The sequence below is a fragment of the Plantactinospora alkalitolerans genome (assembly GCF_015690345.1).
Taxonomy (GTDB): Bacteria; Actinomycetota; Actinomycetes; order Mycobacteriales; family Micromonosporaceae; genus Plantactinospora; species Plantactinospora alkalitolerans.
In genome coordinates, this window is the sequence record NZ_JADPUN010000036.1 from 1 (window position 1) to 40,624 (window position 40,624).

29 protein-coding genes and 1 pseudogene are annotated in these 40,624 nt (G+C 69.0%); 13 read left to right on the forward strand and 17 right to left on the reverse strand.

Features of this window, described 5'->3' with window-relative positions; genetic code table 11:
• Positions 1-510 precede the first annotated feature (510 nt).
• Positions 511-1,287: a hypothetical protein gene (locus I0C86_RS01510; RefSeq protein ID WP_196199357.1), complete on the forward strand. Its 777-nt coding sequence runs from the start codon at positions 511-513 to the stop codon at positions 1,285-1,287.
• 170 nt (positions 1,288-1,457) lie between these two features.
• On the opposite strand, the gene I0C86_RS44815 is transcribed toward I0C86_RS01510, so the two are convergent.
• Positions 1,458-2,063, reverse strand: a complete 606-nt coding sequence (locus I0C86_RS44815; protein ID WP_323373410.1) for a GNAT family N-acetyltransferase — start codon at positions 2,061-2,063, stop codon at positions 1,458-1,460.
• Positions 2,064-2,359: 296 nt separating this feature from the next.
• On the opposite strand from I0C86_RS44815, the gene I0C86_RS01520 reads away from it, so the two are divergent.
• On the forward strand, positions 2,360-2,473 hold the full coding sequence (locus I0C86_RS01520; protein ID WP_196199358.1) for a DUF397 domain-containing protein: 114 nt from the start codon (positions 2,360-2,362) through the stop codon (positions 2,471-2,473).
• Positions 2,474-2,546: 73 nt separating this feature from the next.
• Positions 2,547-4,760 carry an NACHT domain-containing protein gene (locus tag I0C86_RS01525; RefSeq protein ID WP_196199359.1) on the forward strand — a complete coding sequence of 738 codons (2,214 nt, stop codon included), beginning with the start codon at positions 2,547-2,549 and terminating at the stop codon, positions 4,758-4,760.
• Positions 4,761-5,040: 280 nt separating this feature from the next.
• Here I0C86_RS01525 and I0C86_RS01530 read toward each other — a convergent pair whose 3' ends face one another.
• From I0C86_RS01530 to I0C86_RS01550, 5 genes are all read right to left on the reverse strand, one after another.
• Entirely contained in the window at positions 5,041-7,164 is a 2,124-nt protein-coding gene (locus I0C86_RS01530; protein ID WP_323373411.1) for a DEAD/DEAH box helicase, read from the reverse strand.
• Positions 7,161-8,462, reverse strand: a complete 1,302-nt coding sequence (gene brxD, locus I0C86_RS01535) for a BREX system ATP-binding protein BrxD (RefSeq protein WP_196199360.1) — start codon at positions 8,460-8,462, stop codon at positions 7,161-7,163. Before brxD ends, I0C86_RS01530 begins: the two co-directional genes overlap by 4 nt.
• A complete protein-coding gene (pglZ, locus tag I0C86_RS01540; protein WP_196199361.1) occupies positions 8,459-11,242 on the reverse strand; it encodes a BREX-2 system phosphatase PglZ in 2,784 nt (927 codons plus the stop codon). The genes brxD and pglZ overlap by 4 nt, the downstream gene beginning before the upstream one ends.
• 3 nt (positions 11,243-11,245) lie before the next feature.
• The gene (locus I0C86_RS01545) at positions 11,246-15,001 is read right to left on the reverse strand and encodes a phage resistance protein (RefSeq protein WP_196199362.1); all 3,756 of its coding nucleotides are present in this window, start codon (positions 14,999-15,001) and stop codon (positions 11,246-11,248) included.
• Positions 15,002-15,075: 74 nt separating this feature from the next.
• Positions 15,076-17,163 (reverse strand): hypothetical protein, encoded by a 2,088-nt coding sequence (locus tag I0C86_RS01550; RefSeq protein WP_196199363.1) that lies wholly within the window; start codon positions 17,161-17,163, stop codon positions 15,076-15,078.
• Positions 17,164-17,472: 309 nt separating this feature from the next.
• Here I0C86_RS01550 and I0C86_RS01555 point away from each other — a divergent pair, with 309 nt between their 5' ends.
• The 5 genes from I0C86_RS01555 to I0C86_RS01575 all read left to right on the forward strand — a co-directional run bounded on the left by I0C86_RS01555 (position 17,473) and on the right by I0C86_RS01575 (position 20,239).
• On the forward strand, positions 17,473-18,357 hold the full coding sequence (locus tag I0C86_RS01555; RefSeq protein WP_196199364.1) for a helix-turn-helix domain-containing protein: 885 nt from the start codon (positions 17,473-17,475) through the stop codon (positions 18,355-18,357).
• Positions 18,350-18,553 carry a DUF397 domain-containing protein gene (locus tag I0C86_RS01560; protein WP_196199365.1) on the forward strand — a complete coding sequence of 68 codons (204 nt, stop codon included), beginning with the start codon at positions 18,350-18,352 and terminating at the stop codon, positions 18,551-18,553. Before I0C86_RS01555 ends, I0C86_RS01560 begins: the two co-directional genes overlap by 8 nt.
• 342 nt (positions 18,554-18,895) lie before the next feature.
• Positions 18,896-19,156 carry a hypothetical protein gene (locus I0C86_RS01565; RefSeq protein ID WP_196199366.1) on the forward strand — a complete coding sequence of 87 codons (261 nt, stop codon included), beginning with the start codon at positions 18,896-18,898 and terminating at the stop codon, positions 19,154-19,156.
• Positions 19,153-19,860, forward strand: a complete 708-nt coding sequence (locus I0C86_RS01570) for a hypothetical protein (RefSeq protein WP_196199367.1) — start codon at positions 19,153-19,155, stop codon at positions 19,858-19,860. Before I0C86_RS01565 ends, I0C86_RS01570 begins: the two co-directional genes overlap by 4 nt.
• Complete coding sequence (locus tag I0C86_RS01575) at positions 19,808-20,239, forward strand: Holliday junction ATP-dependent DNA helicase RuvA (RefSeq protein ID WP_323373412.1); 432 nt, start codon at positions 19,808-19,810, stop codon at positions 20,237-20,239. The genes I0C86_RS01570 and I0C86_RS01575 overlap by 53 nt, the downstream gene beginning before the upstream one ends.
• Positions 20,240-20,318: 79 nt before the next feature.
• Here I0C86_RS01575 and I0C86_RS01580 read toward each other — a convergent pair whose 3' ends face one another.
• The 3 genes from I0C86_RS01580 to pglW are packed head-to-tail and all read right to left on the reverse strand — an operon-like array spanning position 20,319 to position 28,725.
• On the reverse strand, positions 20,319-21,059 hold the full coding sequence (locus I0C86_RS01580) for a hypothetical protein (protein ID WP_196199368.1): 741 nt from the start codon (positions 21,057-21,059) through the stop codon (positions 20,319-20,321).
• Positions 21,056-24,583, reverse strand: a complete 3,528-nt coding sequence (gene pglX / locus I0C86_RS01585; RefSeq protein ID WP_196199369.1) for a BREX-2 system adenine-specific DNA-methyltransferase PglX — start codon at positions 24,581-24,583, stop codon at positions 21,056-21,058. The genes I0C86_RS01580 and pglX overlap by 4 nt, the downstream gene beginning before the upstream one ends.
• Complete coding sequence (gene pglW, locus I0C86_RS01590; RefSeq protein ID WP_196199370.1) at positions 24,580-28,725, reverse strand: BREX system serine/threonine kinase PglW; 4,146 nt, start codon at positions 28,723-28,725, stop codon at positions 24,580-24,582. Before pglW ends, pglX begins: the two co-directional genes overlap by 4 nt.
• Positions 28,726-29,289: 564 nt before the next feature.
• Here pglW and I0C86_RS01595 point away from each other — a divergent pair.
• Both I0C86_RS01595 and I0C86_RS01600 read left to right on the forward strand, forming a co-directional pair.
• On the forward strand, positions 29,290-29,649 hold the full coding sequence (locus I0C86_RS01595; RefSeq protein ID WP_196199371.1) for a hypothetical protein: 360 nt from the start codon (positions 29,290-29,292) through the stop codon (positions 29,647-29,649).
• 24 nt (positions 29,650-29,673) lie between these two features.
• The gene (locus I0C86_RS01600) at positions 29,674-30,252 is read left to right on the forward strand and encodes an SMI1/KNR4 family protein (RefSeq protein ID WP_196199372.1); all 579 of its coding nucleotides are present in this window, start codon (positions 29,674-29,676) and stop codon (positions 30,250-30,252) included.
• Positions 30,253-30,374: 122 nt separating this feature from the next.
• Here the strand turns inward: I0C86_RS01600 and I0C86_RS01605 are convergent, their stop codons facing one another.
• Positions 30,375-30,956, reverse strand: coding sequence for a dihydrofolate reductase family protein (locus I0C86_RS01605; protein WP_196199373.1), 582 nt, complete (start codon positions 30,954-30,956; stop codon positions 30,375-30,377).
• An 86-nt stretch (positions 30,957-31,042) separates the two neighbouring features.
• The gene (locus tag I0C86_RS01610) at positions 31,043-31,882 is read right to left on the reverse strand and encodes a helix-turn-helix domain-containing protein (RefSeq protein WP_323373413.1); all 840 of its coding nucleotides are present in this window, start codon (positions 31,880-31,882) and stop codon (positions 31,043-31,045) included.
• A 136-nt stretch (positions 31,883-32,018) separates the two neighbouring features.
• On the opposite strand from I0C86_RS01610, the gene I0C86_RS01615 reads away from it, so the two are divergent.
• Positions 32,019-32,639 (forward strand): hypothetical protein, encoded by a 621-nt coding sequence (locus tag I0C86_RS01615; protein ID WP_196199375.1) that lies wholly within the window; start codon positions 32,019-32,021, stop codon positions 32,637-32,639.
• A 27-nt stretch (positions 32,640-32,666) separates the two neighbouring features.
• Here I0C86_RS01615 and I0C86_RS01620 read toward each other — a convergent pair whose 3' ends face one another.
• The 3 genes from I0C86_RS01620 to I0C86_RS01630 all read right to left on the reverse strand — a co-directional run bounded on the left by I0C86_RS01620 (position 32,667) and on the right by I0C86_RS01630 (position 35,302).
• Positions 32,667-33,362, reverse strand: a complete 696-nt coding sequence (locus I0C86_RS01620; RefSeq protein ID WP_323373414.1) for a response regulator transcription factor — start codon at positions 33,360-33,362, stop codon at positions 32,667-32,669.
• Positions 33,359-34,201 (reverse strand): sensor histidine kinase, encoded by an 843-nt coding sequence (locus I0C86_RS01625; RefSeq protein ID WP_196199376.1) that lies wholly within the window; start codon positions 34,199-34,201, stop codon positions 33,359-33,361. Before I0C86_RS01625 ends, I0C86_RS01620 begins: the two co-directional genes overlap by 4 nt.
• 600 nt (positions 34,202-34,801) lie before the next feature.
• Positions 34,802-35,302, reverse strand: a complete 501-nt coding sequence (locus tag I0C86_RS01630; RefSeq protein ID WP_196199377.1) for a hypothetical protein — start codon at positions 35,300-35,302, stop codon at positions 34,802-34,804.
• Positions 35,303-35,615: 313 nt separating this feature from the next.
• On the opposite strand from I0C86_RS01630, the gene I0C86_RS01635 reads away from it, so the two are divergent.
• A complete protein-coding gene (locus tag I0C86_RS01635; protein WP_196199378.1) occupies positions 35,616-36,893 on the forward strand; it encodes a hypothetical protein in 1,278 nt (425 codons plus the stop codon).
• Positions 36,894-37,061: 168 nt separating this feature from the next.
• Here the strand turns inward: I0C86_RS01635 and I0C86_RS01640 are convergent, their stop codons facing one another.
• Positions 37,062-37,892 carry an alpha/beta fold hydrolase gene (locus I0C86_RS01640; RefSeq protein ID WP_196199379.1) on the reverse strand — a complete coding sequence of 277 codons (831 nt, stop codon included), beginning with the start codon at positions 37,890-37,892 and terminating at the stop codon, positions 37,062-37,064.
• A 155-nt stretch (positions 37,893-38,047) separates the two neighbouring features.
• Between I0C86_RS01640 and I0C86_RS01645 the strand changes: the two genes are divergently transcribed.
• On the forward strand, positions 38,048-39,025 hold the full coding sequence (locus tag I0C86_RS01645) for a sigma-70 family RNA polymerase sigma factor (RefSeq protein ID WP_196199380.1): 978 nt from the start codon (positions 38,048-38,050) through the stop codon (positions 39,023-39,025).
• Here the strand turns inward: I0C86_RS01645 and I0C86_RS01650 are convergent.
• Both I0C86_RS01650 and I0C86_RS01655 read right to left on the reverse strand, forming a co-directional pair.
• The gene (locus I0C86_RS01650; protein WP_196199381.1) at positions 38,939-39,331 is read right to left on the reverse strand and encodes an STAS domain-containing protein; all 393 of its coding nucleotides are present in this window, start codon (positions 39,329-39,331) and stop codon (positions 38,939-38,941) included. The two genes, I0C86_RS01645 and I0C86_RS01650, sit on opposite strands and share 87 nt — an antisense overlap.
• Positions 39,332-39,579: 248 nt before the next feature.
• A pseudogene (locus I0C86_RS01655) lies at positions 39,580-40,624 on the reverse strand (hypothetical protein); the annotation flags it as partial.

Below are 40,624 nucleotides of genomic sequence, written 5' to 3' on the forward strand. Positions count from 1 at the left end.
ATCATGTCGTCGATCTTCACGTACAGTGCGGTCAAGAGGGTGTCCAGGTCTTGCGTCACAACATGATCTTGGATGCCCTCTCCTCATGCCCGGACATCGACCCCAGACTTCGGAACTACTCGTCTAGACATCAGGCAGGGGATCCACCGATCACCGAGGGCACCCCCGCAGGACTAGCACCAAGACGCTGACCAGGATCGTCGCCAGGACGCCGAGATCGAAACCGAGGATGCTGCGGTCACGGCACTCCGGCCCGCCGGCCCGCGCTGCCGGCCATGACCACGGTCCCGACGCAACCAGTACAGCAGCCGGAGACCGTACGCGCGGTGCAGACTCGCTACAACCAGGACCGCCGTGCCCCACCATCGGTGCCGGCCCCGGGACGACCACATCCGCGAAGACGGCAAGAAGGACATGTCCCAACCCGGCGACGACGAGCCCCAAAGGACAGATTAGGATCCGGCGGCCTGGTCCCGGCGCCGAGGGCGCGGTAGCGGAAGGAGTACCTCGATGGGAACTCGCTGGCATGCCTCAAGGGCGCTGACGGCGGTCGTCGTCTCACTTGCCCTAGCCCTCAACGGCTGCGGGCTCTCGGGCAGGGCCGACGGGCGACCCATGCCCGTCGAGACCACCTCGAGGCAGCTCACCCCACTGGAGAAGCTGGCGGAGTCGGCGGCGCGGATGAACTTTACGACCATCGGGGTCTCGATGCGTGCGCCGGGAATGACTTCGGAGGCCAGGCTGGATCCGGTCGGACGGAAGGGCACCATGCGGATGGAACTGGACCAGAGCGACGGCGAGACCCTGGTGGTCGAGCTGATCCGGACGGAACAGGACCACTACATAAGGTTGTCTGGCCTGCCGGGACTGCCACGGAAGTGGATGCGGACGCCGGCTGAGGGCGTCACGAAGGATGGTGCGCTGGATTTCATGCCGGAGGACGACCCAAGCGGTGCCGTCACCCTGGTGAGGAGCATCGTTGACGCGAAACGGGACGGCGGGCACACCTTTCTCGGCACCATCGACCTGACCAGGTCGAGGCGTGTCGGCGGGCGGGCGCCTAACGAGTTCACCGAGCGGATGACCGCGGTTCCGTTCGAGGTCTTCACCGAACCTCAGGGCCGATGGAGCTGGATCGAGATCGACGTGCCGAGCGTCGTGCCGGAGCTGGCCATGGTCAGGTTCAGTTACCACAGTTGGGGAGAGCCGGTGACCGTCCAAGCGCCACAGCCCGGGGAGATCGACGACGCCCCACGGGCGCTTCTCGAGGACTTTGTCGAGGCATGACCTGGCCCGCTGCTGCCGGTCCTCGCCTTCCCCGTACGCCTGTCCGCCTTCGTCGCCGGAGTCAAGGCCGCCACCGTCGTCCGCTGACCGACCCGTTCTAACCGGCGCCGTCGGCCTCCGGCCAGGGGGCATCCGCCCTCGCCTTCGACCTCACCTGGACCGGTCGTGAATCAGGAGCGTGTCGCGCGGCTGTCGGCGGTCATGAGGCGGATGCTGAGTTGTGAGCCCAGTTCGCTGAAGCCGAGGGCTGGGGCCACTCGTCGTGACGCTTCGGGACGAGCCCGCCACTGGGGTAGCAGGTCGGCCTCCAGCGCGGCGACGGCTGCGGCGGCGACGACGCGTGCGAGCCCTCGTCCGCGTTCGGCTGGGGCTGTCAGCACGCTGAGGTGAGCCGTGTTGCCGGGCCAGGCGCGGTAGCCGGCTGCCGCGAGGATGTGCGATCCGCTACGCACCACGAACGCGGGTGATGTGATCTCCGCCAGGCCGGACTCGTCGGCGTCTTCGGTCGAAACCCGTGCGAGCAGCGTTCTCATGTCGGTGTGGTCGGCGGGGCTCGCCTGGACGGCACCGGGCTCGCCTGGACGAAAGCTGGCCGTGTCGCAGTAGGCCAGGGTCGCCGGGCCCAGAGTTTCGATTACCGGCAACCTGGCACATACGGCGCCGATGTCGGTCATGGCGGGGGCGGGGAGTCCGTTGAGAGCGTGCTGCACGATCTCGGCGACGCTGCGCTCAGGGGTGGTGGCGATAGCGGCGTTTCCCATGACGACGATGCTCACCCAGCCTGGCGGACACAGCAGCGACTGCGGGGAGACCGCCGCCTCGACGGCTGAGGCCGTGAAGGTGACCGGCGCCCCGGCCAGGGTGGCTTAGAGCCGCTGGACGCGTGCGAGGAGGGCATCGTCGGACACGGCTCACATGGTCGCAAGCAGGTGGCCGTGCACCACCGAGGATCCATCACGGATCTGGTCGTGGCCGCCGGTCACCCGGCAGTTCTGGAACACCCTGGGTGCCATCACGCCCGATGGTGGACAATCGACGCGCCCAACCACCAATGTCATTGGGGAGGTCCATCATGGTTGACCCGGCCGGCGCTCAGTGGCGTAAGAGCACTCGCAGCGGGAGCAACGGCGGCGACCGCGTCGAGGTCGCCACCACCCTGACCGGCGTCGTCACCGTCGTCCGCTGACCGAACCGCGCCAACCAATGTCATCGCGGCGGATCATCTGGACCACCGATAGACGACCGAGCGGGGAGTATGCGTGCCGTCACTTCGGATAGCTCGCTACGTGATCTGGCTGAGCATGTTGGCGGCGATCGCGACCAACGTTGTCTCCGGTGGCATCCCGCCCGGATACGAGTACGCCGCGCTTGCGATCCTGATCGTGACCGGCTTTGCCATGACGCGGCTGGAATCACGCAAGGCCGCAGCCGAGCAGACGCTCGACGACTGGGCGGACAGACTGGCGACGGCGGTAAAGAAGCAGTGGGCCAGGGAAGCCGAGCTTCGCCGGTTGGCAGCGCCTCCACTGCTGCCGGTGCGTTGGCAGTTGAGTACGCGTCGAGTGGCCAAGCGTTTGAAGTCGGTCGTCGGGACGCAGGGCTGGGAACGCTTCGCCCCGCTGCCCGGCCTTCCGCCGGCCACCCAGGAGACCCTGACGACGGGCGGCGGTTTGACCGAGTTGCACGCGGTCTACGGCGGGCTCGCCTCCGGGCGGCTCATCCTGACCGGAAACGCCGCGGCCGGAAAGACCTCGACGGCCGTCCTGCTCCTCCGCGAAGCGTTGAGGTATCGGGAGAGCGTCGGTGTCGGGCCCGAGCAGCGCCGGAGGATCCCTGTACCCGTCATGCTCGACCTGTCCGACTGGAATCCCAACGACGAAGACCCGACGCAGTGGATCGCGGGAAGACTGGCCCGTCAGTACACGATATTCCGTGGCCGGTCCGGCCGTACGCGAGCCGAAGATCTGCTGAGGGACGGGCGCCTCGCCGTCCTCCTCGACGGCCTGGATGAGGTCAAGAAGTCCCTGCGGCCGGTCATCCTATCGGCGCTGAGATCCGCGAACTTCCGGATCGTTCTCATCTCGCGTTCATACGAGACGTCCACGACGTTACAGAAGGCGCCCCAGGGCTCCACAGCGGTCATCGAGATCAAGGACGTCGACCCGTCGGACGCGGTGACCTACCTCCTGCACGACCGGCCGGAACCGGTCCCTGCGGCCTGGGCTGCCGTGGTGGCGAATCTCGACGGGGAACCAGCCGGGACGTTGGCGACCGCGCTGTCCAATCCGCTGTTCGTCAGCCTCGTCAACGAGGTTTACGACGACCCGGACGACGGCCGACGCGTCGACGAGCTACTCGACAGGGACCGCTTTCCCACCCCGCTGGCGATCCAGCGCCACCTCCTCGACCAGGTCACGCACTCGGCGTACGGGCATCGTCCGCGCCAGCCGCCGCCGCGATACTCGGTCCAGACGGCCGAACGGACGCTGCGGCTCCTTGCCGAACGGCTCGACCGGCAGGAGGACAAGTCGCTGGAGTGGTGGACGCTCCCATCATGGGTCGCGTTCCGCCGAACGGCCCTAGTGGCCGGGATCGCGGCCGGAGTGCTCCAGGCCAGCGCGGCCTTCTTCCTCCTGAAGTATGCGATGGAACCGGGCTGGGTCGTCTTCAACGCGATCGCGTCGGGTCTCGCCGCCTGCCTGTACCTGTCCTCGATGATCACGAAGTCCGGCGAGCACGGCGCCGTCGCCAGCGCTGGCTGGCGGGACATCTTCCCGCTGCGGGCGATACCCGTGGGACTCGCGGTGTGGTCCGCGTCCGGTCCACTGGCCGTGGCGGTCACGCGAGCGGGCGTACTGGGAGTTGATCCGCCGCCACCCTGGGTCCTGTACTCGGGAGCGTTGGCGCTGACCTTCGGCGCGATTCTCATTACCGGTCGTGGCTACGAGATGGTGTCGGGGACGATCATCGGCTTGGGTTCGGGGTCCTCGTTCGCACCACTGCGGGAAGGAAATGGCCCGGCGGAGATCGAGTCCCGGTCGCTCGGTCCGCGAGACGTGTGGCGGCACCACATCGGCCTACGACTTGTCCTCGGAATCATGGTGGGCCTCGCGGTGGGCCTCATAACGGGGGCGTCGGCCGGGTGGGTCGGCGGCGTTCGAGCTGGCCTGGGTACGGGCGCCTGCTTCGCCCTCCTAACCGCTCTCATGGCCGCACTGGCGAGGAACGTCGGAGTGGTCACCGCGTACGCCATGGTGGAACTCGCCCTCACCAGGGGAACGCCGCTGCGTCTGATGGCCTTCCTCGAAGACGCGCGGAGGAGGAACATCCTCCGGGCGGTCGGCCCCGTGTACCAGTTCCGCCACCATCTCCTCCTGGAGCACTTCGCCAGAGCTGGCAGAGGAACCTCGAAGTCGGGCAGGTTTGAGGTGTCGGCCGTACCGCCTTCCTCTGCCGGGCGCGGATCTGTCTGATCGAGACTTGTCGAACCCAAGGATCTAGGGCCACAGCACCCACCCGGACGAGATCAACGGTATCCAGCGAATCCATCCACGCTCACATTACGAAGAAGCCTGGAGCTGATCGGTACTACGATCACGCTGGACCGCTCCCCCGACATCATGATGGACGCGTCGAACCGCATTGGGTTCGGCGGGCCGCATCGATCCGTGTCCCGCGACCCACCGCGTCGGTCGCCGACCTTACGGGTTCCCGGTACACGACCGCAGTCTCAGCCGAGCGTGGCGACACTCGTCAGCCCCGCAGGTTGACGAACCTCGTCGGCTCGGTCAGGACCGTGCCGGCGCCCTTTATGTCGGCGGAACGGGCAGCGAGGGTGGCTACGGCGAGCCGCTTCGGCAGCGCCGCGCTGAATTTCAACCCGCTCACGGCTTTGTCGCTGACCTCGGGTAGGCAGAGTCGCTGCCCCGCGTCCGTGGTCAGCTCCCGCCACTGGCTCGGCATCAGGTCTTCTCGCAGCCGGATGCTGAAATCGTCGAATCGTGATGCGGGATCGACCACGTCGCTCAAGGTGGCGGTCAGGGTGGCGTTGGTCCGGAAGCCGGCCCAGGTCCACCAGTGCAGATCGCCATCCTTGTCACGCAGAATCACATTTCCGCCGGGGTGGACGAGTTCGCTCAGCTCCTCGCGTCGTGCGACAAGCCGGTCAACGGCGCGCCTCGTCAGCTTGACCGGTGGGTCCGCCCCGAGCAGTACCTCGCGGATGGCTCGGGTCAGTTCGAGTCCCAGGCCCGCCCAGCCCCGGTTGGGCCACCGGGCCCGCCCACCGCCGTCGGCCGGCTCGACGAAGCATCGGCGGCGGCGCCAGTCGATGTACGTCACCCGCCAGCTCCGGCCCGACAGCAGCAGCCGCCGGTCGCCGTGGACCTGTTCGGTCAGCAGACTCGGGTCGACCCGGCCCAGTTCAGCTCGTCCGTGTAGCACGGTGAACTCGGGCGACCCGGTGAAGACGGCGGTGAGTTCCATGAAGTGCCGGCGGCCGAACCGCTGCTCGGCCGCCGGCCCGATGAAGAGCATCCCGCCGTCACGGTCGAGATAGCCATGCTCGATCAGATGGCGGGCGATCGGCTCGGCTGCCGGTCCGAAGGGCTCCAGGCCGTTCCAGCACCGTGGCCACAGACGATCACCGACCCGGTGCTCCTGAAGGCAGACCGCGAGCAGTTGCTGCGCGACGATGTGCCGTGGCTCCGGCGGTGCGAGAACGGGCTCGACCCAGCTCCGGCTCCAGAGCAGCAGCAGTCCGGCGGCCGCCGCCAACGTGTCTGCGCTGCGGCAGAGGAAAAGAGTGTTTCGGGCGGCACCGGGTCGACGGCCGGTACGACCAAGCCGCTGCATGAACGACGAGACTGTGGCGGGTGTGTCGATCTGGATGACCCGATCGAGGTCGCCCACGTCAATCCCGAGTTCGAGAGTGCTGGTGGAGACGATGACGCAGTTGCGTGCCTCGGCGAACGCCTGCTCGGCACGGCGACGTTCGTCTACGGAGAGCGATGCGTGGGAGAGGAAGACCGTGACATCACGCTGGCGAAGCAGCAGCCCGAGTTCCTCGACCGTCTGACGGGATTCACAGAACACCAGGCGCTTCTCGCCCTGATGCAGGGTGGCGATCACGGTTGCCGCGTTGCTGAGCGACCCGACATAGTCGAGTTCGATCTCCGCGGACTGTGCAGCGGGCGCGCTCGCAGCGGGCGCCGACATCTCGGGCGCGACGACCTGCGCCGGGCGCACCCCAGCACCGGAGCCCTGCAGCCAGGTGAGGAGCTGCGCGGGATTACCGACGGTAGCGGACAGCCCGATCCGCTGCACCGGGCGCCCCACGACGTGGGTCAGCCGTTCCAGCACCGCCAGCAGATGCCACCCGCGATCGTCACCGGCGAACGCGTGCACCTCGTCGACCACCACCGTACGCAGCCCGGCGAAGAAGAGCCGGTGATCGACGTTGACGCTGACCAGCATCGACTCCAGGGACTCGGGGGTGGTGAGCAGTATGTCCGGCCGTTGCCACAGGACGCTCCGCCGGGCAGAGGTACTGACGTCGCCGTGCCAGAGCGCGACTCCGCGACCCACCCAGCCGGTGTATCGCCGAAGCCGGGGCTCGAGGTTGTTGAGGAGCGCCTTCAACGGACACACGTACAGCACGCTGGTGCCCGACCACCGTTCACTGGACATTCGGGATAGCAGTGGGAACGCTGCGGCCTCGGTCTTCCCGCCGGCGGTCGGCGCGAGTAGCAGCACGTCCTCGCCAGCCACGATCGGCCCGATGGCGTCCCGCTGTAACGGGCGCAGGTCCCGCCAACCCAGGTCGTTGACGATGTGGTGCAGTACGACCGGGTCGAGTGCGGAGGGTGGAACGCTCACATCGGCAGCTCGATGTCGTCGGCCGAGGCCGCGTTCCGCTCGACCTCGCTCAGCTCGTCGGTGCGCAGGGTCAACTCGTACTGCCGCCGTGGGTCCCAGTCGTCGAACTGGTCCACTCGGTCGAGCACGTCGGCGACGAGCTTCTTGAGGTAGATCCGGGGTGCGACGCCAACCTGGCCACCGAGCCGGCCGGTGACGGCGCGGGCGAGTTCGGCGAGGTACCCGTCGTCGATCTTCGCGTCCACCCGTGGACTGTGATAGATCTCCCGGACGCGTACGCCCAACTCGACCAGGGCCTCCTGACCGAAGCCGGGCAGCCGGAGCTGGATCGCCCGTGGGTTGTCCCATCGGGGATCGGCGTCGAAACCGGTGGCCAGCCGTTGGGCCAACGGGGCGAGCCGCTGTACGCCCTGGGGCCCGTCGAAGAAGGCGGGAGTGCCGGTGATCAGCAGGAACAGTCCGGGGAACCGGCCGGCGTAGATTTCGTCGACGAGTTGGCGCAGTGCGTTCAGCGCCTTGTCCCGGGCGTCCGAGCGGACCCGTTGCAGCGTCTCGACCTCGTCGAGGACCAGCAGCAGGCCGGGGTGGCCGCTGTCGCGCAGCACTGTCAGCAGTCCCTGGAGGAAGCTGAGCGCACCGAAGTGGTCGAGGTCCCCCTTCACCCCGGCGGCACGTCGGGCCTGTGCCGCGACATGCGGCTGACCGGCCAGCCAGGCGGCGAGACCATCGGCGGTGGCATGGTCACCCAGCGCGGTGGCGGTGCGATAGCCGCGCAGGGCGGCGGCGAACCCCGGCGTACTCCGGGAGATTTCGGCGAGCCGCCGCTCCAGCAGCTCCCCCACCGCCCGGTCCAGCCCGTCGGCGTCCTCCTCGGTCACCGTGCCCGCGCCGAGTACGTCCTCCTCCAGCGCGAAGATCCAGCCGTCCAGCACCGGCCGCAGTGCGCTGGGGGTGAACTGTTCGGTACTGAGCTGTTCGACGAGCCGGCGGTAGACCGTCTCCATCCGGTGCAGTGGAGTCTCCAGCTCGGAGATCTGCACCTCGGCGACGGCGAAGCCACGTCGCTTGGCCCGTTCGGCCAGCCAACGGGTGAAGAAGGTCTTGCCGGCGCCGTACTCACCCCGGATCGCCTTGAAGACACTGCCGTTGCCGGCCACCCGGTCGAGGTCGTCGTCGAGCGCGGTGGTGAACCGGTCGAGTCCCACGGCGAGGGCGTCGAGCCCGTTGACCGGTACCACGCCCCGGCGCAGGGCGTCGATGATGTCCCGACGGCGCCGACTGGACACCTCCGGGGTCACGACGACTCCAGCTGGAACTGCTCGGCGAGCAGCTTGACGTCGAGTTTCGCCGTGGTGCCGTCGGCGTCGAGGGTGAGTACCGGGTAGCCCTCCACCTGGAGCAGCCGACGCAGCGCGGTGAACGCGCCGGAGATCCGGTGGGCCGGGATGCCGGCGCGCACGGCGAGGGTGTCGAGGGTGACCCGACCACCTCCGATGATCAGCGCGGTGAGCAGGGCCGCCACCCGCTCGTCTGGCAGGGGCGCCCGGGTGCCTCGACGGGCGGCGTAGATCTCGCTGGCGAGCAGGGCCTCGACCAGTGCGGTGGTCCGGTCCCCCGGGCCGCTGTCCGGCGGAGCGGCAGTGGCGACGGTCTCGGTAGCAGCATCGACCTGCGCCGGTGCCGCTGTCGGAAGCAGTTCGAACAGACCCTCGTCCTGGGCCGCTTTGCGGGGTTTGCCGGCACCACGGCGCTTACCGGCGTTGGCTGGACCGGCCGCCGTTCCACCGTCCGCAGCGGCGGCGACGCCCGGCAACGGCTCGCGCCACCACTCCGGGCTCGGCACCGGCGCGGCGGCCCAGCCGGGCACGGCGTTGTCGTCCACCGCGCTGAACAGCAGCAGCGGGATGACCGCCTCGGCGGTGGAGGCGCCACCGTGGTAGCCGGCCTTGCGCGGCCCGTACCGCAGCTCCTCCCGCCAGGGCAGCACGACCTGGCCGTCGCCGAGCGCGACCCGGCTGCCGCTGAAGAGCAGCTCTCCGTCGCCCGGCGCCCCGACCGCCGGTCGCCAGCGGTTTTCGCTGGTCTCGGCGGAGACGAACACCGCGTCGGGGCCCCGGTCGACCACATGTCCGTGGTCGGAGACCAGGATCAGGATGCGGTCCTGGGCCAGGGCCAACAGGTTGCGCAGCGCGATGATGGTGTCGGTGCCCCACTCGATCGTGCCCGGGTCGCTGCGGTCGAGCGCGTCGTCGATGGTGTTGATGACCGCGGCGACCAGCGGTACGCCGGGATCGGCCAGCGCGTCGGCGACTTCCGGGTCGACGGCGGAACCGGCCGCGGCCCGCAGCGCGGCCTTGTGTAGCAGCCTGCCGGTCGGGTAGCGCGCATCGAAGGCTCGCCGCTCGGCCGTCTGGTCACCGACGGCGATCCGACCAGCCAGCAGGCTGCACCGGCTGACCTCGGTTACCGTCGGCAGCGCCGCGAGCACCCCGGTACGTTCTCCCCCGCCGGGGGTGAGTTCCAGCCAGTTGCCGAGCCGGGTGATCGAGTCGGCCAGCTCGGTCGCCGCCGCCGTACTCATCCCGTCCATGACGAGCAGCAGCACCCGCTTGCCGTGTTCGAGGATCGGCTGGACCACCCGGTCGAGGACATCCTCGACCCGCAGCAGCCGGCCCGGTTCGGCCTCCGCGCCCGTCACGGCCTGCAACGCGGTGGCGAACTGCTGGTCGTGTCGGGCCCGGCGGGCGTCGACCGCACGGTGCACCAACCGGTACGCCTGCGCCACCTGCTGGTCGGCGTCCCCGGCGAAGATGTCGAGCCGGGCCCGGTCCACCCAGGCGTCCTCGCGGACCTGCCGATGCAGCGCGTCGTACAGGGTCGCCGGGGCCGGACCGTCGACGGCGGTGAGCCAGCGCAGCAGGCGTACGGCCATCCGGGCGGTTTCGACGCGAGGGCTGTCTGCCGCCCGGTGCGACTCCACCTCGGCGAGTGCCTGCTGGACCCGCCCCACCTCGGCGGACGAGACGGTGCCGGTGGTCAGCGCGGTCCCCGGGGGCAGGGCGAGCCGGACGGCGGCGGCGAATGCCCGCATCCGCTGGGTGAAGCCGGTGGGCAGCAGGGCGGAGGCGGCCAGCCGGTCGGTGACGTCGATCTCGGCCGCGATCGCCTCGGCGCGGTGCAGCATGCGGCGCGCTTCGAGTTGGGTTTCCTGGTCGGAGTCGAGGGCCCGATAGGTCCAGGCTTCGGCCGCGTCGAGGAATGCCGACGCCTGGGTCGCGGTGAGCCTGATGCCGCCGAAGCGGGGTTCAAGCCGGGTACGGGCGACCGCCACCTCCACGTCCGGCGCGGTTTCCGCCCGGCGGGGCCAGAGCACCCCGGCCAGCAGTCCGAGCGGGATCGCGTCGACCCCCTGCCCCGCCCGGACGGCGGCCATCACCGGCACGGTGGCCGGCCCGGCAACCTCGGTGAGAAAGTCGGTGATCCCGTCGGCCCAGCCGGACTGCATCTCCAGGAATCGGAGCTGGGCGGGCGCGTTGGTGCTCCACTGCAACAGGCCGGCGCTGTCCAGCTCGTCCGGTGCCAGCCCGAGCAGTTCGGCGGCGAGGCAGCGCAGCGCGTACGCCCGGGTGAGGATGGTGCCGGGCGGGGGCGGCCAGCCGTCCGCCGGGGCGAGGTCGCTGAGTGCGTCGGCGACCCACCGGCCGGTCCGGATCAGCGTCGTGTCGAGGTGCACCCGACCGCCGAAGGTCTGCTTGACCAGATCCCACGCGTCGACGCTGCGGGTCTTGTGTGCGCTCAGGTGGGCGAGCAGGCCGTCGCCGAGTTCGGCGTCGGTCAGCTCGGTGAGCAGGACCAACCGTTCGGTCTCGGCCCGGTCCCGAAGCGCGGCCCGGGCGGCGATCGGAGTGGGGCAGGGCACCACCCGCACGGTCGTGCCGGCAACGATGAGCAGCGACTTTTCGGACCATTCGGGACGGGCCTGCAACGCGATGGCGACGGCGTCGTCCTGCTCGTCGAGCCAGGCTTCGACCTTGCGGCGTACGGCCGCCGGCCGGACCGCCGGACGGGGGGTGGTCATCGGTCAGCTCACCTCGGGATCCTGCTGCGCGGGCTGAACCTGCCAGGTGACGACGACCTGCCGGCCGGCCTTCACCTCGGCCTCGATCTGCCCGGCCACCGTCCGCCACTGCTCCTCGCTGGCCACCAGCTCCCGATGCGGGTCCGGGTCGGTGGGATCGACCGGCGGCAGTTTCGGCGTGGTTCCGCCCGGTGCTACCGGCGGAACGATGGGTGGCTCGACCGGCGGATGCACCGGCGGAAGTGGATCGACGATCGGGGGTTTCGGTGTCTGTTCGGCCAACAGGGCGGCGGCGTCGGCGACCGCCCGGCGGAGGGCGTCGGCCAGATCCATGGCGTGCTGCTCGTGGTTGGCCGCGATGCGCAGTTGCTCGATGATGACCCGGGCCCGATCGTCGTCGACGGCCCGCCGTACGATCGCGGCCAGCATCGGCCACTGGGTGCCGGCGAGTGCCCGGATCAACGAGTCGGCCTTCTTGAACACCTCGCTCGCGCCGAGCGGCTCGACCTCGCCGAGATCGGCGCGGGCGACCAGTCCGACCAGCACCACGTCGTCGGTCTCGGCGGCCACGTTCTCCAGCAACCTCGCCACCCGGCGGGCGGTCGACAGCCGACCGGTCGCCGCGCCGGGATCGAGCCCGAGCAGGTCGGCGTGACCGGTCAGTTCGTTGACGAGTTGGGTGGCCGATCCGACGTACTGCTTGGCCACCTGGCGCAGGTCGGCGGCGAGTGGGCCGAGGTTGGTCGGGCTGCGCCAGATCGGTAGCACTGTGCCGAAGAAAGGCTGGCCGAACTGCACCGCCTTGCGCCAGTCATCCTCCGACGGCATCGGCGGCTCGCGGAGGGTGAAGCGGTCCTCGACACCGCCGATCCCGGCGACGCTGACCTTGTCATCGTCGTGGTACCAGCCGAGCTGCTGTTGCAACGCGAACACCGCGATGATCAGATTTTGCAGGTCGCGGTCGAAGCCACGCTTCTTCGGCTGGTCCAGCAGCTCCCGGAGCAGGCTCACCGGGAAGTGCTTCCGATAGTCGTGCTTCGCCGCCTCCTGGAGCAGGTGGCGGCTCCAGAAACAGGTGCCGATCTCCAGCACGTACCGGTGGTCGATCATCTCGCCGAGTTGCAGGTTGTTGCAGATCCGGCGCAGGATCCGCTGGTCGGCGGGGGTGCTCACCGCGACGCCGTTGGTCGGGTCGGCGGCGGCCAGCCGGGCATAGTCGAGGACCTTGGTCAGTTCGGCCCGGGTGAGCGGCTTCTCGTCCACCGGCAGCGTCGGGGTGCCGGGGTAGCTCCACTCCAGCAGCTCCCCGGTGAGGTTATGGAAGGCGTCGGCCAGGGTGCCACCACGGGGATCGCCGATTCGCAGCCCGTCGGCCAGGGTGTGCAGCACTCCGACCGAATCCTCCTGGACGTCCGACGCCTGGGGATTCGCGGCCCCGTACGCCTGCTTCAGCGCGGTGAGGATGCCATCGCGGAGTTGGCTCTGCCGCTGCTGGAGGTAGACCTTGCCCTGCTGCCGATCGCTCTGCGGCCAGTCTGCGGCCAGGGTGTTGAGCCGGTCGCCGTTGCCGCCGGTACCGAGCAAATAGTTGATCTTCGCGAGTTGGGCGACCCGGGCCATCATGTCGTCGGTGAAATACAACGGCAGCCAGAAGACCGTGTTGGAACCCCGGGGCAGGGTGTCGATCCGGGCCCGGTCGTCGCTGCGTGGGTAGTCGCGGGGGTCGAACGGGTAGTCGATGACGATCCGCCAACCCTCGCCTGCGGAGACCAGCGCGGCGATCGGCATGCTGTCGGGGTCGCGTACGTTGCCGAACTTAACCTGCACGTAGTGCCGCCGGCCGCGCCACTCCCGGGGTTGCAGCAGTTCCCCGTGCGCGCCCTCAGCCCCGGCGAGCCCCAGCTCGGCACTGATCAGCTCCCGCAGCAACTGCTGGCGTACGCCGGCCGAGGTCTCCCCGTTGGGCACCAGGTCGAGCAGCTTGTCGAAGTCGACGGTGTGCAGTTTGAGCGTGACCACCGGATCGCGGTCGTCGGTGAGGTGCAGCTCCCCCGCGTCCTGCTCGATCTTCTTCAGCCGGTTGAGTACGACGGTGTTCTCGTAGCCGGGGATCGGCGCGGTGATCGAGCCGAAGTTGAGCGCGTGCAGCTTTGCCGCGGTGAGGTTGTGCAGGGCCGGCACCTCGGGCACCAGCGCGCCGAGCAGCAACGTCTTGATCAGCTTGTCGTCGAGCTGGAACTGGCTGGAGGTGGCGGCCCGCTCCTCGGTGATGCCGTTCAGGGTGAGCAGGATCGGCCGCAGCTTGGTCTGGTAGAGCGTCCGGGCGGCGGTGAACATCTGCTTCAGCTTGGGCCGGTCGGGCAGTTCGCCGCGCAGCACCAGCGGGTCGAACAGGGCAGCGACCCCGATCAGGTCGTTGACCCGCAGGATGTCCCGCCGGTCGACCAGCAACTCGGTCATCACCTTGAGCGCGGTACGTTCCCGCTGCAACGCCTGGGAGAGCGCGACCAGGGTCGCCACCAGGGCCGGTGAGAACGGGTAGAGCTGGCGGAACGCGGTGGCGTCCGAGCCGATGCCGGCGTCGCCGTACTGGGCGCCGAGCAGCAGGGTGTCCCACACCTCGCGGTTGTGCCGGACCGCGCCGAAAGCGTTGTCGAGCACCGCTCGGGCGGCGTCGTCGTTCGGCTTGAGCAGCCGCTTCTCGGTGATCTCCGGCAGGTTGGTGTCGGCGAGCACGATCTCGCCGAGCCGGCCCTGGACGCTGCGCATGACGTGCGCGAGGGCCTCACGCTCGGTGCCGCCGACCTGGGGTCCGAGGAACTCCTCCAGGTTGCGCTGCCGGGCGATGAACGAGATCAGCGGCAGTGGGCGGGCGGCGTCGGCCGACTCGACCAGCTTGTTGAGCTTGGCACCCTCGGTGTTGACGAAGGTGTGGTCACTGATCTTGGTGGAGAGCCAGAGGATCAGTTCGTCGAGGAAGAACACCAGCGCGTCGTACCCGAGGGCCTTGGCGTGCCGGGTGATCACGGCGAGGCCGGTGTCCAGGTCGAGGTATTCGGCGCTGTGCACGGAGCCGGTGAAGAACGTGGTGGTGAGCGCGCTGACCAGCGCGTCCCGGTCCTTGGTGCCGGGCGGCTCGGCCGCCGCCTCGGCGTACCGCTCGGGGGTCCAGCCCTCGCGTTGCGCGCGCAACGCCGAAAGGTTGAGGCCGCCGGTGCCGGGGGTGGTGCCGCCGTCGCGCAGCGCGGCGAAGAACTGCTCGTCACCCATCCCCCGCCGGATCGCGGCGGCGTCGTCGAGCAGGCCGTCCGACCGGTGTACGGGCGGCAGCGGCGCCTCCGGGTGGGCGACGCTGACCTGCCGCAGGTAGCCCTCCAGGATGGCCTGCTCGACCGAGCGCGCGTCGAGCATGTGGCAGGTCAGGCTGAAGAACTTCCGGCCGGGCAGCCACGATTCGGCGGCGACGATCGGCTCGGCCAGTCCATGAATCTGCCGGGCGCCCGGGTTGTGCTCCAGGATCTCCCGGAGCACCGCCATGAAGTGCGACTTTCCGGAGCCGAACGAGCCGTGCAGGAACATCGCCTGGGATCTGCCGGTGGTGACCGCGTGCCCGATCCGGCGCATCGCGTCGGTGAAGTTCTCCCGAAGCTGGTCGGTGACGACATAGCGGTGCAGGTCGGCCCCCTCGGCCGCCTTGACCACGAAGTCGCCGTCACCGACCGAGGTCGGAATATCGATCAGGTCACGCAGCAGGGTCACGCGGTCCTCCAAGACTCCCCAGGGCGACGGCAAGGTTACCGAGCAATGTGGAATATGGGGAACCAGGGCATTGGTCAGGTATCTGCCAGACCGAGAGCGGCGAGTGCACCGGTCAGGTCTGCGGCGGTGGCCAGATGGCGGAGGTTTCCCTGCTCACGCAGGTCGACCCGGCAACCGGTCGACCAGAAGTGGACCGTCACCCACTGCTCGGCATGATGGGCGGCGAGCCGGAGCAGCAGCGGTTCCGGGTCGGCGATCGCGTCCGATGCCGGCGTCTGCGGTACCGCGACCGGTTGCGCGGGATCGTCCGGCACCGCCTCGGCCAGCACGCTCTCCAGGTAGTCGAGGGCGTAGGCGACCGCCCCGGCCAGGGTCGGCCGGTCTGTGGGTGCGATCTCCCCCGCCGTCCATACCGGAGCGCCGAGGGTGATCTCGACGTGCCAGGAGATGCCCTGCACGCGGAGCGGGTCGTCGGCGTGGTGCCGGTTGTCGCATACCGAGACGTCGATCGTCAGGCCGAGGCCGAGGGCGAGCCGGATCACCTGTGGCAGCGGCGGCACCTCGGGTGGCGCGGCCAGCACAATCAGCCGGGCGCCGGGTCGGCCCCGGCCGGCGTGGGCGAGGTGCTGGGTCAGCGGTTCGACGTCGGTGGCGTGCAGGGTGACGTACCCCTGGCGGAGGTCCTGGTCGACCGGCCAGCCGCCGTCGGCCTCGGTGAGGTCCTCCGGTCGTACGCCGAGAGTGCTGGCATGGGTCGCCAGCCGGAAGCGGTCGGGTAGCTGGACCACCGGCTTGCCGCCGGGCTGGGTGGCGACCAGCGGCGCGGGAGTGGCGTCGGCGGCCCGCCAGTTGAGGTGCACGACCTGGTGGTCCAGGTCGGTGATGGTGACGATCAGTCCCTGGTAGATCCGGTGGCTGTCCAGGCAGGTGTGGCAGGCCATCCCCCCGGCGCGCAGGCCGGTGCCGCCGCACCTAATGCAGTCGGGGTCGACCGCAGGGGCGCCGACGGTGCAGAAGCAGGGCCGTAGCCCTCGTTCCGGGTCGCAGGACGGGCACGGGGTGCGGCCGATCGGCTCGCCGAGCCAGTCGGGGTCCGGCGGCTCCCAGCCCCGCCGGAGCACCTCGGTGAACCGTCGCACCAGTTGACCGGTCTCCCGCTCGACGAGCCGTTCGGTCCGACCGGCGATTCGCAGGGTGGTGTGCCACCAGCGCCCGTTCCGCCAGATCACGCTCGCCCCGGGTAGCCGCTCCCCGGTGCGCAGGTCGGTGCAGTCGGCCAGCACCCGACGCTCCAGTTCGTCCAACTCCCAGACCGGTTTCGTCGGGCCGGTGGCCGATTCGACCGACGGAACGAGATACCGGGCGGGCGCGGCGATCCCGCGCGCCGCGATGCCGGAGATCGCGGACGGCACGGTGACGGTGCCGAGCGCCTCGACCAGGCTGTACGTGGTCCCGCGCCGGCTCGCCGGCACCGCCGCCCCGGGTACGTCGAAGCGGATGTCCCAGAGCAGATCGTCGCCGTTCAGTCGGCGGGCCTCCAGCACCAGGTCGAGGCAGAGCCGGTCGGCGAGAGCGCAGAGCTGGCCGAGCCGGTGCTCCGGGGCGACCGGCAGCGGCGCGACGCTCCGGCCCCGGTACACCTGCCAGCTCTCGCCGGAGTCCCCGGCGATGGCCCGGGTTTCCAGCGCCAGCCGTTCGTCGTCGGGTAGCTCGGGGCTCCACTCGCGGGGCAGCCAGACGGCCGATTCGGTGCCCGACTGCCCGTACGCGTCCGACCAGGTGGCAGCGCCGACCGTCGCGGCCAGCTCGTCGATCAACGGCTTCAGCGGCAGGTGCCAACCGCCGTCCGGCGCCGGTCGGGGCGACACCGTGCCCGGCTCGACGCTGACCGAGGCGACCGCGCCGGTGTCGACATTGACAACGGTCAGCACGCGCTGCGCCCGCCGCTGGCCCCGCTGCCCGCACCGCCCGCAGGCGTTCGCGACCCGGCCGACACCGTGACACACCCGGCATTCCTGGTACGGCTCGCGGGGCGCAGGCTCGTCAGTGACCAGGACGCGGCTGCCGTATCCGACGCAGGCGCAGACGCCCAGGGTGAAAGTCAGCCCGTCGCAGCTCGGGCAGGTGGTGACCAGGGATCGGCCGGTCGTCGGGTCGCTCATCGCTGCCCGGCCTGGGGCGCGTCGGTGATCCGCCGATCGGAACGAGTTCGGTGGCTGGAGCGAATACGACAGGCATTTGCGCGCACGGAGCAGCATCCTTTCGCCGAGGATTGTTGATCAGCGCGGCGACCCGGTCGGAAACTGTATGGACGGTCGCCTCTCGAAGGCCATCTTGTAGCGTGGGGCTGGTGACTGGCAACGAATTCCGGCGAGAAATTGCCACCGCCTATTGACTTATTTTCGGTGAACAGATAAACGTTTTAGCGGAGGCGGCAGGATGTTGCAAAATCGAACGCGGGGAGTGATCAAATGACCGAGGAGATGGGGTCGACCGTGCCGCGCCGGCAACTCGGTCGAACGCTGAAGCAGCTACGCACCGAGGCCGGGGTGACCCTGGACGGGGCCGCCGACGCGCTGGAGTGCAGCCGGCAGAAGGTCTGGCGGATCGAGAGTGGACTCGGCGTGGTCCGCTCGCTCGACGTCAAGGCCATGTGCGCGCTCTACGACGTCAAGCCGGAGCTGGTCACCGCGCTGGTCGGGCTGGCCAGCCAGACCAAGGCCAAGGGCTGGTGGCACGCGTACGGCGACGCCATCCCCGAGTGGTTCGAGCTGTACGTCGGCCTCGAAGCGGTCGCCTCCCGACTGCGGTTCTTCAAGGACGCGCTGCTCCCCGGCATCGTGCAGACACGCGAATATGCCCTTGGGATGTACCGCACCGACCAGCCGGAGATGGACGAGGATAGTCGGGAACGCGCCATCGGGGCACGGTTACAACGTCAAAGCCTGCTGACCCGGCGCCTGCCTCCGGCACCGAGCGTGGAGATAGTCCTGTCCGAGGCTGCGCTACTACGGCCCGTCTGCGACCGGCAGGTCATGATCGGGCAGCTCGAACATCTACTGGCGGTATCCGCGCTGCCGAACGTCGTCATCCGAGTGCTGCCGCTGGCAGCCGGGCAGCACCGCGGTTCCCTGGCCGGCTCGTTCATCATCCTCGACTTCCCCGCCGGCAACCGGAACACTCCGGAGCCACCGATCGTCTACTGCGAGTCGCTGACCGGGGCTCTCTACCTCGACCGGCCCGCCGAGTACGCCGCCTATGAGAAGGTATGGGCCAGCCTGGATGCACTCGCACTCGATGAGGGACAATCGAGAAACATGATCCACAAAATCATCGGGGAGATGCAGCATGGCTGACCTGCGCGATGCGCACTGGCGCAAGAGCACTCGCAGCGGGGGCAACGGCGGCGAGTGCGTCGAGGTCGCCGACAACCTGGTCGGCGTCGTCGCCGTACGCGACAGCAAGGACCAGGCCGGACCGGTCCTCGCCTTCCCGCCGCGCGCCTGGTCCGCCTTCGTCTCGGGAGTCAAGACCGCCACGCTCGTCCATTGACCGACCCGCTCCTACCGATGCCCTCAGCCTCCGGCCAGGGGCATCCGATGTTCCCGACTCACTCCGCACACATCATCGGGTGCCGTCGGCTCGACCTCCTCAGCCAGGGCTGTCGGCCTTGGGACTGTGGCCGATTGACCAACCCCGATAGTCTTTCGCCATTGGTCGGGCGTGATACCACCTCGGGTTACGTTCCGACGACACGGACGGGCAGCCATACAACGACGGCGATCCGGAGGACCGGCGTGGCCAGCATCGAGGACGTGGGGCAACACTCGCTCGAACCGCTGGGCTGGGCAGCGACGCCACGAACCAAATCCTCGGCCGATCCGGCTTGATGCAGTGACGATCAACGAGGTCAAGGCCACCCTCCGCGCCGGCATCGAGGCAATCGAGCACGGCCGCTCCACGTTCGAGCAAGCCGCCACTGACGCCGCCGAAGCCATCGCCCGCGCCCACCAGCTCCTGCAAGACAGTCAGGATGGCGAAGTTAAAAAGATGCGGAAGAGCCTGACTGCGGCAGAGGGCGAGGTCAAGGCGACCGTCGGCCGGTTCGCCGCTGCCAAAGGCAACGCCGAGTCCTACCTCGCCGACCTCGGATGACCGTCAGCGTCGGGGAGGTCGTTGCCCAGTTGCTTGCCGTGCGCAGAAAACTGGACGCCGCCGCCGTCACCGCACTGCGCGCCCAAGCTGACGCCGACCAGGCCGAAGCACACTTCACCGAGGTCGCCAGGGGCACCAGCCACAACGACATCGGTGAGGCCATCACGGCCAGCCACACCGCCAGCGAGAAGGCCGCCCGGTACGCCCGACTCCTCGCCAAGGCGAACGGAAGCCTGACCGCCTACATCAACAAGATCGCCCCCGGCTCGGTCCCCACCCATCAGGCCGCCGAGACCGCAGCACCGTCAGGCGAGCAACTGCTCAATGACACTGTCGAACGATCAAACACGCGACGCAACATCGACAGTTACCTGAGTAGGATGGCACGCGATGCCGAGAACATCCAGGACACCGCGAAGACCTCGACAGAGGCTGTGCAGCAGGGTGTCAACATCGTCCGTGCTGCTCCCAGTCCACCAGGGATCCAGCAGGCTGGGACCGGCACGCCGAGCGCGCCAGTCCCGACATCCAGGCCGAAGATCGACGCACCCGAAGCGGCAGGCAACATCGTCGTCGTCGCTCTGATAACTGGGATTGCGATTCGACGATTCAGCCAAACAGTCAGTGACACGATAGCGAGGATGAAGAAGCGTGGGCACGAGGACCGAACTCAGCGACCTGATTCGCGCGATGGCTCGCCGTGACTGGGGTACCGCCGACCGCCTCATACTTGAACTGGACAAGCTGGGATGGCAGGGAGGTCCTCAGGTCATCGGTGCCGCTTTCGCTATCGCCGTCAACCGTAGGTTCGAATCCGTCTCCGACGCACGCGCGATCACGCGGTTCGTCGCCGAAACCCGCTCTCAGTACGAGGGGGGCAGCCAGCTTTCCGCCCTCGAAACAGAGGGCTTGATCCGAGCTGCCCTCGGCGAGGTCGAGTTGGCGGATACCATCAAACCCGACACTGCCCTGACGATCCAGATCACCATCATCGGCGCACTCCTACAGGACGCCAATTTCACCGATCCTCAACTCGAAGAGTTCATCGCCGAGGTCGAACAGGCGGCAGCAAGGTTTATGTGAGCCTCGATGCCCAGGAAGTTTCCTGTGAAACCGTTGATCAGCCAGCTCAATCGCGCAGTAATTCGCCGTCCAGCATCCGCTAATCCCATGTACCGATTCGCCGCCAGTGAGCAAGGCGGGCGTCGGTCGTTGCAACGCTGGCCCGCATCGCTAAAGCCCACTCTTCCTGCTCTCTCAAGATTGCCACAAATGTTTCATCCTCGCCAACACTTACTAGCGTAACGCCATCATCGGACCGCAATAGTTGGTCGACTTCGAAACCACGGTACAGCGGACGAGAGCCAGCGAGACGGCGCCGCCGTTCATGCCAACTCCGGATAGATTTCGTCGGGATCAGTTGCCGCCAGCCGCGCGCCGGACGTTCTTCCAACAACTTTCGTAGCCCCGTGTCCTGACGACGACAATTTACCACCAACTCGCGTGCCCGTTCATACTGGTCTGATGATCCATCGCGATTCATGAAGATGGTGCGATAGAAGTCTTGCAATACTGGGCGGATGGCGTTCATATCCGCCACATGAGCCTCTAACAGATCACATGCTTGCACTAGGATCTCGTCGCAACGTCTACTGCCACTCTCCTTCTCTTCGCCGGGAAGCGGCTCACCTGCGTCGACCTCGCTAACATAATTGCGAGCTATGAAGTTCCAAGCGACATCCCCAGCCGTCAAGACCAAGTCGTACGCATATTCGCGTCTGGCCGCATGTCTGGCGTCTACAGCAAGTTGTCGGTCGACGCGCTTGCCATAGATACTCACGCTGCCCGCAATTACGGCACAAAAAACCGCTACAATTGCAGAAACAACGATCCCGATTATCACAGCACAGCCGTCCTCCTGGTCGGGCTAGTGGTGTGGTTCGATTGCAAGGTGAGGCGATCGGCATCGAGTTGAGATAGTTCCGTGTCGATCAAGTCTGTGACGAGCTGCGCTGGCGAGCCGAGGAAGCCCTCCCGCTCGTCGGCATACCACTGGTGCAGCCACGGCTCCAGCTCGACCAGCCCGGCGAGCAACGGCAACAGCCGATCCCGCGACCAGGCAGCCTGCGTCTTGCGGTCTAGGTAGATGGCGGCCAGGGCCTGGGCCTGCGCCAGGTGGTCCCAGCCGGCCCAGCCGAGTAGCTCACTGCCGTCGCCATCCCGACCCGCCTTCGGGTACGAGATGAAGCGTTCTTTCGGCACGTCGAGCTTGCCCCGCTGCCGCCAGTACGACGCCTTCACGAAGTCAGCCGACGAGTACTTCGGCGGCACGTCGATCTGCACGTCCTCGCCCGCATCCTCCAATCGCTGCAACGCCCAGGTACGCTCCCACTGCGCACGCTTCCGCAGCCCGGATGGCTTGTAGCGCTGCACCGGCAGGTACGGCACATTCTCATCCGCGACGAGCTTGCCAAGGGTCTTGGTCAGGTCGTGGTCGTCCCGCCCGACCCAGAGGTCCAGCACCGAACGGAAGCCTTCGTCATGCCGCACCTTGTCGGCGAGTTGCGCCACCGACTGCGGCGTCGGATGCACGCCCCACAACTCTGGCGTCTCGAGCCGATCCAACAGCCAGCCACGCAGTGCACTGGTCTGCATCATGTCCCAGCCCTCGCTGGCCCACCGCCGCTTGCACTCCGGCCGCTCGATCAGCCCAATGTTGCGGTCCGACTCAATCACCGCGATGCGCCGCTCCACCAGTGCCCGGTAGTTATCCGGCCAGTGCGCCGGAAACTCAGTTAGCGGCGTCGACCCATGCCGCGTGAACCACTGGGTCTCTACCTCGCCGGCCGCCATCTTACGGGCGAGCACGATCTCGAACGCTCGCTCCCCCAGCTTCAACTCCGGCGGCTCCGCACACGTCAGCTCCTCATCCAGCAGCCCGTAGAGTTGGTAGACCTCCCAGTCCAATTCCTCCTGCACGGCGATCATCTGCGCCCGGATCGACTCGTACTCACCCCGAGCCACCTTCACCTGATCCCGCGTCGGCGCTTCCGAATCGGCTACCGCAGCCGGCGTCACCTCACCAAGCCGCTGAGCCAACCCATCTAGCCGCCGTGCCAATTCCAACGGGTACGCCCCCGGCAGCGGAAACTCCTGCAACTTGGTACCCGTGAACTCGTAGAACCGCTCCCAATCATCGCTGGTAAAACCACCACCTTCGCCACGAATGCCCTTATCGTGACTAACCTGCTTGAGCCAGAAGCAGGCCGTCGAGCTATTTAGGACGCTGAGTAACTGCAAGTAGTCATGCTCCCCCGCTCCTTCTTTCAACTTCACAACAGGTGCATGCTGATTGAAAGTCAACCCGCCACGCCCTAACGCAAACTGGCAGTGCGTAGAGACGTGCGAAAACGAGATAGCATACGGAGTGTCATATCGAGATTGAACCCATCGATACCATGACCACCAAGGGAGACCTGCATCAGCGCGGGTCCGTCTCGAGAAATCCGTGAGCGCCTCAAGCACTTTTTTGCCGAGCCAGAGATGCCTGGACCAATGCAATCCCATGTCAACGGCAATCAAATTGCCATGGCTGTCGTAGGGAACGAGAGCCTTCAACCCTGGACGAAGCTCCCAGTCCCTGACCTCCTCACCGGTGACCATAGGGCGAACTACAGAGTCAGGAGTTCCGTGTCGGGTGTGCCATGCGGCAGGCAGGTAGAATAGGTCATCGACGCCAGAGAAGCTCGCAAATCCGACTTGGCCAGATATGAGTCTGGCTACCGTCAAATCCCGCGTGTCTGCAATTCTCTGCATCAAGTCCGATGCGCCACCGCCCGAGAGAGACCAGGGGAATGCGACCATTCGGGCACGGGGGAGGTCGACGACAGTAACCCAATCAGATTCTGAATCGGGCACGTCTACTTGCCCGACGATCGCCAGCCATACCGCTCCCTCTGCGGGTCTGACTGGCTGAGAGGGTTCACCCCTTACACCAAGAACCGCCCGAATTGGGCCACTGTAGCGCGGACTCACGAAGCGGTTATTGCCGATCAAGATAACAGTAGGCGTGCCATGGCCAGGAATAAAGGCACCAGAAGTATCGATAACCTCGGTTAATTCGACCCATCCAGCAAAGTATTTCTCGATAAGATTCTTGCCAAATTCACGCTTCATGAATGCATTACCCGTGATTTGGCCAACGCGACCAGCACCATCGCCCTGGCTATCTCCGCGCTTAGCGAGTTCAAAGAATCGCTCGGCGAAGGGAACCGTCAGAGCATACTTTCCGGAGCAAGTTTTTTCGTAAATGCTTCGATATAGTTTGTTGCGGGCGGCATCTGATACGGTGATGTAAGGCGGATTACCAACTACCACAGTGTACTGATCCTGACGCAGATAGTCCTTAAGAAGCTCGACATCCTCAGTTACATAGGCGAAGCCTGGACGCCCTTTGAGGTGAGCAATCAGATCGCCCTGGATACCCCACTTGAGCAGTGAATCTCCCGTGGCTACCCGTACGGGCCAGGATGGGATGCGCTCTAGCGACGACAGGTCGCAGACCTTCATCGCGGCGATCAGCAGACGGAAGCGGGCGATGGCGACCGCGAACGGGTTGATGTCGACGCCGGTGACCTGCCCGAGCGCCCGCTCGGCGATCACCCTGATGTCCGTCGCCGGCTCGCGTTCCCTCCACTTCGTGACTAGCCGGTGGAAGACACCGAGTAGGAAGTGCCCGGACCCGCAGGTCGGGTCGATTACGTTCGTCTCGGCCAGGCCGAACTCCTCGACCGCCGGCTCGAACGTCCGGTCGAGGATGAACTCCTCCACGAAGTCCGGCGTCTGCAACAGCGCGTACGTCTTCTTCGCGTGCACGGACAGGTCCTGGTACAGGTCACCGAGGAACCGGGTGTCCAGGTCGTCCCGCCGCAGCGACACCAACCCCGCCCCGCGACGAAAGAAGTCGGAGAGCCCCTCGGCCGCCTCGCCACTCAGATCGAACCGCCAGACCGGATTGTGCTCGTCGAAGATCTTCGCGGTGGCCCGCAGCCCACGCAGATACCCGAACGCTTCCCGCAGCCAGTGCCGGTCGTTGTGCCGAGGGTTCGCGATCAGATACTGCTGCCGGTGCTGCATCGCCCGCTCGGCCGGGGCGGTCGGCGCCGGGCCGCCGATCCACAGCGGCTCGACCAGCGAGTTGTCCTCGCAGAAGCGTACGAAGACACAGCCGAGCACCCAGGCCACCGCCGCCTGGTCGAGGATGTCCTCCAGCCAGGTTTCGAAGGTCGCCGCCGTACGCTTCGCCTCCCCTGCCTGCCCGTGCTCCTTGCGCAGTGACGATTCCAGCTCCGAGTCCCGGCCGACCTGTTCGCGCAGGTCGTCGGTGAGCGCGGTGACCTGGGCCTGCAAGGCTTTGAGCGGGATCATCGGGGGGTGGTCCTCTCCGGGGCGGGGGTGATCCAGGCTTCGGGTAGCCACATCGACTGGCTTCCTGGTGAGGTGAGCGGGACCTGCACGCCGTCCAGCACGGGGGTTCCGGTGCCCCGGGCCGGCACCAGCAGCAGCCGGGCGGCCGCGCGGGGACGGGTCGGGTCGGCCAGGTGCTGGATCACCTGGAGTTGGCCGTACCGGGCCAGCGGCGCGGCCTCGGTGATCAGCACGGGCCGCTCGGCGGCGTCGATCGCCTGCTCGACAGCCGGTACGACGTGATGCTGCACCAGCTCGACCAGGCTTCGGAAATCGGGGTCGGCCGGCGAACCGCTGTCCGCCGCGACGATCGCCTCCCAGGGGAAGCCAAGCGCCCGCAACTGGTCGAGCAGGATCGCGGTGACGTCCACTTCGGTCAGTCGCAGCCGGGCCAGCAGCGCCCGCCGGGCCGGGCCGAGCCGGCGGAGCGAGGCGAGCAGCACCAGGAAGCCGTGCCGGTCGATGGTGCCGGTCAGGCGGGTGTGCGCGGCGGCGACCTCGTCCGGGCCGAGCAGTGGGCTGAGCGTGGTCGCCCACCGGGTGCCGCTGACCGACGAACCGACGTCGCGGGGGCCGTACTTTCGCGCGCCAGGATGCCAGGTCAGCGGCGCCTCGCCGGCCCGTAGCAGGTCGTCCAACTCGGGACGGTCCGGCAGCTCCTGAGCGCGGGGGAACCGGGCGCGCACTCTGGCGCGTACCGTCTCGGGGTCCAGGAACTGGCCGACCAGGCCGCCGATGGCGAGCTTCAGCGCACGCTCGGCGGGCATCGCCCTGGGGTAGAGCTGGCCCTGCGGGTTGACGTCGGCCTGTCCGTTGCTGCCGGCTGCGGCGAGTTGCAGCAGCCGCTGGTCGCTGAGCAGCGGCATCCCGGCCGGCGCGGCCAGGGTACGCAGCTCTTCCACCGCCCGTTGCCGGGTCGGCAGCGGGTCGGCGGCGGCCAGGGTCGCCGCCTGGCGGCCGAGCCGGACCACGTAGGCCAGCAGGTCGGCGGCGGTGCTCTCCGCGGCCGGATCGTCCGGCTCGCGGCCGATCAGCACCGCCTCGGAGCGCTGGAACCGCTGGATGGCGAGCCGCGCGTCGCCGCCCCGGTTCAGCTCCGCCTCCACGGCGGCCCGGACCAGGCCGATCGCCTGCGCGGTCCGCTTCGGCTCGGCGGTGAACGAGCCCCGGGCGGCGACCAGCGCGTCGGCCAGCTCCTCGCTGGACATGACGGCGCCTCGGCCGTCCAGCAGGGCGACGATCTCGTCCCGGATGGTGGTCAACGCGGGATTGTTCAGCCATTCCTTGCCGGCGAACCGGCGCAGCAGCGTGGAGATCTGCGGCTGGACCTGGTCGGTGGCCCGCGCCACCTCGGCCTGGGCCGGCCAGTGCAGGAAGGTGTCGCCGTTCCCGGTCGCTTGCCCCAACAACACCTGGAGGGTACGGCGCTGCCGCTGGTTACGGCTGGTCTCCGGCGGCAGCAGGGTGGCGCTGATCGCCTCGATGCCCTGGGCCGTGGGCTGGCCGGCTACAGGGGCCGGCGACGCGGCGGTCGCATCCGCCTCGGCGAACTCCTCCCGCAGCGCCCGGGTCTTGGCCAGGATCTCCTTGCGGGTCGCGTCCGGCACCCCCCTGGCCCGAGTCAACGCGGACGGCTCGGCGTCGAGCAGCTCCCCGACCGTGTGTACGCCGAGCCGTTCCAGCGCCGACCGGGCCCGTGCCGTCAGCGTCGTCGCCTCCAGCGGCGAGTCCTGGTCGAGCAGTACGGTCGCCGGCCCGACCTCGCCCGGCTTCGACTTCAGTTCGGGGATGTCCCGGAAGATCGCCCGCCAGGCGTCGGTCATCTCGTCCAGGGTGTCGAACCGGCGGGCGGTGTCCCGGGCGAGCGCCTTGTCGAAGAAGGCGACCAGCCGGTCGGCGACCGACTGGTCGAAGGCGGCCGGGTCGAGGGTCACCTCCTCGCTGATCGCCGCCGGGTTGGCGTTGTCGCCCCAGCGTGGCAACGTGCCGGTGGCCATCTCGTACAGGGTGACGGCGGCGGAGAACCGTTCGGCAGCGGCGTCGTAGCGCATCCGGCGCGGCGGGCCGAGGAACGGGTCAAGATAACCGGTGGTGCCGGCGTTGATCTGGTCCGCCGGGGTGTCGGCCAGGGAGAAGTCGAAGATGCACAGATGCGGCTGCTTGTCCTTCGGACGCGGCCGGGCCGCCAGGTTCGCCGGCTTGATGTCCCGGTGCCACACCCCCTGGCCGTCCAGCATGGCGACGATCTCCAGCAGGTCGCGGCCGTACCGTTCGAGCAGGTCCAGCGAGAGACGTCCCTCGCGCAGATCCTCGGCCAGGGTGCGGGACCCGGCGTTCTCCATCAGCAGCGCGGTGCGCGGGCCGACCTGGACCGGACCCTTCACCAGGGCCGCGACCCGGGAGTCGCGGACCTTGTCCAGGGTGCGCGCCTCGGCGGCGAACCGCTCCCGGTGCTGTTCGTCCCGGGCCACCTTCAGCACCAGGTCCCGGCGCCCCTCCGGGGTCTCCGCGTCGACCAGCAGGGCGGTGGCGGTGGCGCCACTGCCGAGCCGGTCCTTGACCACCAGACCGCCGTCCAGCACGTCACCCCGGCGAGCCTGTAGCGGGTCGATCACCGGCTCCGGCTCCGGCGCGGTCAACTCGTCCCAGACGAGTTCCAGGCAGGACCGGAAATCCGCCATCCGCGCGGTCCGCTCGGCTGGATCACCCCGGGTGGCGTCGTAGACCAACTGCACCAACGCGTACGGCATGCCGTCGACCACGGCGTCCAGGTGCAGCCCGCCGTCGGCGACGGCGGTGAGCAGCTCGTCCGCACTCGCTGCCGGGTCGGCACCGGCGAAGATCCGGTACGTCAACGCGCCCAGCGCGAACAGGTCGAGCTGATGCCCCGGCAGGTGCTCCAGGGTGGTCGCCTCGGGCGCCTGGTAACGCCGGACCTGGTCGTCGAAGAAGATTTCCAGGCTGGCCGGGTCGGACGGCGGGGTGAGCTGGGTCAGCCGAGTACTGGCCAGTCGGGCACCGGTCTGCCAGTCGGTCACCACGAGGGTGGGCCGGGGACCGTCCGGGTCGCTGACGAAAATCGCCCGCGGATGCAGTGACCGGTGCACCAGCCTCCGCGAATGGGCATAGTCGATGATTTCGGCGAGATCCTGCACCAGTTGCAGCCGCTGCGCCATGTGCAGCTTGGGGCCCCGCTCGACCAACCACTGATCGAACCGTACCCAGCTCGGCTGGTGGTCGAACACCACCGCCGGGCCCCAGGGATGTTCGACCAGATCGGTGGCGCGGGCGATGCCGGGATGGTGGATGCCCTGCAACAACCGGAATTCCCGCTCGGCCGCCCGCTTGATCGATGGGATGTCCTCCTCGGCCGCCCGGCTGGTCAGATAGAACCGGACCCGCCGCGTGGTGGCGGCGTCGAGCGAGTGGTCGGCGAGGAAGTCCTGCCAACCGATCCCCTCGGCGAACGGACGCTGATGCAGTTGGAGCTGGTTGATGTTGCGTTCGGCCACCGATGGCCGGATCTTCGCGCCCTTGACCAACTCGACGATCTGCCGCGCCCGGACCGCGTCCACCACATGACTCGGATTGCTCGGCTGGGTGAGCAGCAACTTCTTCAGGCTGTCCAGCCCCGCGTTGTGCCCGTCGAGCCCGTAGACGTGCTGACGGCCGATCGGGTCCAGGCTGGCCCGCATGTTCCGGGCGTGCAGGAAGACCGCCGCGCCGACGTACGGCGTCTTGCCGGGCTGCCGGGCGTAGAACCTGATCAGGCTGGCCAGCCGCTTCGCCTTCCGGTTCGCCAGGATGTACGGGTTGTCCACCTGGCGCCGCCGACCGTTGGGCATCCGGCGCATCCAGAGCATGCCGTCGCCCTCGATCTCGCCCTGCCAGTGCTTCAGCTCCAGCACGTACAGGCCACTGCGGGTGAGGATCAGCGCGTCGACCTCGTTGATCGAGCCGTCGGTGCCGACGAACTCGACGTTCGCCCAGACGTGGTACGGCTCCGCGTCCGGCAGGTACGACGCCAGCTCCCGCAACCCGTCCTGCTCGTGTGGGAACGCGCTCGGGTTGATCTGCTCCCACCGGGGAGAGTCCTCACGCACGACACATCACGCTCGCCCACGCAGCCCGCACCGCAGCCCCCAGATATGCAGAATTGGTGGGCAACGTTACCGATGGCTCACAACTACTGTGGAGTGTCCGTTCGGTCGATTCCGAGGGTGATTCGGCGTTTGCCGGTCGTTCTCAGCGCCAATCCGACAAGCCGACAAGAGATCCACAAGCACTGTCCGGCCTCATGGTCCGCCAACTGGCCAGGTCGGCAGCAGCTACCGCGGGGTTCACGGGCCTATGCCGGCGGGGCTCTGCGGTCCGGCCGAAGCCGGCGACCCCTCGCGTTTTCGCCGTACGCCTGGTCCGCCTTCGTATCCGGAGTCAAGGCCGTCGCCATCGTCTGCTGACCGACCCGCTTCAACCGATGCCCTCGACCTTCGTCCGGGGACGTCTGGCGTTGTCTCCATCTCCACGGAGCCACCCAGAAATCTCCCAGGTCATCGGTGCCGTTTCGGCTCGCAGACCCTCGAGACCGTCCGGCGGGCAGCCTGCCTCTGCGGGGCGCGGACCTGCCTGATCGGGACTTGTCGGACCCTGGCACTAGCTTGCCGGCCATGGCGATTCCCGAGCGGGTGCCGATCTCGTACGAGCCCGACTACCGCACCGACACCATCGGCACCTACGACGGCGGGCAGTTCTTCGGATCCGTCACGGCGACCGTCGAGGACGGCGCCGGGGCCGAACCCGACTGGTTCCGTTTCAAACGGTGGTACGCCGTGCTGCACCGGTTCGACCACGACGGCGGCCACACCGACTCGCAGATCTGGTTCGCCGGCACCAGCGAGCACGAGAGGGCCGCCGTGGAACGGCCTGTACGACACCTGAACCCGACACGCCATGGTGGATGGTCGAACCGCATCGAGACCGGAGCGTCGACCTCGTTGATCGAACCAGCAGAAGCAGCCGTAGGCTGACAGCACCGAACCAGGATGATGAACATGTGGGACGTCGAGGACATCCAAGCCCGGCTCGCAGTTATGCGAGCTGAAGACCCCGAACTCAAACGCTTCGGGGCGCGGCGCCATCGATACCGATTCGGACCCACTCTCAGCGAAGCCGACCTGGCCGCGTTCGAGGGCCACCACCACATCACGTTGCCAGACACCTACCGCAGCTTCCTGCGGGAGGTCGGAAACGGCGGCGCGGGCCCTTACTACGGGCTATTCGCTCTTGACGGCGACGGTCTGAGAGACCACGACCGAGAGGAACGTTCCCGGCCCGGTTACCTAGCCACCCCCTTCCCGCACACGCAGGCATGGAACCCCGCCTACCACGTGCCAGAGCCGGGCGTCGCCGGCCCAGCCGACATGATGACCGAAGACGAATACTTCGACGAACGATGGACGGCTGGCTCGCTGGTAATCGCCGAATTCGGCTGCGGTGCCTTCCACCGCCTGATCATCACGGGGTCAACCCGAGGCCAGGTCTGGTTCGACGACCGAGCCGCCGACGGTGGCCTCACCCCCGAGACCGACTTTGTCGACTGGTACCACGACTGGCTACGTAATCGCAGGTAACCCGACTGCGGCAGCCAACCCAGACCAAACGAACAGAACTAGATCATCTAGCCGGACGTGTCACCCAGGTCCCGAGAATGATCTGTTTCGCAGTGGACCCCTTCGGTACCCGCTCCGATCGGTCAACGGCGTACCCGATAGCGCAGGTGAAGCACCCGGTTGCCCTGAATCACCACGTCAGGATCCTCCAACAGGTGCTGGGCGTCGACCGACCCGAAGTAGCGCTTGCCGGACCCGAACACGACGGGTACGACGTCCATGCGCACCTCGTCGACCAGGCCCGCGGCGAGCACCTGGCCACCGACGTCGCCAGCGGCGACCTCGACGATGCGGTCACCCGCGAGCTCCTGTGCCTTGGCCACGGCCGCCTCGACGCCGTCGACGAAGTGAAACGGCGCCTCGGGGTCCCAGCCCTCGGGCACCGGCCGGTGCGTCACGACGACCACGTGGTCGATCCCGCCCGGAGGCTTCCCGTCCCAGCCGTCCGTCAGGTCGAAGACGTGGCGGCCGGCGATTGTCACCCCGATCTCGTCCCAGTACGGCCGGATGTAGTCGTAGGACGTTTGCGACACCTTCAACGCGCCGCTCTCGTCCAACAGCACGTCACCGCCGAGCAACCAGTCGAACAGCGGTCCGGGCTGGTCGTTCTCGTCCGCGATGAAGGCGTCCACCGACACCGAGCTGTACATGACCACCTTGCCCACGGGTACTCCTCTGCTTCGGGGTGCCCCCAAATTAGCGTGCCGTGAGCTGTCGCTCTTGTAAGAAATCAATCAGCCGGTGTAAGAAATCAATCGGCCGGCAGCGGCCAGCCGTCCAGCGTGTGGCCAGGATGCTCGCGCAGGAACCGCCGCCGGACTTCGGCGTACCGGGTCGGCGTGAGCCCGGTGAACGCCCGGAACTCGTGGCCGAAGTGGGCCTGGTCGAAGTAGCCTGCGCCACCGGCGACGTCGCTCCAGTCGATTGGTTCGGCGAAGTCGATCGCGAGCATGGTGGCGGCGAAGCGCTGGGTGCGGGCCAGTCGCTTCGGCGTGACGCCGATGAGCTCCTTGAACCGCTGTGCCAGATGAGTGCTGCTGACACCGGCTGCCACGCTCAGGTCGCCGATCGCCACCGCCCCGCTGGTCGCCGCGATGGCGCTGCTGGTGTGGCGGACCAGCCCCAGACCGGCGGTCTCGCACAGTCGTCGCATCAGCTCCTCCTCGAGCAGCGTCAGCATCTCGTGAGGTCCCTCGGCCGTAGCCAGCCGGTCTCGCAGTTCGGCGATGGCGGGTCGACCCCAGATTTGCTCTACCGTCACCGGCCGGTCACACAGCTCGGCCGCGGGCATCGGCAGGAACGGCGCCAGCCCCCACGACTTGACGTGCACGCCGACGGACCGGGTCCGAGGTGGGTAGCCGAATTCCCACGCGCGGGTGGGCGTGGTGACCACGCAGCCGTCGGCGTACTCGGCCGTCTCGATGTCGGTGCCGGCGCGGATGCGGAACGGCGCCCCGAGGTTGATGATGAGCAACGCCGCCGGACTTGCCGGCAGCGTCAGCCGGGCGTACGGCGACGCACCCTCCAGGTAGTAGAGGTCGTCGATCAGCCCGTCGAGCGGCGGTCGCGGCGCTCTGGACACGTACTCCACGCCCACAGTATCGCCGGCATCGCGCGCCGGGACGGTCCAGCCGCGCTGCCGCCAGCATCGAGCCCGCAGCCCCGAGTCGGACGGAAAGCGGCCGTAGGGGTGCCACAATGCCCGGGTTCCGACCATTGGAGGATCCGTGTCCGTGGACCTGCAGGCGACGATGCCCGTCGCCTTCTCCGTCGCCGCGCTGGTGTCGACGACCCGGGATGTGTTGACCGAACTGCTGGGCGGCTGTTCCGTGCCGGCGATCGTCGTACGCACCGACCGCCGGTGGGATCGCGGCAGATTGGTCGATCCGGGTCGGGTGCTGATACCTGCCGAGCAGGAAACGGCCGTCGTCGGCGCCGATCTGGTCGGGGCCGACTATGCCCGCTCCGGCCCGGACTACCGCCTGGTCGTGGGCGACGAGGACGACGGGGCGTCTCTCCATGCCAGCGAATACCCGGCCTATCCCGAGTTCGACGAGCCGGCACGGACCGTCCTGTGGTGCACCCCGGACCGTACCTGCGTGGGCGTTACCGTCGGGGCAGCGGTGACTCTGGCCGCGGCCATCCGCGGTGGTGGTCAGATCGAGGAGTGCCAGCTCAGGCTGTTCCCGGTCGTCGACCCGCGCGCGGCGATGCAGGCGTTGCGCCTGCCCGATGCGGAAGCCGGATTCGTCGACCAGTGTGTGCGGTTCGTGCGTGCGATCGACACGCTCAACGGCTGGCCGTCGGCGGTCGACGCTGCCTCGTGGTCCGAGGCGCGGCCGAACTGAGTACCCCGCGTACGCGTGGATGTCCGGCTACCCGGATGCCGCAGCGCCCTGGGCCGGCGTACCCGGATCGACCAGGCCGCCACGGTACGCGGCCACCACCGCCTGCGCCCGGTCCCGAAGTCCGAGTTTGAGCAGGACCCGCCCGACGTGGGTCTTCACGGTCGCCTCGCCGATGTAGAGCCGGGCTCCGATCTCGGCGTTCGACAGCCCGTACGCGACCTGCACCAGCACCTGCCGTTCCCGCTCGGTCAGCCGGGCGAGTTCCTCGGCCCGGGGCGCACGCGGCTCGCCCCGCGCCGCGAACTCGGTCAGCAGGGAGCGGGCCACCGCCGGAGCGAGCCAGGCATCCCCGCGCGCGACCGCCCGTACCGCCAGGGCGAGTTCCGCCGGAAGGGCGTCCTTGAGCACGAACCCGGACGCCCCGGCCCGCAGCGCTTCCCGCACTGTGTCGTCCACGTGGTACGTCGTCAGGATCAGCACCCTGACCAGCTTGTCGGGGTCGGGCTCGTCGGCGGTCAGGATCCGGGTCGCGGCCACCCCGTCGGTGCCCGGCATCCGGACGTCCATCAGCGTGACATCGGGCCGCAGTTCGCGGGCCAGCGCGACCGCCGTCGCCCCGTCCCCGCACTCCCCCACCACCTCGATGTCCGGCTCGGCGGCGAGCAGCATCCCGATGCCGGACCGCACCAGCGGTTGGTCGTCGGCCAGCAGTACCCGGATCACGACGAGCCGTCCGAAGAAGCCGGACTGAGCGGGCCGTCCGGCGCCGGAGTGAGCGGGCTGTCCGACGCCGGACCGAGCGGGGCGTCCGACGCCGGAGTGAACGGGCCGTCCGGTGCCGGGGTGCCCGGCTCCTCCAGTGCCGCAGTGGACAGCGGCAGCCGGGCCGCCACCCGGAACCCGCCGGCCGGAACCGGTCCGGTGGACAGCTCGCCGCCGACGACGGCGACCCGCTCCCGCAACCCGAGCAGCCCGTGCCCGGTGGACAGCCGGGGATCTCCGGCGGCGGGTACGGCACCGGCCGGCCCGTCGTCGCAGACCTCCACCGACAGCTCGTCGCCCCAGCGGATCCGCACGTCGACGCGGGCGTGGGCTCCGGCGTACCGGGCCGCGTTGGTCAGCGCCTCCTGCACCGTCCGGTAGGCGGCCAGCCCGACGCTCGGCGCCACCGGCCGGGGCGTACCGTCCCGGGTCAGGGCAATGCGTAGACCGGTATCCCGCATCCGGGTCACCAGGTCGTCGATCTCGTCAGGGCCGGGCAGTCCGGCCTGGTTGTCCGCCGGGCCGGCTGGGCCGGGTGGGCCCGGTGCCTCGGCATCGGCCGGGACGGTGTCGTCCGGAACGAGTACGGCGAGCATCCGGCGCAACTCGTCGACGGCCTGCCGCCCCGCCTCCTCGATGTGCCCGAGAGCGGTCGCGGCCCGGCCCGGGTCGGTGGGAAGGATCCGCCGGGCACCGCCGGCCTGCAACAACATCACGGTCACCGAGTGCGCCACGACGTCGTGCAACTCCCGGGAGATCCGGGCCCGTTCGGCGGCGACCGCCCGGCCGGCCTCGGCCACCCGACGCCGTTCCGCGTCGGCCAGCCGGCGCCGGCTGGTCCCGGCCCACCGGCCGAGGGCCCAGATCCCGGAAACGACGAGCGTGTAGACCAGCCCGACCCCCGAGGAACACGGCGGTACGGCGGTCCGCGTCGGCGCGGCCCGCCAACCAGGCCTCGTTCGCGGCGATGACCATGAACGGCACCAGCGCCGGGGCGATCAGCCAGGCCCGGCCCAGCGCCGCGTACGCCCCGACGGTGTAGAGCGCCACCAGGCCGCAGAGCACCGGCTGGTAACCGGCGATCAGGGTGCTGCCGACAATCGCGTGCACCCACACCAGCGCGAACACCGGCACCGGGTGCCGGCGGCGCCACAGCAGTGCCGTCGCGCCGAGCCCGGCGTACCCGATCAGCACCAGCGTGGCCGTCCGGGCGCCCCCGGCGTTGGCCAGGTCGGTGCCGGCGGTGCTGAACAGGGCCAGGTCGAGGATCCAGACCGCGACCGCGAGCACGGCGTCCCGGCCGATCCGCGCCGGAGCCGGCGGTCCAGCCGGGACCGCGCCGGCCGGTACGCTCGGACCTGGCCGGACCGTCGGCGGCGCGTCGATCCCGGCGGCCGGGCTCATCGTGGACCGTGGGGTTCGCAGAAACAGAAGAGCACACAGAATCCGGTGGTGAGCTGTTCGAGCGAGTCGAACCGGTGGTCCGCCCGGCGTGGCTCCCGCTGCGCCAGCTCCAACTCTCCGGCGCGGGCCAGCAGGTCCGGACCGACCTGGTCGATGCCCTCGGGGATGATCCGCTGTCGGCGCAGTGCCTCCCACAGGTCGCCGTCGGCCCGGGCGACCTCGGCGGCCAGGGCGGCGGCGTCGGCCCGGCCGATCTGCGCGCTGTAGATCGACGGCCGGCCCAGCTTCGCGGTCATCGCGAGTGGTCCCCGGTCACCCACGGCGAACCGTCCCCACTTCCAGATCGGCGGCGCCTCCACGGCCAGCCGGGGTTCCAGGTCCACCGGAAAGACCAGTATCTCGGCGTCGAGGTCCGGGGCGAACAGCCGCTTCGGAGGGTTCGGCACCAGCACGACGTCGGCGTCGACGAGTACGCCGGCGGCCAGGTGCCCGCTCACCCGGTCCGGCGCCCTTCGGTCCTGAATGGACACTCTGATGTCGGCTCGCACCGCTGTTTCGACGCACATACCGGGGTCCTCCCATGTTCCAGATGTGCCAGCAGGGTAGGCGGCCTCGATCAACACCGCTGTCAGCTTTGGTCACTTGCCGGGTCCACCGCCCGGCGGAGTCCGACCCCCGGGTACACCGTGGCGACTACCCCGGCACTCCGCCTGCGAGCGGACGTCGTGCGCGCCACGTCGGTCCACGATGGATACGCCGCCCCGGCCAGGTTCCGGGACGGCGTCTCCCTGACACGACAGGAGCAAAACCATGTCCCGAGTGCCCATCCGCCGCCTGCTCGCGGCGGCCCTGGCCCTGACCGTGGCCGCCGGTCTGGCCACCGGAACGCCCACCAGGGCCGCCGCCGGTCCGGCCACCGGAACGCCCACCAGGGCCGCCGCCGAGGACAAGCCGGAGTGGACCAGCGACGATCCGAAGGCCGGCTCCAACTCGGCGGCGGAGATCATGGCCGCGCAGGCGCCGCTTGTCGCGTTCGCCAGCCGGATCACCGAGCTGGACGAGAAGTTCGCGGCCCTCGGCGGACTCCGGCTCCGGGTGGAGAAGCGGACCGTGGATCTGTGGTGGAAGGGCGAGGTGCCGGCGGAGGTCCGGGAGGAGATCGTCCGCGCCGACGCCGAGGGGGTCCGGGTCGAGCTGGGCGAGGCGGAGTTCAGCCAGCGGGAGCTGGTCGAGCGTACGGCCAGCCTGCCGGAGAGCTGGCGCGAGTATCCCGGGCTGGTCGAGGTCGGGCCGGCGGTCGACGGCAGCGGACTGCTACTCGGGGTGACCCGGGACGCCGACCCGTCCGGGTGGGACTTCGGCGTACCGGCCGAGGTGGTACGCACCGAGGAGTTCACCGCGTACAGCCGGCGCAACGACGTCGCCCCCTGGTGGGGCGGAGCGGAGATCAGTGCCCCGGTGTCCGGCGCCGGCGGCCGGTGCAGTACCGGCTTCGCGGTGGCCCGCCACTTCCTGTGGTGGGAGACCAGTCGGGGCATGCTCACCGCCGAACACTGCGCCCCCGGTGGCGGAGTACCGTTCGTCGACCCGACCGGTGAGCAGATCGGTGTGGCCGAGCCGGCACCGGCCCGGCGGCTCTCCGACTCGCTCTACATCCCGACCCGATCCGGCGCCCGGATCTACGACGGCGGGGTGGGCGTCGGCGAGTTCTCCAAGCCGGTCGCCGGTGCTACCGCAAACTTCCCCGGGCAGTTCGTCTGCACCTCCGGGGCGGGCACCGGAGTGCACTGCGACATCCGGACCGACCGGATCAACCTGCTGGTCTTCGTCTCCGGTGGGTCCTTCGTCAGCAGCGCGGTGCTGGCGCACGAGGTGAACGGACGGGCCGCGGCCGGTACCGGCGACAGCGGCGGGCCGGTCTTCACGCTGACCCAGAACTTCAGCAAGACCCTGGCCGCCGGGCTGATCGTCGGCGGACGCACCGCGGTGGGCTGCGGCTCCTTCGGCGCATCCTGCGGCAACGAGGTCGCGTTCGTGGACATCGGTTTCGTGCTGCTGGCCCAGAACGCGAGCCTGCTCACGTCCTGACCGGGGCCCGGCACCAGGCCGGCACCGAGCCCGCCACGGAAGGCACTCCGGGCGCCGGACGTTGACGGCGGCACGCCAGCCGGGATAGTTGCCGGCCGCTGTCCACACCACCAACTCGACCCGCCGCTGTTGTATCCACCCAACGGCGGCGGGTCGGGACGAACCGGCTCAGCTCTCCTGGTCCAGGAAGGCGAGGGTGACCGCTGCGAACAGCGGGGACAGGAACAGGTTGTAATGAGTGAGACCGGGCAGGATCGCCAGTGCGTGACCACCCGTGGGCCGGGACTCGCCCATCCAGCCACCGTCACGCTGGCCACCGTCGAGCAGCTTGAAGACGTCGACGTAGTGGCTCGGTGGTGCCATGTCGGCATCGGCGGCGACCACGAGCGTCGGCATCCGCAGGCCGCGTACCTCCTCGGTGAAGTCGAAGTCCTTCGCCATCGCCTCACCGATCTTGTCGAGCAGCCGCGGGAAGTCCTCGGGACGGGGCGCCACCCGCTGGTAGAGCTCGTACATCGGGGTGTCCTTCATGTATTCGGCTGCCGCCCCGCTCACCTGGCCCTGCTGCTGGAGCATTTCCGGATAGATCGCGTCGCGCCTGAAGTTCGCCGCCGCCGCGACCAGGCGGCCCACCTTCTCCGGATACTGGACCGCGACCTGGAACGCCACCCCGCCGCCGAGCGAGTAGCCGACCACGTCCGGCTTCCGCAGGCCGAGGTGGTCGATGAGCGCGGCGACGTCGCCGGCCATCAGCCGGACGTCGATCGGTCGGTCGATGTCGGCGGTCCGGCCGTGTCCCTGCAGGTCGACGGCGATGACCTGGTGGTGGTCGGCCAGGGTGGGCAGGATCGGCCCGAACATCTCACCCGAGCCGAGGCCCCCGTGGAGCAGGATCATGGGGCGTCCCGTCCCGTACGTCTCGTAGTACAGGTTGATGCCGTTGACGTCGGCGTACTGGCCCGAACCGGCGGTCTCGGCGGTCCACTCCGTGGCGGTCATGGTGACTCCTTGGGCTTCCTGGTCGACTTGACGCCGGGGTAGACCGGCCGGGCACCGGAAACTCATCGCTTCCGGCAGCACAAATCAATCGGGTACCCGGCAGCCTCCACGACCCGTCGTCGCCCCGCACCGGGTGCTCGGCTAGTTTCGTCCAGGTGGATGACGTGGCGACCAGCCCACCGATCGAGGCGCGGCTGGAGGCGTACCGGTCTGAGCTGATCGGCTACTGCTACCGGATGTTGGGGTCGGTCTTCGAGGCCGAGGACGCCGTGCAGGACACCCTGGTCCGCGCCTGGCGTAGCTTCGACCGGTTTGAGGGACGGTCCACCCTGCGATCCTGGCTGTACCGGATCGCGACGAACGTCTGCCTGAACATGCTCGCCAGCGCTCAACAGCGGGTCCGGCCCATGGACCTCGGCCCGGCCGGGTCCGGCCGCGCCACCGACGCGGGCGAGCCGCGTCCCGACCAGATCTGGGTGGGCCCGGCACCGGACAGCAGGGTGCTGCCCGAGGGGGCCGATCCGGCCAACGTGGTCGCCGAGCGCGAGTCGATCCGACTGGCGTTCGTCGCCGCGCTACAGCATCTGCCACCCCGGCAGCGGGCCGTACTGATCCTGCGCGAGGTACTGGCCTGGTCGGCCCAGGAGGTGGCCGACCTGCTCGACACCTCGGTACCCAGCGTCAACAGCGCCCTCCAGCGGGCCCGGACGACCATCGCCGCCGCCGACACCACCGCCGAACTGCACGAGCCGTTGGACGACCGGCAGAAGACGCTGCTCACCAGGTACGTGAAGGCGTTCGAGGCGTACGACCTCGATGCGCTGACGGCACTGCTGCACGACGACGCGACGCTGTCGATGCCGCCGCTGCCGCTGTGGCTGCGTGGCCACGACGACATCGCCGCCTGGATGGCCGGTACGGGCAGCGGCTGTCGCGGCTCGCGCCTGCTTCCGGTGGTGGCGAACGGCGTGCCGGCGTTCGGGCAGTACCGGCCCCGAGCCAGTGGTGACGGGCACGATCCATGGGCGCTGATCGTGCTGGAGACCTCAGCCGGGCGGATCGTGGCCGTCAACAACTTCCTCGACACCACCCGCCTGTTCCCGCTGTTCGGACTGCCCGCCCGTCTGGGGTAGCACGTCGGTCAGTCCGAGCAGTCGCACGAGACCGAGCAGGTCCGGGCCGGCCCCGCTGACCACCAGGCTCCAGCCGTGTCGTCGGGCGGTCAGGCGCAACCGGGCCAGCGCCTCGACCGTCACCAGGTCGGGACCGGCCAGGTCGGCCACGTCGCAGACCACGACGCCGCCGGCTCGGCCGCGTAGCAGTTCGGCAAGGTCTGCGCAGAGGACAGGGACATCCGCACGCGTGACCGTCGCGGGGATGGCGGAAAATATCGCGGAGGGCGCCACCTGGGTAGGACCGCTGGCATCGCGGAAACTCATCGGACCGGGCCCCCCGGGATGGGGCCTGGGTCTCGGCTTGGGCCTGGGACTCGGCCTGGGTGTTGGCCTGGGCCTGGGACTCGGCCTGGGGCTCGGCCTGGGCCTGGGGCTCGGCCTGGGCCTGGGGCTCGGCCTGGGACCCGGCCTGGGACCCGTCGGTCGCGGGTCCAGTCGTGGCGCCCGGCATGAGTCGCCGCCAGGACGGGACCAACGGCGGGTGGTGGGGCCGGCGGGACGCCGACGCCGGTTCAGGTGATCGGCAGCGCGGTCGCGACGGGCCAGGCGACCAGCACGGCGCCGGCCGGGATCGTGCGCCACCAGGGCATCCCGGTCAGCCACGCCACGCCGGCAACCAGGAGATACAGCGCAAGCAGCGCCGCGATCAGCGGGGTGACGAGCGCGAGGAAGCCGGGGGCCAGGCCGACGGTGGCCGCTGCGGGAAGCGGCAGGCACACCGCGACCAGGACCGCGACGCTCCATGGCGGACGGGCGATGGCGTTCACGCCGCCGAGCAGGACCCCGGTGGCGAGGGCGAGCAACCCGATCAACCACCAGCGCGACCCGTGCGGCAGCACCGAGGTCAGGCCGAGATGAATGGGTACGACGATCGCCGCGCCCGCCCCGACGGCCAGCGCGACGGTGGAGACCGCCGCCGTCCACGGCGCGGAGCCGAGCCCTACGGTGCCGCTCGCACCATGCCGAACGCCCTCCGCCGGACGGGCACCGGTCCGGCGGCGGATCACCACGGCGGCGGTCGCGAGAATGGCGCCGGCCAGCGCGAAGTAGCCGACGAGGTAGCCGGTGACCGGCGCCGGCAGCATCCGGGCCGACAACCAGCCGCCGACCAGGGCCGGTACCGGGGTGACCAGCACCGCGCCGCCGAGCCACACCATCGACCCGGGTGCGGGCGGTACCGGCCGGGCCGGGATCGAGGGCGCACCACGTGCCGACGGCCGGATCAGCACGGCGGTCACCAGGAGCAGCATGCCGATCAGGATCACCCCACCCGCCGCCAGCCGACGCTTCGCGGCGATCACCTGTCGCTCCGGCCGGTGCCCCAACGCGTCGTCGAGCCAGCGTGCGGCCTCCCGATGGGTACGGCCGGCGTAGAGCACCCCGACGTGTTCGACGAACCCCACCCGAACCATCCGGCGCCCGGCGGTGCCGTCCCCGACCGCCTCCCGCGAAACGGACCGAATGCCGGCGGGTTCCAGTGCGCCGACGATCAGCAGCAGGTGGCGGGGGCCGGGCCGTAACGCCGCTGCCGCACCTGCGCCCAGCGCGCTCGCCACG

Bases quoted from the DNA above. Each gene is read 5' to 3' on its own strand.
- I0C86_RS01640 (WP_196199379.1), bottom strand. From the start codon at position 37,892: ATGACCGCCACGGAGTGGACCGCCGAGACCGCCGGTTCGGGCCAGTAC.
- I0C86_RS01600 (WP_196199372.1), top strand. From the start codon at position 29,674: ATGTGGGACGTCGAGGACATCCAAGCCCGGCTCGCAGTTATGCGAGCT.
- I0C86_RS01550 (WP_196199363.1), bottom strand. From the start codon at position 17,163: ATGAGCGACCCGACGACCGGCCGATCCCTGGTCACCACCTGCCCGAGC.
- I0C86_RS01560 (WP_196199365.1), top strand. From the start codon at position 18,350: ATGGCTGACCTGCGCGATGCGCACTGGCGCAAGAGCACTCGCAGCGGG.
- I0C86_RS01570 (WP_196199367.1), top strand. From the start codon at position 19,153: ATGACCGTCAGCGTCGGGGAGGTCGTTGCCCAGTTGCTTGCCGTGCGC.
- pglZ (WP_196199361.1), bottom strand. From the start codon at position 11,242: ATGACCACCCCCCGTCCGGCGGTCCGGCCGGCGGCCGTACGCCGCAAG.
- I0C86_RS01650 (WP_196199381.1), bottom strand. From the start codon at position 39,331: ATGAGTTTCCGCGATGCCAGCGGTCCTACCCAGGTGGCGCCCTCCGCG.
- I0C86_RS01635 (WP_196199378.1), top strand. From the start codon at position 35,616: ATGTCCCGAGTGCCCATCCGCCGCCTGCTCGCGGCGGCCCTGGCCCTG.
- I0C86_RS01510 (WP_196199357.1), top strand. From the start codon at position 511: ATGGGAACTCGCTGGCATGCCTCAAGGGCGCTGACGGCGGTCGTCGTC.
- I0C86_RS01520 (WP_196199358.1), top strand. From the start codon at position 2,360: ATGGTTGACCCGGCCGGCGCTCAGTGGCGTAAGAGCACTCGCAGCGGG.
- pglX (WP_196199369.1), bottom strand. From the start codon at position 24,583: ATGATCCCGCTCAAAGCCTTGCAGGCCCAGGTCACCGCGCTCACCGAC.
- I0C86_RS01595 (WP_196199371.1), top strand. From the start codon at position 29,290: ATGGCGATTCCCGAGCGGGTGCCGATCTCGTACGAGCCCGACTACCGC.
- I0C86_RS01555 (WP_196199364.1), top strand. From the start codon at position 17,473: ATGACCGAGGAGATGGGGTCGACCGTGCCGCGCCGGCAACTCGGTCGA.